This window comes from Pseudomonas sp. RIT623, assembly GCF_004519305.1.
GTDB lineage: Bacteria > Pseudomonadota > Gammaproteobacteria > Pseudomonadales > Pseudomonadaceae > Aquipseudomonas.
Window position 1 is genome coordinate 1 of the sequence record NZ_SOZA01000010.1, and the last position, 56767, is coordinate 56767.

55 protein-coding genes and 1 other RNA gene (1 of these 56 cut by a window edge) are annotated in these 56767 nt (G+C 64.0%); 14 read left to right on the forward strand and 42 right to left on the reverse strand.

Going from position 1 to position 56767, the window contains the following annotated elements:
- A partial coding sequence (locus tag E3U47_RS09415; RefSeq protein WP_134691048.1) for a DUF721 domain-containing protein occupies nt 1-367 on the forward strand: 367 nt, incomplete at its 5' end.
- Between the two features lie 230 nt (nt 368-597).
- On the opposite strand, the gene lpxC is transcribed toward E3U47_RS09415, so the two are convergent.
- The 18 genes from lpxC to rsmI all read right to left on the reverse strand — a co-directional run bounded on the left by lpxC (nt 598) and on the right by rsmI (nt 20020).
- Nucleotides 598-1509, reverse strand: a complete 912-nt coding sequence (gene lpxC / locus E3U47_RS09420; RefSeq protein ID WP_023629817.1) for a UDP-3-O-acyl-N-acetylglucosamine deacetylase — start codon at nt 1507-1509, stop codon at nt 598-600.
- 112 nt (nt 1510-1621) lie between these two features.
- Complete coding sequence (gene ftsZ / locus E3U47_RS09425) at nt 1622-2818, reverse strand: cell division protein FtsZ (RefSeq protein ID WP_134691050.1); 1197 nt, start codon at nt 2816-2818, stop codon at nt 1622-1624.
- 55 nt (nt 2819-2873) lie between these two features.
- The gene (ftsA, locus tag E3U47_RS09430; RefSeq protein WP_134691051.1) at nt 2874-4142 is read right to left on the reverse strand and encodes a cell division protein FtsA; all 1269 of its coding nucleotides are present in this window, start codon (nt 4140-4142) and stop codon (nt 2874-2876) included.
- Nucleotides 4143-4156: 14 nt separating this feature from the next.
- Nucleotides 4157-5026 (reverse strand): cell division protein FtsQ/DivIB, encoded by an 870-nt coding sequence (locus E3U47_RS09435; RefSeq protein ID WP_134691053.1) that lies wholly within the window; start codon nt 5024-5026, stop codon nt 4157-4159.
- Between the two features lie 6 nt (nt 5027-5032).
- Nucleotides 5033-5989, reverse strand: coding sequence for a D-alanine--D-alanine ligase (locus E3U47_RS09440; RefSeq protein WP_134691055.1), 957 nt, complete (start codon nt 5987-5989; stop codon nt 5033-5035).
- Nucleotides 5986-7434, reverse strand: coding sequence for a UDP-N-acetylmuramate--L-alanine ligase (gene murC, locus E3U47_RS09445; protein ID WP_134691057.1), 1449 nt, complete (start codon nt 7432-7434; stop codon nt 5986-5988). Before murC ends, E3U47_RS09440 begins: the two co-directional genes overlap by 4 nt.
- Nucleotides 7427-8506 carry an undecaprenyldiphospho-muramoylpentapeptide beta-N-acetylglucosaminyltransferase gene (murG, locus tag E3U47_RS09450; RefSeq protein ID WP_134691059.1) on the reverse strand — a complete coding sequence of 360 codons (1080 nt, stop codon included), beginning with the start codon at nt 8504-8506 and terminating at the stop codon, nt 7427-7429. The genes murC and murG overlap by 8 nt, the downstream gene beginning before the upstream one ends.
- Entirely contained in the window at nt 8496-9710 is a 1215-nt protein-coding gene (ftsW, locus tag E3U47_RS09455) for a putative lipid II flippase FtsW (protein ID WP_134691061.1), read from the reverse strand. The genes murG and ftsW overlap by 11 nt, the downstream gene beginning before the upstream one ends.
- On the reverse strand, nt 9707-11053 hold the full coding sequence (murD, locus tag E3U47_RS09460) for a UDP-N-acetylmuramoyl-L-alanine--D-glutamate ligase (protein WP_134691062.1): 1347 nt from the start codon (nt 11051-11053) through the stop codon (nt 9707-9709). The genes ftsW and murD overlap by 4 nt, the downstream gene beginning before the upstream one ends.
- A 6-nt stretch (nt 11054-11059) precedes the next feature.
- Entirely contained in the window at nt 11060-12142 is a 1083-nt protein-coding gene (mraY, locus tag E3U47_RS09465) for a phospho-N-acetylmuramoyl-pentapeptide-transferase (protein WP_134691063.1), read from the reverse strand.
- Nucleotides 12142-13509, reverse strand: coding sequence for a UDP-N-acetylmuramoyl-tripeptide--D-alanyl-D-alanine ligase (murF, locus tag E3U47_RS09470; RefSeq protein ID WP_134691064.1), 1368 nt, complete (start codon nt 13507-13509; stop codon nt 12142-12144). The genes mraY and murF overlap by 1 nt, the downstream gene beginning before the upstream one ends.
- A complete protein-coding gene (locus E3U47_RS09475) occupies nt 13502-14989 on the reverse strand; it encodes a UDP-N-acetylmuramoyl-L-alanyl-D-glutamate--2,6-diaminopimelate ligase (protein WP_134691066.1) in 1488 nt (495 codons plus the stop codon). The genes murF and E3U47_RS09475 overlap by 8 nt, the downstream gene beginning before the upstream one ends.
- Nucleotides 14989-16719, reverse strand: coding sequence for a penicillin-binding protein 2 (locus E3U47_RS09480; RefSeq protein WP_167659463.1), 1731 nt, complete (start codon nt 16717-16719; stop codon nt 14989-14991). Before E3U47_RS09480 ends, E3U47_RS09475 begins: the two co-directional genes overlap by 1 nt.
- Nucleotides 16719-17012, reverse strand: a complete 294-nt coding sequence (gene ftsL / locus E3U47_RS09485) for a cell division protein FtsL (RefSeq protein ID WP_134691069.1) — start codon at nt 17010-17012, stop codon at nt 16719-16721. Before ftsL ends, E3U47_RS09480 begins: the two co-directional genes overlap by 1 nt.
- Nucleotides 17009-17956, reverse strand: coding sequence for a 16S rRNA (cytosine(1402)-N(4))-methyltransferase RsmH (gene rsmH / locus E3U47_RS09490; protein ID WP_134691071.1), 948 nt, complete (start codon nt 17954-17956; stop codon nt 17009-17011). Before rsmH ends, ftsL begins: the two co-directional genes overlap by 4 nt.
- Nucleotides 17953-18408, reverse strand: coding sequence for a division/cell wall cluster transcriptional repressor MraZ (mraZ, locus tag E3U47_RS09495; RefSeq protein ID WP_011535546.1), 456 nt, complete (start codon nt 18406-18408; stop codon nt 17953-17955). Before mraZ ends, rsmH begins: the two co-directional genes overlap by 4 nt.
- A gap of 309 nt (nt 18409-18717) precedes the next feature.
- Nucleotides 18718-19077: RNase P RNA component class A (gene rnpB / locus E3U47_RS09500), an RNA gene on the reverse strand.
- Nucleotides 19078-19144: 67 nt separating this feature from the next.
- Nucleotides 19145-20020: a 16S rRNA (cytidine(1402)-2'-O)-methyltransferase gene (rsmI, locus tag E3U47_RS09505; protein ID WP_134691073.1), complete on the reverse strand. Its 876-nt coding sequence runs from the start codon at nt 20018-20020 to the stop codon at nt 19145-19147.
- A gap of 189 nt (nt 20021-20209) precedes the next feature.
- On the opposite strand from rsmI, the gene E3U47_RS09510 reads away from it, so the two are divergent.
- The 5 genes from E3U47_RS09510 to E3U47_RS09530 all read left to right on the forward strand — a co-directional run bounded on the left by E3U47_RS09510 (nt 20210) and on the right by E3U47_RS09530 (nt 23920).
- Complete coding sequence (locus E3U47_RS09510; protein ID WP_134691075.1) at nt 20210-22027, forward strand: penicillin-binding protein activator; 1818 nt, start codon at nt 20210-20212, stop codon at nt 22025-22027.
- Nucleotides 22027-22398, forward strand: coding sequence for a YraN family protein (locus E3U47_RS09515; protein ID WP_134691077.1), 372 nt, complete (start codon nt 22027-22029; stop codon nt 22396-22398). The genes E3U47_RS09510 and E3U47_RS09515 overlap by 1 nt, the downstream gene beginning before the upstream one ends.
- Before the next feature lie 88 nt (nt 22399-22486).
- Nucleotides 22487-23080 (forward strand): phosphoheptose isomerase, encoded by a 594-nt coding sequence (locus tag E3U47_RS09520; RefSeq protein ID WP_134691079.1) that lies wholly within the window; start codon nt 22487-22489, stop codon nt 23078-23080.
- Nucleotides 23077-23655, forward strand: a complete 579-nt coding sequence (locus tag E3U47_RS09525) for a BON domain-containing protein (protein WP_134691081.1) — start codon at nt 23077-23079, stop codon at nt 23653-23655. Before E3U47_RS09520 ends, E3U47_RS09525 begins: the two co-directional genes overlap by 4 nt.
- A gap of 46 nt (nt 23656-23701) precedes the next feature.
- Nucleotides 23702-23920: a YgdI/YgdR family lipoprotein gene (locus E3U47_RS09530; protein ID WP_134691083.1), complete on the forward strand. Its 219-nt coding sequence runs from the start codon at nt 23702-23704 to the stop codon at nt 23918-23920.
- A 48-nt stretch (nt 23921-23968) separates the two neighbouring features.
- On the opposite strand, the gene E3U47_RS09535 is transcribed toward E3U47_RS09530, so the two are convergent.
- The 7 genes from E3U47_RS09535 to rplM all read right to left on the reverse strand — a co-directional run bounded on the left by E3U47_RS09535 (nt 23969) and on the right by rplM (nt 28839).
- Nucleotides 23969-24400 (reverse strand): ClpXP protease specificity-enhancing factor, encoded by a 432-nt coding sequence (locus tag E3U47_RS09535; protein ID WP_134691085.1) that lies wholly within the window; start codon nt 24398-24400, stop codon nt 23969-23971.
- Nucleotides 24401-24412: 12 nt separating this feature from the next.
- Nucleotides 24413-25036: a glutathione S-transferase N-terminal domain-containing protein gene (locus tag E3U47_RS09540; protein ID WP_134691087.1), complete on the reverse strand. Its 624-nt coding sequence runs from the start codon at nt 25034-25036 to the stop codon at nt 24413-24415.
- A 117-nt stretch (nt 25037-25153) separates the two neighbouring features.
- Complete coding sequence (locus E3U47_RS09545; protein WP_134691089.1) at nt 25154-25933, reverse strand: cytochrome c1; 780 nt, start codon at nt 25931-25933, stop codon at nt 25154-25156.
- A complete protein-coding gene (locus tag E3U47_RS09550; protein ID WP_046857021.1) occupies nt 25933-27144 on the reverse strand; it encodes a cytochrome bc complex cytochrome b subunit in 1212 nt (403 codons plus the stop codon). Before E3U47_RS09550 ends, E3U47_RS09545 begins: the two co-directional genes overlap by 1 nt.
- Nucleotides 27144-27737: a ubiquinol-cytochrome c reductase iron-sulfur subunit gene (gene petA, locus E3U47_RS09555; protein ID WP_134691091.1), complete on the reverse strand. Its 594-nt coding sequence runs from the start codon at nt 27735-27737 to the stop codon at nt 27144-27146. The genes E3U47_RS09550 and petA overlap by 1 nt, the downstream gene beginning before the upstream one ends.
- A 266-nt stretch (nt 27738-28003) precedes the next feature.
- Nucleotides 28004-28396, reverse strand: coding sequence for a 30S ribosomal protein S9 (rpsI, locus tag E3U47_RS09560; protein ID WP_003260797.1), 393 nt, complete (start codon nt 28394-28396; stop codon nt 28004-28006).
- A gap of 14 nt (nt 28397-28410) precedes the next feature.
- Complete coding sequence (gene rplM / locus E3U47_RS09565; protein WP_134691093.1) at nt 28411-28839, reverse strand: 50S ribosomal protein L13; 429 nt, start codon at nt 28837-28839, stop codon at nt 28411-28413.
- A 256-nt stretch (nt 28840-29095) separates the two neighbouring features.
- Here rplM and E3U47_RS09570 point away from each other — a divergent pair, with 256 nt between their 5' ends.
- Entirely contained in the window at nt 29096-30136 is a 1041-nt protein-coding gene (locus E3U47_RS09570) for an NADP(H)-dependent aldo-keto reductase (RefSeq protein ID WP_134691095.1), read from the forward strand.
- Nucleotides 30137-30370: 234 nt separating this feature from the next.
- Entirely contained in the window at nt 30371-31267 is an 897-nt protein-coding gene (locus tag E3U47_RS09575) for a GlxA family transcriptional regulator (RefSeq protein ID WP_167659464.1), read from the forward strand.
- Between the two features lie 131 nt (nt 31268-31398).
- On the opposite strand, the gene zapE is transcribed toward E3U47_RS09575, so the two are convergent.
- From zapE to E3U47_RS09590, 3 genes are all read right to left on the reverse strand, one after another.
- Complete coding sequence (gene zapE, locus E3U47_RS09580; protein ID WP_134691097.1) at nt 31399-32493, reverse strand: cell division protein ZapE; 1095 nt, start codon at nt 32491-32493, stop codon at nt 31399-31401.
- Between the two features lie 85 nt (nt 32494-32578).
- Entirely contained in the window at nt 32579-33928 is a 1350-nt protein-coding gene (locus tag E3U47_RS09585) for a tryptophan--tRNA ligase (protein ID WP_134691099.1), read from the reverse strand.
- Between the two features lie 25 nt (nt 33929-33953).
- A complete protein-coding gene (locus E3U47_RS09590; RefSeq protein WP_134691101.1) occupies nt 33954-34589 on the reverse strand; it encodes an alpha/beta hydrolase in 636 nt (211 codons plus the stop codon).
- Nucleotides 34590-34724: 135 nt separating this feature from the next.
- Here E3U47_RS09590 and E3U47_RS09595 point away from each other — a divergent pair, with 135 nt between their 5' ends.
- Nucleotides 34725-35162, forward strand: a complete 438-nt coding sequence (locus tag E3U47_RS09595; protein ID WP_134691102.1) for a YhcB family protein — start codon at nt 34725-34727, stop codon at nt 35160-35162.
- A gap of 58 nt (nt 35163-35220) precedes the next feature.
- On the opposite strand, the gene mdeB is transcribed toward E3U47_RS09595, so the two are convergent.
- Nucleotides 35221-37911: an alpha-ketoglutarate dehydrogenase gene (mdeB, locus tag E3U47_RS09600; protein WP_134691104.1), complete on the reverse strand. Its 2691-nt coding sequence runs from the start codon at nt 37909-37911 to the stop codon at nt 35221-35223.
- A 24-nt stretch (nt 37912-37935) separates the two neighbouring features.
- Entirely contained in the window at nt 37936-39132 is a 1197-nt protein-coding gene (locus tag E3U47_RS09605) for a methionine gamma-lyase (protein ID WP_134691106.1), read from the reverse strand.
- Nucleotides 39133-39259: 127 nt separating this feature from the next.
- Here E3U47_RS09605 and E3U47_RS09610 point away from each other — a divergent pair, with 127 nt between their 5' ends.
- Nucleotides 39260-39739 carry an Lrp/AsnC family transcriptional regulator gene (locus E3U47_RS09610; protein ID WP_134691108.1) on the forward strand — a complete coding sequence of 160 codons (480 nt, stop codon included), beginning with the start codon at nt 39260-39262 and terminating at the stop codon, nt 39737-39739.
- 171 nt (nt 39740-39910) lie between these two features.
- Here E3U47_RS09610 and cysN read toward each other — a convergent pair whose 3' ends face one another.
- The 3 genes from cysN to E3U47_RS09630 form a co-directional block, all read right to left on the reverse strand.
- A complete protein-coding gene (cysN, locus tag E3U47_RS09620; protein ID WP_134691112.1) occupies nt 39911-41812 on the reverse strand; it encodes a sulfate adenylyltransferase subunit CysN in 1902 nt (633 codons plus the stop codon).
- Nucleotides 41813-41827: 15 nt separating this feature from the next.
- Nucleotides 41828-42745 carry a sulfate adenylyltransferase subunit CysD gene (gene cysD, locus E3U47_RS09625; RefSeq protein WP_134691113.1) on the reverse strand — a complete coding sequence of 306 codons (918 nt, stop codon included), beginning with the start codon at nt 42743-42745 and terminating at the stop codon, nt 41828-41830.
- Nucleotides 42746-42973: 228 nt separating this feature from the next.
- On the reverse strand, nt 42974-43732 hold the full coding sequence (locus tag E3U47_RS09630) for a Nif3-like dinuclear metal center hexameric protein (protein ID WP_134691115.1): 759 nt from the start codon (nt 43730-43732) through the stop codon (nt 42974-42976).
- A gap of 206 nt (nt 43733-43938) precedes the next feature.
- Between E3U47_RS09630 and algW the strand changes: the two genes are divergently transcribed.
- Nucleotides 43939-45099 carry a Do family serine endopeptidase AlgW gene (algW, locus tag E3U47_RS09635; protein ID WP_134691117.1) on the forward strand — a complete coding sequence of 387 codons (1161 nt, stop codon included), beginning with the start codon at nt 43939-43941 and terminating at the stop codon, nt 45097-45099.
- A 75-nt stretch (nt 45100-45174) separates the two neighbouring features.
- Here the strand turns inward: algW and E3U47_RS09640 are convergent, their stop codons facing one another.
- The 4 genes from E3U47_RS09640 to E3U47_RS09655 all read right to left on the reverse strand — a co-directional run bounded on the left by E3U47_RS09640 (nt 45175) and on the right by E3U47_RS09655 (nt 49332).
- Entirely contained in the window at nt 45175-45939 is a 765-nt protein-coding gene (locus tag E3U47_RS09640; protein ID WP_134691119.1) for an amino acid ABC transporter ATP-binding protein, read from the reverse strand.
- A 10-nt stretch (nt 45940-45949) separates the two neighbouring features.
- On the reverse strand, nt 45950-47047 hold the full coding sequence (locus E3U47_RS09645; protein ID WP_134691120.1) for an amino acid ABC transporter permease: 1098 nt from the start codon (nt 47045-47047) through the stop codon (nt 45950-45952).
- Between the two features lie 10 nt (nt 47048-47057).
- Entirely contained in the window at nt 47058-48236 is a 1179-nt protein-coding gene (locus tag E3U47_RS09650; RefSeq protein WP_134691122.1) for an amino acid ABC transporter permease, read from the reverse strand.
- Between the two features lie 67 nt (nt 48237-48303).
- A complete protein-coding gene (locus tag E3U47_RS09655) occupies nt 48304-49332 on the reverse strand; it encodes an amino acid ABC transporter substrate-binding protein (RefSeq protein WP_134691124.1) in 1029 nt (342 codons plus the stop codon).
- 333 nt (nt 49333-49665) lie between these two features.
- Between E3U47_RS09655 and E3U47_RS09660 the strand changes: the two genes are divergently transcribed.
- Both E3U47_RS09660 and rhlB read left to right on the forward strand, forming a co-directional pair.
- On the forward strand, nt 49666-50322 hold the full coding sequence (locus E3U47_RS09660; RefSeq protein WP_134691126.1) for an alpha/beta hydrolase: 657 nt from the start codon (nt 49666-49668) through the stop codon (nt 50320-50322).
- Nucleotides 50323-50414: 92 nt separating this feature from the next.
- Nucleotides 50415-51887 (forward strand): ATP-dependent RNA helicase RhlB, encoded by a 1473-nt coding sequence (rhlB, locus tag E3U47_RS09665; RefSeq protein WP_134691128.1) that lies wholly within the window; start codon nt 50415-50417, stop codon nt 51885-51887.
- A gap of 151 nt (nt 51888-52038) precedes the next feature.
- Here the strand turns inward: rhlB and moaE are convergent, their stop codons facing one another.
- From moaE to E3U47_RS09690, 5 genes are all read right to left on the reverse strand, one after another.
- Complete coding sequence (moaE, locus tag E3U47_RS09670) at nt 52039-52491, reverse strand: molybdopterin synthase catalytic subunit MoaE (RefSeq protein ID WP_134691130.1); 453 nt, start codon at nt 52489-52491, stop codon at nt 52039-52041.
- 2 nt (nt 52492-52493) lie between these two features.
- On the reverse strand, nt 52494-52739 hold the full coding sequence (locus E3U47_RS09675; RefSeq protein WP_134691132.1) for a MoaD/ThiS family protein: 246 nt from the start codon (nt 52737-52739) through the stop codon (nt 52494-52496).
- Nucleotides 52739-53209 (reverse strand): cyclic pyranopterin monophosphate synthase MoaC, encoded by a 471-nt coding sequence (gene moaC, locus E3U47_RS09680; protein WP_134691133.1) that lies wholly within the window; start codon nt 53207-53209, stop codon nt 52739-52741. The genes E3U47_RS09675 and moaC overlap by 1 nt, the downstream gene beginning before the upstream one ends.
- A 150-nt stretch (nt 53210-53359) precedes the next feature.
- Nucleotides 53360-54754: a PhoH family protein gene (locus E3U47_RS09685; RefSeq protein WP_134691135.1), complete on the reverse strand. Its 1395-nt coding sequence runs from the start codon at nt 54752-54754 to the stop codon at nt 53360-53362.
- A 298-nt stretch (nt 54755-55052) separates the two neighbouring features.
- Entirely contained in the window at nt 55053-56171 is a 1119-nt protein-coding gene (locus tag E3U47_RS09690; protein ID WP_134691137.1) for a polysaccharide deacetylase family protein, read from the reverse strand.
- A 135-nt stretch (nt 56172-56306) separates the two neighbouring features.
- Here E3U47_RS09690 and yaaA point away from each other — a divergent pair, with 135 nt between their 5' ends.
- Nucleotides 56307-56767 carry the 5' portion of a peroxide stress protein YaaA gene (yaaA, locus tag E3U47_RS09695; protein WP_134691139.1) on the forward strand. 319 nt of this gene lie beyond the right edge of the window, so 461 of the gene's 780 nt are visible here — the first part of the coding sequence; its start codon is at nt 56307-56309; the stop codon falls past the right edge of the window.

Here is a 56767-nt window from a genome sequence, read left to right on the forward strand (position 1 = left end):
CGAGCGCCTGGAGCATTTGCAGCGCCTGCTGGAAAGCCAGTTGCAACCGGCGGCACGCGAGCACTGCCATGTGGCATCGTGGAAAGAAGGCACCTTGTTGCTGGTGGTGACCGATGGCCACTGGGCCACGCGTCTGCGCTACCAGCAAAAACGTCTGCAGCGCCAACTGCTGGCGCTGGAAGCCTTCGCCAACCTGACGCGCATTCTGTTCAAGGTGCAGCCGCCGCTGGTGCCGGCCAAGCGCGAAGGCCAAGGGCCGGAACTGTCTGAAAACGCCGCCCAGAGCATTCGTGGCTCGGCCGAGGGCATCAGCGACCCGAAGCTCAAGGCTGCACTGGAGCGCCTGGCGGCGCATGCCAAAGGCTAACCCGTAAAAAGCCCCCCAGGAGATCGAGATCCATGTAGGAGCCGGCTTGCCGGCGAACCTGCCACACCCCGCAGTGCCAGGTTCGCCGGCAAGCCGGCTCCTACGAAAATCGCGCAAGGCCTTCACAAGCAAGCCCATAGTTTGTTGAGGCCGCTCCCCTACCTATCAAAGTCGCAGGCATAAAAAAGGCCACCCGAAGGTGGCCTCAATGAACTAGAGAGTGTTCGAACTTACACGGCCGCGACAGGGCGCATGTACGAGATCGGTGCCGTGCTGGCATCTTCGAACGTGACCACTTCCCAGGCATCGGTTTCGGCGATCAGCTTGCGCAGCAGCTGGTTGTTCAGCGCGTGTCCGGACTTGTAGCCCTTGAACTCGCCGATCAGGCTGTTGCCCAGCAGGTAGAGGTCGCCGATGGCGTCGAGAATCTTGTGCTTGACGAATTCGTCATCGGAACGAAGGCCGTCTTCGTTGAGCACACCGGTTTCGTCGACGACGATGGCGTTCTCGACACTGCCACCCAGCGCAAGGTTGTGCTTGCGCAGGTACTCGATGTCACGCATGAAACCGAAGGTGCGGGCGCGACTGACTTCCTTCACGAACGAGGTGCTGGAGAAGTCGACGACCGCGCTCTGGGTCTGGCCCTTGAGGACCGGGTGATCGAAGTCGATCTCGAAGCTCACCTTGAACCCGTCGAACGGCAGGAAAGTGGCGCGCTTGTCGCCCTCTTCCACTGTCACTTCGCGCAGGATGCGGATGAACTTCTTCGGTGCGTCCTGTTCTTCCAGGCCGGCCGATTGGATCAGGAATACGAAGGGTCCGGCGCTGCCATCCATGATCGGCACTTCCGAGGCGGAGAGCTCGACGTAGGCGTTATCGATGCCCAGGCCCGCCATGGCGGAGAGCAGGTGCTCGACCGTATCGACTTTGACGTCACCGTTGACCAATGTCGTGGACATGGTGGTCTCACCGACGTTGGCCGCGCGCGCCGGGATTTCGACCACAGGGTCGAGGTCGGCGCGACGGAAGACGATGCCGGTGTCGACAGGCGCAGGCTTGAGGGTCAGGTAGACCTTCTCCCCGGAGTGCAGGCCGACACCTGTGGCACGGATGGTATTCTTCAGGGTGCGTTGTCTAATCATGGCATTGGCCGCTTCAGCGCAAATTGCGAACAGGTATCAACAAAGGCTGGGGATGATAACAGACCCGGCCTTTGCTGAACACCAATCACCCTTATACCCCTGATAAATTCCATTAATCGGCCTGGCGACGCAGGAAGGCCGGGATATCCAGGTAGTCCAGGTCATCCTGAGGATTGAGTTTAGCGGCTGCCGCGGCACCTGCGTGGGCCTGGTTGCGCATCACGGTCGGACGCTCCAGGTCACGGTAGTTGACGGCTGGCTGCTCCTGGCGAACCGGCGCCGGGTTGGACGACTCGTACACCTGCTGTGCGGTCTGCAGGGTGTTGTCGACGACCTTGACCGGCTTCTCGATGCGCGCGCCCAGGCCGGTGGCCACCACGGTCACATGCAGTTCGTCGCGCATGTCCGGGTCGATCACGGTGCCGACCTTGACCATCGCGTGGTCGGAGGCGAAGGCCTCGATGATGCTACCCACGTCGGAGTACTCACCCAGCGACAGGTCGGGACCGGCGGTGATGTTCACCAGGATGCCGCGGGCGCCCTGCAGGTTGACGTCTTCGAGCAGCGGGTTGCGGATCGCCGCCTCGGTGGCTTCGCGCGCACGGTTCGGGCCGCTGGCGCAACCGGTGCCCATCATCGCCATGCCCATCTCGCCCATCACGGTGCGCACGTCGGCGAAGTCGACGTTGATCATGCCCGGACGCTTGATGATGTCGGAGATACCGCGCACGGCACCGGCCAGCACGTCGTCGGCCTTGGCGAAAGCGGACAAGAGGCTGGCATCCTTGCCCAGGATGGTCAGCAGCTTCTCGTTGGGGATGGTGATCAACGAGTCGACGCTCTCGGCCAGCATGCGGATGCCTTCATCGGCGATCTGCATGCGCTTGCGACCTTCGAACGGGAACGGACGGGTCACCACCGCGACGGTGAGGATGCCCATTTCCTTGGCCACTTCGGCGATGATCGGCGCCGCGCCGGTACCGGTACCGCCGCCCATGCCGGTGGTGATGAACACCATGTTGGTGCCCTGCAGCACCTCGGCGATGCGCTCACGGTCTTCCAGCGCGGCCTGGCGGCCGACTTCCGGATTGGCGCCGGCACCCAGGCCCTTGGTCACGCCAGTGCCCAATTGCAGGATGGTGCGCGCGCCGATGTTCTTCAGCGCCTGGGCATCGGTGTTGGCGCAGATGAACTCGACGCCTTCGATGTTGCTTTTGACCATGTGGTTGACGGCGTTGCCGCCACCACCGCCGACGCCGATCACCTTGATGACCGGACTTTGCGGGACGTTGTCTACGAGCTCGAACATTTTCCCTCTCCTTACAGTTCTCTAGTTGTCGCGCCTACCACTACTGCTTTGAAACTCAGAAGTTGCTCTGGACCCAACGCTTGAGTCGCTCAAGCACTGGCCCCTTGGGTTCATCGCCATAGCTGTTGTTGCTGTTGCTGCTGTTGCTGATACCGGTCAGGGACGGGTCCTCGGACTGCTTCTGCAGACCGTAGGTGAGCAGACCCACGCCGGTGGAATAGATCGGGTTGCGTACCACGTCGCTCAGGCCGCGCACGCTGTGCGGCACGCCCAGGCGTACCGGCATGTGGAAGATTTCCTCGGCCAGTTCCACGGCGCCTTCCATCTTCGCGGTGCCGCCGGTGAGGACGATGCCGGCCGGCACCAGGTCCTCGAAGCCGCTACGACGCAGTTCGGCCTGGATCAGGGTGAACAGTTCGTCGTAACGCGGCTCGACCACCTCGGCCAGGGCTTGGCGCGACAGTTCGCGCGGTGGGCGGTCACCGACGCTCGGCACCTTGATGGTCTCGCCGGCACCGGCCAGCTTGGCCAGGGCGCAGGCGTAGCGGATCTTGATCTCCTCGGCGTATTGCGTCGGGGTGCGCAGGGCCATGGCGATGTCGTTGGTGACCTGGTCGCCAGCAATCGGGATTACCGCGGTGTGGCGGATCGCGCCTTCGGTGAAGATGGCGATGTCGGTGGTGCCGCCACCGATGTCCACCAGGCACACGCCCAGTTCTTTTTCGTCGTCGGTCAGCACCGAATACGCCGAGGCCAGTTGCTCGAGGATGATGTCGTCGATTTCCAGGCCGCAACGACGCACGCATTTCTCGATGTTCTGCGCCGCGTTGACCGCGCAGGTAACCACGTGGACCTTGGCTTCCAGACGCACGCCCGACATGCCCAGCGGTTCGCGCACGCCTTCCTGGTTGTCGATCACGTAGTCCTGCGGCAGCGTGTGCAGTACCCGCTGGTCAGCCGGGATGGCCACGGCCTGGGCGGCGTCGAGCACGCGCTCGAGGTCGGCGGTGCTCACTTCGCGGTCGCGGATGGCGACGATGCCGTGGGAGTTGAGGCTGCGGATGTGATTGCCGGCCACGCCGACGAACGCCGAGTGAATGCGGCAGCCGGCCATCAGCTGGGCCTCTTCCACGGCGCGCTGGATCGACTGCACGGTCGATTCGATGTTCACCACCACGCCCTTCTTCAGGCCGCGCGATGGGTGGGTGCCGATGCCCACGATCTCCAGGGTGCCGTCCTCGCCGACTTCACCCACCAGCGCCACCACCTTGGAAGTGCCGATGTCCAGCCCGACGATCATTTTGCCGCTATGCGCGTTTGCCATGGTCCTGCCTCTCTCTAATTCTTCGCAACGGCGGGTTGGGCCGTCGTCGGTGCATTCGGTTCCCGCCAACCAACGGCAAGTCCGTTGGAATAACGCAGATCGATGCGGGCGATATTGGTGATCTGGTCTTTAAGCGTCTTGTCGTAAATGGCAATGAAACGGCGCATCTTCTCCACCAGGTGGTCGCGCCCCAGCAGCAGCTCGATGCCTGGGCCGGCGCTACCCGCGCCAGTGGTCAGGAACCAGCTGCCTCGCTCGCGCAGCTCCAGGCGAGCGATGGAAAAGCCCATGGGGCGCAGCATCTGGCTCAATACCTGATACTGCTGCATGACTTGTTGCTGAGCGCGCTGCGGCCCGAACAGCTGCGGCAGGTGCTCGTAGTTGGCCAGCTCGCGCGGGGTGAAGGCCTGGCCTTGGTTGTTGAGCAAGGCCTCGTCACCCCAACGCGCCACCGGCAACTGTTCTTCCAGGCGGATCACCACCTCGTCCGGCCACACCCGGCGCACTTCGGCATGGGCGATCCAGGGCATCTGCTCGAGCTCGACACGCATCGCCGCAAGGTCGACGGTGAAGAAGCTCGCCGCCACGTAGGGCGCAATGCGCTGTTGCACCGACTGCTGGCTGATGTAGCTGAGGTCGCCCTGCACGTCGATCTTGGTGATCGGCCGATCGGCATACGGCATCAGGCGGATGGCGCCTTCATAGGCGCCAAAGCCTGCGGCCACCAGCAGCACCGGCCACAGCAGGCGCTTGAGGCCGCCGAAGCTAGGCCGCGGCAGGCGCGCCGATACGGGCTCGTCGGCCACCAGTCGGCTGGCACCACGCGGCACCGGCTTGCTACGGCCGGTGACGGGTTGCTGCTGACGTATCATCGCGCCTTGCATGATTGCTTAACCTCGCGTCGCTACGCTGTCGGCCAGGATCGCCAGCACCAGTTGCTGGAAGTCCAGGCCGGCCGCGCGGGCCGCCATGGGCACCAGGCTATGGTCGGTCATGCCCGGTGCGGTGTTGACTTCGAGCAGCCAGAAGCGGCCCTGCTCGTCCTGCATCACGTCCAGCCGGCCCCAGCCTTCGATGCCAATGGCATCGCAGGCGCGCGCGGTCAGGTCGATCAGTTCCTGTTCCTTGGCACTGTCCAGGCCGCACGGGATGCGGTACTGGGTGTCATTGGCGATGTACTTGGCGTCGTAGTCGTAGAACACATGCGGGGTGCCCAGCGCGATCGGCGGCAGCACCTGGCCACGCAGCACGGCGATGGTGAACTCCGGACCGTGGATCCACTGCTCGACCAGCACTTGCGAATCGTACTTGGCGGCGTCTTTCCAGGCGGCGACCAGCTCTTGCTCGCTGTTCACCTTGGCCATGCCGATGCTTGAACCTTCATGGGCAGGTTTGACGATCAACGGGAAGCCCAGTTCCGCGCTGGCGGTCACGCAATCCTGCTCGCTGGCCAGCACCGCGTGACGCGGCGTGGGGATACCCAGGCTCTGCCAAACCTGTTTGGTGCGCAGCTTGTCCATGGCCAGCGCCGAGGCCAGGATGCCGCTGCCGGTGTAGGGAATCCCCAGGCACTCGAGCAAGCCCTGCATGCTGCCATCTTCGCCGCCACGACCGTGGAGGATGATGAAGGCGCGGTCGATCTGCTCGCTTTGCAGTCGGGTCAGCAGGTCGTCGCCGACGTCGATGGCGACTACGTCGACACCAGCGTTGGTCAGCGCTTCGATCACTGCCTTGCCCGACTTCAGGGAAACCTCACGCTCGGCGCTCTTGCCGCCGTACAGCACGGCGACGCGGCCGAAGGCCTTGACGTCGAGGGTGGAGTGCAGCTTGTCGTAGGCGCTGGTCATTTCGACTTCTCCTGCTTGGCGCCTGCGAACAGCGGGCTTTTCATCAGTTGCGGGGCCAGGCCGCCGACATCGCCGGCGCCCTGGCAGATCAGGATGTCGCCGGCGCGTAGCAACGGCTTGACCAGCGGCGCCAGCTCGGCGCCACGTTCGATGTAGATCGGGTCGAGCTTGCCGCGCTGGCGGATGCTGTGGCACAGCTGACGGCTGTCGGCACCGGGGATCGGCTCTTCGCCGGCCGGGTAGACCTCCATCAGCAGCAGCACGTTGGCATCGCCCAACACCTGCACGAAGTCGTCGTACAGATCGCGCGTGCGGCTGTAGCGGTGCGGCTGGTAGACGATCACCAGGCGCCGGCTCGGCCAGCCGCCACGCACGGCCTTGATCACCGCGGCGACCTCGGTCGGGTGGTGACCGTAGTCGTCGACCAGCATCACGCTGCCGCCGTCGACCGGCAGCTCGCCGTACACCTGGAAGCGTCGACCGACGCCCTGGAAGCCCGACAGGCCCTGGACTATGGCTTCGTCGCTGATGCCTTCGTCGGTGGCGATGGCGATGGTGGCCAAAGCGTTGAGCACGTTGTGATTGCCTGGCATGTTCACCGACACTTCCAGCGGCTCGCAGTCACGGCGCAGCACGGTGAAGTGGGTCTGCATGCCCTGCTGGCGCACATTGATGGCGCGGATGTCGGCCTCTTCGCTGAAGCCATAGGTCACGGTCGGACGCTTGACCTGCGGCAGGATCTCGCGCACCACCGGGTCGTCCAGGCACATCACCGCCAGCCCGTAGAACGGCAGGTTGTGCAGGAACTCGACGAAGGTCTTCTTCAGCTTGTTGAAGTCGCCTTCGTAGGTCGCCATGTGGTCGGCGTCGATGTTGGTGACCACGGCCACCATCGGCTGCAGGTGCAGGAAGCTGGCGTCGCTTTCATCGGCTTCGGCGATCAGGTAGCGGCTGGTGCCCAGCTGGGCATTGGTACCGGCCGCGGTCAGGCGCCCGCCGATGACGAAGGTCGGGTCCAGGCCGCCGGCGGCGAACACCGAGGCCAGCAGGCTGGTGGTGGTGGTCTTGCCGTGGGTGCCAGCCACCGCCACGCCGTGGCGATAGCGCATCAGCTCGGCGAGCATCTCGGCGCGCGGCACCACGGGGATGCGCCGTTCCAGGGCGGTGGCGACTTCCGGGTTGGCCGGATTGATCGCGCTGGACACCACCAGCACATCGGCAGTGGCGGCGTTCTCGGCGCGGTGGCCGACGAAGATCTGCGCGCCGAACGACTGCAGGCGCTCGGTGACCGGCGACTCCTTGAGGTCGGAGCCGGACACTTCATAGCCCAGGTTCAGCAGCACTTCGGCGATGCCGCACATGCCCACGCCGCCGATACCGACGAAGTGGATGCGACGGATGCGGCCCATCTTCGGTTGCGGCATGGCTTTCTGGCTTTCAACCATGGGCCACCTCCAGGCAGATATCGACCACGGTGCTGGTTGCATCAGGCTTGGCCAGGCGCCGTGCGGTGCCAGCCATGGTGTTGAGTTTCTCGGGTTGCATCAGCACCTCGTTCAGGCGTTCAGCGAGCTGCGCTGCGCCAGTTGTCGCTTGTGGCATCAGGAAGGCAGCGCCTTCACGAGCCAGGTATTGGGCGTTGTGGGTCTGGTGGTCGTCGATGGCGTGGGGCAAGGGCACCAGCATCGAGGGCAGGCCTGCCGCCGCGAGTTCACTGACGGTCAGGGCGCCGGCCCGGCACACCACCATATCGGCCCAGCCATAGGCGTGGGCCATGTCCTTGATGAACGGTTCGACCTGGGCCTCGACACCGGCCTCGTGATATCGCTCGGCGGTGACCGGCGCGTGGTTCTTCCCGGCCTGGTGGAACACTTCGGGGCGCAGGTTCGCCGGCACTTCGGACAGGGCCTTAGGCAACAATTTGTTCAATGGTTCCGCACCCAGGCTGCCACCCATCACCAGCAGGCGCGCGCGGCGCTCGGCCAAGGGCGCGCGGGTAGCGTCCATGAACAGCTCAGGGCGCACCGGGTTGCCGGTGGTGCGCAGCTTGTCACTGGCGGCGAAGGTGTCCGGGAAGGCTTCGCAGACCCGCGCCGCCATCGGCAGCAGCAGGCGGTTGGTCGTGCCGGCCCGGGCGTTCTGTTCGTGGATCACCAGCGGCACGCCGCACAGCCGCGCGGCCAAGCCGCCGGGGCCGGTCACGTAGCCACCGAAGCCGACCACGCAGACCGGCTTGAGCTCGCGCACGATGCGCCGCGCCTGGAGCACCGCCTTGACCAGGGTGAACGGCGCCTTGAGCAGGGACAGCTTGCCCTTGCCACGCAGGCCCGTAACCTGGATCAGGTGCAACGGCAACCCGGCCTGGGGCACCAGTTCGTTCTCGATGCCGCGCGGGGTACCCAGCCAGTGCACGCTGTAGCCGCGCGCCTGGAACTCGCGGGCACAGGCCAGCGCAGGGAACACGTGGCCACCGGTACCGCCGGCCATGATCAGGACATTCTTGCCGTCAGCGGCCATGACTGGTCTCCTCGGCAAAGTCGCTTTCGTTGAATTCGTGCTCTTCGCTGCCCAGGTGCGTGCGGCTCTCCCACTCGATCCGCAGCAACAGCCCAACGCAAGCGCAGCAGATCACCAGCGAGCTGCCGCCGTAGCTCAGGAACGGCAAGGTCAAGCCCTTGGTTGGCAGCAGGCCGACGTTCACCCCGATGTTGATCAGGAACTGGCCGATCCACAGGAACGACAGGCCGAACGCCATGTAGGCGGCGAAGAACTGTTTGGCCTTCTCGGCCCACAAGCCGATGTACAGCGCGCGCACGGTGATGAACACGAACAGCGCGATGGTCAGCAGCGAGCCGATCACCCCCAGCTCTTCGGCCAGCACCGAGAACACGAAGTCGGTGTGCGCCTCGGGCAGGTAGAACTGCTTCTGCACGCTGTTGCCCAGGCCCACGCCCAGCCACTCGCCGCGGCCGAAGGCGATCAGCGCCTGGGTCAGCTGGTAGCCGGAGCCGAACTGGTCGGACCAGGGATCGGTGAAGGTGATCAGGCGCGCCATCCGGTAGGGCTGGGCCTGCACCAGCACCACCACCGATATCACCGCCAGCACCACCATCAGCGAGAAGCGGAACAAGCCCACCCCGCCGAGGAACAGCATGGCCGCCGCGGCGCCCATCATCACCACCGTGGCACCGAAGTCCGGCTCCATCAGCAGCAGGCCGGCCATTGGCAGCAGCACGATGAACGGTTTGAAGAAGCCCATCCAGCTTTCGCGCACCTCGGTCTGCCGGCGCACCAGGTAGCCGGCGAGATAAATGACCACGAAGACCTTGGCGATCTCCGAGGGCTGGACGTTGAAGAAGCTGAAGCCGATCCAGCGCATCGAGCCGTTCACTTCGCGGCCGATGCCGGGCACCAGCACCATCACCAGCAGGCCGAAGGCGCCGATCAGCATCATGAAGCCCATGCGCTGCCAGGTGGCGATCGGCACCAGGATCGTCAACACTCCGGCGCCGAGCCCCAGGGCCACGTACACCAGGTGGCGGAACATGTGGTACAGCGGGTTACCCGACTGCACGGCAGCCACTTCCGAGGAGGCCGAGGTGATCATCACCAGTCCCAGGCCCAGCAGCGCCAGGCAACCGGCCAGCAGCGGGAAGTCGAGGTCGATGCCACGACCGCTGATCAGCGGCGACGGGTAAGGCTTGAGGATGCCGAAGATCATGCCAGCCCCTCCACTGCCTGGGCGAACAGGCGCCCGCGTTGTTCGAAGTTCTTGAACATGTCCAGGCTGGCGCAGGCCGGCGACAGCAGCACCGCGTCCCCCGGCTGGGCCAGTTCGGCGCAGCGCTGCACGGCTTCGTCGAGGGTCTTGACCCGTACTTGCGCCACGGCATCGCCCAATGTTTCAGCCAGACGCTCGGCATCACGACCGAGCAACACCACGGCACGGCAGTGTTGAGCCACCGGTACGCGCAGGGCGGCGAAGTCGGCGCCCTTGCCATCGCCACCGGCGATCAGCACCAGCTTGCCTTCGATATCGGCGCCCAGGCCTTCGATGGCGGCCAGGGCTGCACCGACGTTGGTAGCCTTGGAGTCGTCGTACCAGTTCACGCCGTTGCGCTCGCGCACCCACTGGCAACGGTGGGCCAGGCCCTTGAATTCGCGCAGGGCTTCGAGCATCGGCTCGAATGGCAGGCCGGCGGCATGGCCGAGGGCAAGCGCGGCCAAGGCGTTGCTCTGGTTGTGAGCGCCGCGGATCTTCAGCTCACGCACCGGCATGAGGGTCTGCAATTGGAACGCCAGGTACTTCTCGCCATCGACCTCGCGCAACCCAAAGGCTTTGAAGTCCGGTGCATTGAGACCAAAGCTCCAGCTCGGACGGCCTTCGACCGGCAGCGGCCGGCTCAGGGCATCCTGGCGATTGACCACCACCTGGCGGGCGCCACGGAAGATCCGGTGCTTGGCCAGATGATAGGCCGGCAGGCCGCTGTAGCGGTCCATGTGGTCTTCGCTGATGTTCAGCACAGTGGCTACTTCGGCGTTGAGCTGGTCGGTGGTTTCCAGCTGGAAGCTCGACAGCTCCAGCACGTACAGCTCAACGTCATCGGCCAGCAAGTCGAGGGCCGGCGTGCCGAGGTTGCCGCCCACTGCCACACGTTTGCCGGCCTTGGCGGCCATCTCGCCGACCAGGGTGGTCACGGTGCTCTTGGCGTTGGAACCACTGATCGCCACGATCGGCGCCTTGGCATGACGGGCGAACAGCTCGATATCGCCGGAAAGCTTCACGCCGCGCGCGGCGGCCTGCTGCAAGGCCGGAGTGGCCAGGGCCAGGCCGGGGCTCACGTACAGCTCGCTGGCGCGGCAGAGGAACTCGACGTCCAGCTCGCCACAGCGCACTTCCACCTGCGGGTATTCACGGCGCAGGGTGTCCAGTTCCGGCGGTTGCTCGCGGGTGTCGGCGACCGCAAAGGCAATGCCCCGGTTCGCCAGGAAGCGAACCAGGGACATGCCGCTCTTGCCGAGGCCGACAACGATGCGGAATTGGTCGGAAGCGATCAGTGACACGCTCGTTTACCTCAGTTTCAGGGTGGCAAGGCCGATCAGCACCAGGATCACGGTGATGATCCAGAAGCGGACGATCACCCGAGGTTCGGGCCAGCCCTTGAGTTCAAAGTGGTGGTGGATCGGCGCCATGCGGAACACGCGCTTGCCGGTCAGCTTGAAGGAGGCCACCTGAATGACCACCGACAGGGTTTCCATGACGAACACGCCGCCCATGATGAACAGCACGATTTCCTGGCGCACGATCACCGCGATTGTGCCCAGCGCGGCGCCCAGTGCCAGGGCGCCAACGTCGCCCATGAACACCTGGGCCGGGTAGGTGTTGAACCACAGGAAGCCCAGGCCGGCGCCGATCAGCGCGCCGCAGAACACGATCAGCTCGCCAGCACCCGGCACGTAGGGAATCAGCAGGTATTCGGCGAACTTCACGTTGCCCGACAGGTAGCAGAAGATGCCCAGGGCACCGCCGACCATCACCGTCGGCATGATCGCCAGGCCATCGAGGCCATCGGTGAGGTTGACCGCGTTGCTCGAGCCGACGATGACGAAATAGGTGAGCACGATGAACCCGGCACCCAGCGGAATGGCCAGGTCCTTGACCATCGGGATGATCAGCGTGGTTTCGACGCTGGTCGGCGCGGTCTGGTAGAGGAAGATCGCCGCCGCCAGGCCGAATACCGATTGCCAGAAGTACTTCCAGCGGCTCGGCAGGCCACGGGAGTTCTTTTCGATCACCTTGCGGTAGTCGTCGACCCAGCCGATGGCGCCGAACGCCAGGGTGACGATCAGCACCACCCATACGTAGCGGTTGCTCAGGTCGGCCCACAGCAGGGTGCTGATGGCGATGGCCGACAGGATCAGCGCGCCGCCCATGGTCGGGGTGCCGGACTTGGACAGGTGCGATTGCGGGCCGTCGTTACGCACGGCCTGGCCGATCTGGCGGATCTGCAGGGTACGAATCATCCAGGGGCCCAACCACAGGGCCAGGGACAACGCGGTCAGTACACCCAGGATCCCGCGCAGGGTCAGGTACTGGAAGACCGCGAAGCCCTTGTGGAACTGTTGCAGATACTCGGCCAACAGCAGCAGCATTAATGTTTCTCCCCGCAAGCTTCGCACAATGCCGCCACGACGTTTTCCATCGCAGCGCTGCGCGAGCCCTTGATCAAGATAGTGGTATCGCTGGCGGTCTCGGCGCTAACGGCATCGATCAGCTCAGCTTGAGTAGCGAAATGGCGGGCATTGGCACCAAACGCCTGAACGGCGTGGGCCATGTTGGCGCCCACCGCGTACAGCGCGTCGACCTTGCCGCGGGCGTAGTCGCCCACTTGCCGGTGACCTTCCTCGGCCCATTGCCCCAGTTCGCCGATATCCCCGAGCACCAGGACGGTGCGACCGGAAAAGCCGGCGAGTATATCAATGGCGGCACACATCGAGGTGGGATTTGCGTTGTAGCTGTCGTCGATCACCCGCGCGCCGCTGGGCGCAATCTGCGCAACGGTGCGACCCTTGACCGGTTGCACGGCGCCAAGACCGGCGGCAATACCACTCAGGCTCAGACCAACGGCGTGGGCGGCAGCGGCAGCGGCCAGCGCATTGCTGACGTTGTGGGTGCCGAGCAGGTTCAATTGCACCGGGACGCTGCCGTCCGGGCCATGCAGGGTGAACGATGGGCAGCCACGGGCATCGCGGCCGATGTCACTGGCATGGAAGTCGGCCTGCGGGTTGTCCAGGGCGAAGCTGACGACACGGTGACTGCCGGCACGCTTGTGCCAGATGTCGAACGCCTTGTCGGCCAGGTTGAGGATGGCCGTGCCACCCTCGCCCAGGCCTTCGAGAATCTCGCCCTTGGCCTCGACGATCTTCTCCGGGCCGCCGAACTCGCCGACATGGGCGGTACCGGCGTTGTTGATGACGACCACCTGCGGCTGGGTCAGGCCGACGGTATAGCGGATCTCGCCAATGCGCGACGCGCCCAGCTCGATCACCGCGGCGCTGTGCTCCGGGGCGATTTCCAGCAGGGTCAGCGGCGCGCCGAGGTCGTTGTTGAGGTTGCCACGGGTAGCATGCACCGGGCCGCGGGTACGCAGGATAGCGGCGAGCATTTCCTTGACCGTGGTCTTGCCGCTGGAGCCGGTGATGGCCACCACCGGCTTGTCGAAAGCAGCACGGTTCAGCGCGCCCAGCTGACCAAGCGCGACCCGACAGTCGGCGACCACCAGCTGTGGCAGGTCGACATCGCTGACCTCGCGCTCGACCAGCGCGGCGACGGCGCCTTTGGCCTTCACGTCGGCCAGGTAGTCGTGGCCATCGAAGCGCGGCCCGGTCAGGGCGACGAACAGTTGACCGGCGGCAACGCTGCGGCTGTCGATACTGACACCGGTAAAGGTGGCGCCGGCGCCCGCCAGGCGCGCATTCAGGGCGCCAGTCAACTGGCTGAGGGTCATCGGCTTAAGCATGTGGCGCCTCCCAGGCGGCAAGGGCCCTCTCGGCTTCGACCAGGTCGGAGAAGTCATGGCGCTGGCCATTGATCTCCTGGTAATCCTCGTGCCCCTTGCCAGCCAGGACGATCACATCCTCGGCAGCAGCAGTGGCGACCAGGTGGGCAATGGCCTGGCCGCGGCCGGCGACGAACTCCACGCTGTCGGGCTGGGCAAAACCGGGACGAATGTCATCGAAGATGCGCTGCGGATCCTCGGTACGCGGGTTGTCATCAGTCACCAGCACACGATCGGCCAGGCGCTCGGCGACTGCCGCCATCAGCGGACGCTTGCCGGCGTCACGATCACCGCCACAGCCGAACAGGCACAGCAACTTGCCGTGGGCATGCGGGCGCAATGCCTCGAGCACCTTTTCCAGGGCATCCGGGGTGTGGGCGTAGTCGACCACCACCAACGGCTTCTCACCGCCACCCAGGCGCTGCATGCGGCCGACCGGCCCCTGCAGCTGCGGGGTGACTTTCAGGATCTCGTCCAGCGAATAATCCAGCGCCAGCAAGGTCGCCACCGCCGCCAGCATGTTGCTCAGATTGAAGCGCCCCAGCAGTTGGCTGCGCAGGCTGCGTTCGCCCTGCGCGGTGACGAGGGTGGCCCGTACGCCATCATCGTCGAACGTGGCCTCGCGGCAGAACAGCGAAGCGTCCGGGTTTTCCAGGCTGTAGCTGAGCAACCGGGTCTCGATATGATCGGTACTCGGGCGGCGGGCGAAGTCGGCAGCCAGGCGGCGTCCGAACTCATCATCCAGGTTGACTACCTGGCAGCGCAGGCTCGGCCAGGCGAACAGCTTGGCCTTGGCGGCCCCATAGGCCTCCATGCTGCCGTGATAGTCCAGGTGATCGCGCGACAGGTTGGTCATCACCGCGATATCGAACTCCAGCGCGGCGACACGCCCCTGCTCGAGGGCGTGAGAGGACACTTCCATGGCCACGGCCCTGGCACCCGCTTTTTTCAGGTCGTTCAGGGTCGACTGCACGGCGATGGGGTCCGGCGTGGTCAGGCGGCCGCTCTGCAACTCACCGTAGAAGCCGGTGCCCAGGGTGCCGATCAGCCCGCAACGCTGACCAAGGGCATCGAGCGCCTGGGCCACCAGCTGAGTGACGCTGGTCTTGCCATTGGTGCCGGTGACACCCACCAGGTTCAACTGGCGGCTGGGCTCGCCATAGAAGCGCCCGGCGATCTGCGACAGCTGGCCGACCAGCCCCTTGACCGGGATCAGCGGCGCGTCGGTAATCGGCAACACGCAGGTGCCCTGCTCTTCATAGGCGACCGCGGCGGCGCCACGGGACAGCGCGTCGGCAATATGCTCACGGCCGTCGACCTTGGCGCCCGGCACGGCGAGGAACAGATCGCCCTGGCGCACCTGGCGGCTGTCCAGGGTCAGCTCGCGGATCAACGGATCGCGGCTGGCATGGGCGAACAATTTGCTCAATGGCATCGTCATCAACCTCGCCCTCCCTTGGCGGGTACTGCGCTGGCTTGCTGCGTCGAGGACGGCGGCAGGTTGTCCGGCGGTACATTCATCAGGCGCAGGGTGCCCGACATCACTTTGCTGAATACGGGGGCCGAGACCAGGCCACCGAAGTAGCCGCCCTTGCTCGGCTCGTCGATGACCACGACGATCGCGTAGCGCGGGTCGCTCATCGGGCCGAAGCCGGCGAACAGCGAGCGGTAGGCGTTCTCGGTGTAGCCCTTGGAACCTACGGTGGCTTTACGCGCCGTACCCGACTTGCCGCCTACGTGGTAGAACGGCACCTGCGCGCGGAACACCCCGCGCGGCGCCTCGATCACTTGCTGCAGCATGCCCTGCACGGTCTCGGCGGTTTCCTTGGGGATCGCCTGCACCGCTTCCGGGGCCTTGTCGACCTTGAGAATCGACAGCGGCACCATCTTGCCGTCGTTGGCCAGGGCGGCGTAGGCATGCACCAATTGCAGGGCGGTCACCGACACGCCGTAGCCATAGGACAGCGTGGCGGTCTCGGCCTTGCGCCACTCGCGGTGGTTGGGCAGGTTGCCGACGCGCTCGCCGGGGAAGCCAAGGCCGGTGTACTGGCCCAGACCGACCTGGGACATGACCCGGTAGATGGCTTCGCCACCGATATCGAAGGCGATCTTGCTCATGCCGACGTTGGACGAGTTGATCAGGATGCCGGTCAGGTCGAGGATCGGGCCCTCGCTGCGCGACACGTCCTTGATGGTGTAGCGGCCAATCTGCAAGCTGCCCGGGTACACCTCGACCTTGTCGGTGACCTTCCAGCGGCCGCTTTGCAAGGCGGCGCTCATGGAAATCGGCTTGACCGTCGAGCCCGGCTCGAACACGTCGATGATCGCCCGGTTGCGCATCGCGGCGGGGAACATGCTGCGGCGGTTGTTCGGGTTGTAGGTCGGCTGGTTGACCATGGCCAGGACCTCGCCGGTCTTGACGTCCATGATCACCAGGCTGCCGGCCTTGGCCTCCTGCTCGGCGATGGCGTTGCGCAGCTCGCGGGTGGCCAGGTACTGCAGGCGCAGGTCTATCGACAACGCCAAGGTCTTTCCGGCCTTGGCGTTCTTGGTAACCTGGATGTCCTTGATCAGCCGGCCGCGCCGGTCCTTGATCACCTGACGCTTGCCGGGCACCCCGGCGAGCCATTCGTCATAGGCCAGCTCCACACCCTCGCGACCGTGATCGTCGAGGTCGGTGAAGCCGACCATGTGCGCGGTGACATCACCGGCCGGGTAGAAGCGGCGGAACTCTTCCAGGCCATAGACGCCCGGCACTTTCAGGTCGAGCACATGCTGGCCCTGTTCCGGGGTCAGGCCACGGACCAGATAGATGAATTCCTTGTTGGCCTGCTGGGTAAGACGCTCGACCAGTTGCTGCGGGTTCTGCCCCAGGGCGGCGGCCAGTTGCGGCCAGCGTTCTTTCGAGGCCTGCATTTCCTTGGGGTTGGCCCACAGGGTGGTGACCGGGGTACTGACGGCCAGGGGCTCGCCATTGCGGTCGGTGATCAGGCCACGGTGGGCGGGGATAGGAATGTGTCGCAGGCTGCGGGCATCGCCCTGGCCCTTGAGGAAGTCGCGGTCGACCACCTGCAGGTCGATGATGCGCCAGCAGATGGCACCGACCATCAACGCCAGCAAGCCGATCACCACGCGGAAGCGCCAGGGATAAAGTGCGCCTTCGAGCTTCATCATGGCGCCACCATCCGCACTTCGTCAGCCGCCGGCACACGCATCTTGAGCTGCTCGGAGGCCAGGCTCTCGATACGGCTGGCCGCGGTCCAGGTGCTTTGCTCGAGGATCAACCGGCCCCATTCGGCCTGGGCCTTGTCGCGCTCGCTCAGCTCGCCGTACAGGGTGTTGAGCAATTGACGGTTCCAGTGCGCGCTGTAGGACACGGCGATAGCCGAAATCAGCACGCCGACGAACAGCAGAAGCATCAGGAAGCTTCCGCCTGGCAATGGCTTGGCGAACAGGCGGCTCACCGCAACTTCTCCGCCACCCGCATCACGGCGCTGCGCGACCGCGGGTTGGCCTTGAGTTCGGCGTCGGAGGCGAACTGTGCCTTGCCGATGAGCTTGATCTTCGGCTCGAAGACCTTGTGCTGCACCGGCAGGTTGCGCGGCAGGTTGTCTGCCTCGCCCTTGACCAGTTTGCGCATGAACAGCTTGACGATACGATCTTCCAACGAGTGGAAGCTGATCACCGCCAGGCGGCCACCGACTTCGAGGGCATCGAGCGCGGCCTCAAGGCCGCTCTCGAGGTCGCCCAGTTCGTTGTTGACATGGATACGCAGGCCTTGGAAGGCGCGGGTCGCCGGGTTCTTGCCCTTTTCCCAGGCCGGGTTGGCGACCTTGAGCACCTCGGCCAAATCGGCGGTACGGGTGAACGGCTGCTTCTCGCGGCGCTCGACCACGGCGCGTGCCATGCGGCCGGCAAAACGCTCTTCGCCGTACTCTTTGAACACCCGGGCGATTTCTTCGACGCTGGCGCTGGCGATGAACTCGGCGGCGCTGATGCCCTGGGCGGGGTTCATGCGCATGTCCAGCGGGCCATCGTTGAGGAAGCTGAAGCCGCGCTCGGGGTCATCCAGCTGTGGCGAGGACACGCCCAGGTCGAGCAGGACGCCGCTGACCTTGCCGTCCAGGCCGCGGGCGCGCACTTCGTCGCCGAGCTCGGCAAAGCTGCGCTGCACAATGACAAAGCGGCCGTCTTCGGCCGCCAGCGCTTGCCCGGTGGCAATCGCTTGAGGATCTTTGTCGAACCCCAGCAGCCGCCCTTGCGGCCCGAGCTTGCTGAGGATCAGGCGGCTGTGGCCGCCACGCCCGAAGGTGCCGTCCAGATAGCAACCGTCGGCGCGCAAGGCCAATGCCTCGACAGCTTCGTCGAGCAGGACGGTGATGTGGTTGAAGCCGCTATCTATGGTCACAGGATCAGGTCACGCAAATCATCGGGCATGGCGCCCGGTTGTTGAATAGCTGCGAGGTCGGCTGCCGAAACCGCGTTCCAGGCATCCTCGTCCCACAGCTGGAATTTGTTCAGCTGCCCCACCAGCATCGCCTTCTTGTCCAGCTTGGCGTACTCACGCAGGCGTGGCGGCACCAGGAAACGCCCGCTGCCATCGAGCTCCAGGTCCACCGCGTTACCGATCAGCAAACGCTGCAGGCGGCGGTTTTCCTCACGCAACGATGGCAAGGCGCGCAACTTGGCTTCTATCTGTTCCCACTCATCGAGGGGATAAACACACAAGCAGGGGTCAACGGCGTCGATGGTCACGATCAGTTGACCATTGCAACGCGAATCGAGCTCGTCACGGTACCGGCTCGGCATGGCGAGACGGCCCTTGGCATCGAGACTGACGGCGTTGGCTCCGCGGAACACGGCTGTGATTCCCCACAATGTTAGCTTTTTTGTGTCAGAAAACCCACTTCATCCCACTTTCTGCCACTTGCGCACACTATAGGAATCCGCCCGCCACACCGTCAAGGCACGTTCATAAGGAAATCCCTTACAGGACGGCGATTTAGCGCAACAAAGGAAGGCCGAAGGAATACCGGAGAGGAAAAATGGCGGGAAAAATCAAACACACTCAAGTGGATAGAGTGCGAAGTTAAAGTGATTTATTAAGAGTAAGATTTTTTTGGTATTACCAGGACACATCTGCTATCGATTCAAGCAGGGAAGGAAGAGGTGGAGAGTCGATCTGTAAGCCGGGTTTTGTCGAGGACAGTCATTCCTCTACGACGGCCATCACTGGACGCCTCTAGCAACCTACCCGGTTCCGACGCGGGCCACGCCGTATGGAACCCTATTTGGTCTTGCTCCGAGTGGGGTTTACCTAGCCACGGACTGTTGCCAGCCGTGCGGTGCGCTCTTACCGCACCTTTTCACCCTTACCGGCACCGAAGTGCTTAGGCGGTTGTTTTCTGTGGCACTTTCCGTAGGCTCGCGCCTCCCAGGCGTTACCTGGCACTCTGCCCTATGGAGCCCGGACTTTCCTCCCCCGCCCCTTGCGGAACAAAAGACGGCAGCGACTGTCCGATCGACTCTCCGCCGCCAAGGTTACCGGGACACGCGCTCGAGAACAAGCGAGACGACAACCAATATCACTACGCCATTAGTCGGCCTTCTGTTTCTCCAAGGCCAATTGATAGAGCAGGTTCTTGCGCACACCGGTAATTTCCGCCGCCAACGCCGCCGCTTTCTTCAGCGGCATCTCGGCCAGCAGCAGATCCAGCACGCGCTGGGCTTCGGCGCTGATTGCCTGCTCGCCCTCCGGCGCGCTCCAGCCGGCCACCAACACCACGCACTCGCCACGCTGCTGGTTGCTGTCGCCCTGCACGAACCCGCGCAACTCAGCCAACGGCAAGCCCTTGAGGGTCTCGAAGGTCTTGCTGATCTCGCGAGCCAGCACGGCTGGGCGCTCCCCCCCGAACACCGCCTCCATGTCTTCCAGGCACTCCAGGATACGGTGCGGCGCCTCATAGAAGATCAAGGTCCGCGGCTCTTCCTTGACCTGCTCCAGGCGTGCCCGGCGCCCGGCCGCCTTGGCCGGCAGGAAGCCTTCGAAGATGAAGCGGTCCGACGGCAAGCCCGCCGCCGACAACGCGGCGATCAACGCGCAGGCACCCGGCACCGGCACCACCTGCACCCCGGCGGCGCGCGCTTGACGCACCAGGTGATAGCCAGGATCGGAAATCAACGGCGTGCCGGCATCGGACACCAGCGCCACATCGTCGCCCGCCAGCAAGCGAGTGATGAAGCGCCCGCCCTCGTCGCGCTCGTTGTGCTCATGGCAGGCCGCCAGCGGCGTATCGATGCCAAAATGCTGCAGCAGGCGCACCGAGTGGCGCGTGTCCTCGGCGGCGATCAGGCTGACCTGGGCCAGCACCTTCAGCGCCCGCGCGCTCATGTCGTCGAGGTTGCCGATGGGCGTGGCCACCACATACAACTTGCCCAACGCGGAATTCGAACCCCCTGCACCATCAGTCACTGCGCACACCTGCTTTCACGGATCAAAGGCCGCCATTGTAGCCCGAGCGCCGGCAACAGGGCGCAAAGAACTTCGCCCTGCGCCGCGCGCCAGCCACCTATAGTGAAGGTTCACCGTCGGCAACATCGCGCCGGGCGCGAGGCTTGGGTACAATTGCCGGCCAACTTGATCGAGTAACAGGACCTTTACATGATCGCTTGCCTGCGGCTGCTCACAGCCCTCTGCCTCGCTGCCCTGCTGGCAGCCTGCGCCAGCTCGCCCTCATCCAGCCTGGGCGAACTGCCGCGCACCCCGGACGCCAGCATCGAGCAACTGCTCGACAAGGCGGCTTCCAGCAAGTCCGCCGAGGACGCGGCCCTGCTGCGCCTGAGCGCCGCCGACCTGGCCTACAAGCAGAAGGACTTCCCGCGCGCGGCTCGCATCCTCGAGCAGGTGCAACTGGAGCCGCTCAAGCCTGCCCAGCAAGTGTTCGCCTCGACCCTGGCCGCCGAGCTGGCGATGAGCCGCAACCAGCCCAAGGCCGCCCTGACCGCCCTCGCCCACCCCAGCCTGCAACGGGTCGGCGAACTGCCGGACGAGCAGCAGGCGCGCACCTATAGCGTGCACGCTGCAGCCCTCGAGGCCGACGGCCAGGCCCTGGCGGCCGCCCAGCAGCGCGTGGCACTGAGCCCGCTGCTCAGCGGCCAGGCCGCCGCCAGCAACCAAGACGCGATCTGGGCCCTGGTCGCCGCGCTGCCCGCCGAACAGCTGCAGCAACCGGCCGCCAACGAAACCCTGGCCGGATGGACCAGCCTGGCCTTCGCCGTGAAAAGTGCCGGCACCCTCGAGCAGCAACAGGCCGCCATCGACACCTGGCGCAAGCAACACCCGGACCACCCGGCCGCCAAACAGCTGCCCACGGCGCTGGTCAAGCTCAAGGAACTGGCCAGCCAACCGCTGACCAAGATCGCCCTGCTGCTGCCCCAGGAAGGCCCGCTGGCCGGTGTCGCCCGCGCCCTGCGCGACGGCTTCATGGCCGCCCACTTCCAGGCCGCGCAAGGTGGCCAGCCAGCACCGGCGGTACAGGTGTTCGACAGCTCGCGCATCACCTCCCTCGACGACTTCTACCGACAAGCCCAGGCCGCCGGCGTGCAACTGGTGGTCGGCCCACTGGAAAAACCACTGGTGAAGAAACTCGCCGGCTACCCGCAGTTGCCGATCACCACCCTGGCCCTGAACTACGCCGATGCCGGGCAGAAAGCCCCGCCGCAGCTGTTCCAGTTCGGCCTGGCCGCCGAAGACGAAGCCCGCGAAGTGGCCCGCCGCGCCCGCGCTGACGGCATGGTCCGCGCCGTGGCCCTGGTGCCGAGCGGCGAATGGGGCGACCGCGTGCTGGCGGCCTTCCGCCAGGACTGGGAAAGCAACGGCGGCACCCTGCTCGCCGCCGAGCGCATTGCCCAGCCCGTCGCCCTGGCCCAGCAGATTGCCCAGCTGTTCCAGCTGCGCCAGAGCGAAGCCCGGGCCAAGAGCCTGCAAAGCACCGTGGGCGGCAACATCGCCGCGCAACCGTCGCGCCGCCAGGACATCGACTTCATCTTCCTCGCCTCGACCCCACAGCAGGCCCAGCAGATCAAGCCGACCCTGAACTTCCAGTACGCCGGCGACGTGCCGGTCTACGCCACCTCCAACCTGTACAGCGCCAGCGGTGACGTGAACCAGTACAACGACATGAACGGCATCCGCTTCTGCGAAACGCCATGGCTGCTCGACACCAGCAACAGCCTGCGCCAGCAGGTGGTCCAGCAGTGGCCACAGGCAGCCGGCAGCCTCGGCCGCCTGTACGCCATGGGCGTCGATGCCTACAGCCTGGCGCCGCGCCTGGGCCAGCTCAAGGCCCTGCCGGACAATCGCGTCGAAGGTCTGTCCGGTAGCCTGAGCATGAGCCCGAGCCAGCGCGTGGAACGCCAGCTGCCATGGGCCGAGTTCGCCGGCGGCCAGGTCAAGCGCCTGCCGGACACCCCGCGCTAATGCCCAGCGCATCGCCCAGTTGCGCCGGCCAAGCTGCTGAAGACCAGGCCCTTGCCTTTCTGCAAGGGCACGGCCTGCAGTTGCTGACGCGCAACTGGCGATGCAGCGGTGGCGAGCTCGATCTGGTCATGCTCGATGCCGATACAGTAGTATTCGTCGAAGTCCGCTACCGGTGGCACGCGCAGTTCGGCGGAGCGCTCGGCAGCATCGATGGGCGCAAGCAGCAGCGACTGGCGCTTGCCGCCAACCTTTTCCTGCAGCACGAGCCCCGTTGGGCCGACCAGCCCTGCCGCTTCGACGTCGTCGCGCTGCAGGGCAAGGGGCACGCCGGGCAACCGCTTCAATGGCTGAAAAACGCCTTCGAATGCTGAACCCTATTCGATTTTTTTGCTCTATGTTTCGCGGGCTGGTCACTGTTGCGCGCCGCGCCAGCCACCGCCCCACTTAAGGTCACACCAGATGGACATGCAATCCCGAATTCGCCGGCTGTTCCAGGCCAGCATCGACACCAAGCAACAGGCAATGGACATCCTGGCACCCCACATCGAGCAGGCCAGCCTGGTCATGGTCAACGCCCTGCTCAGCGACGGCAAGATGCTCGCCTGCGGCAACGGCGGTTCGGCCGGCGATGCCCAGCACTTTTCCTCGGAACTGCTCAACCGCTTCGAGCGCGAGCGCCCGAGCCTGCCGGCCATCGCCCTGACCACCGACAGCTCCACGCTCACCTCGATCGCCAACGATTACAGCTACAACGAAGTGTTCTCCAAGCAGATCCGCGCCCTGGGCCAGCCCGGTGACGTCCTGCTGGCGATCTCCACCAGCGGCAACTCGGCCAACGTGATCCAGGCGATCCAGGCCGCGCACGACCGCGAAATGATTGTCGTCGCCCTGACCGGCCGCGACGGCGGCGGCATGGCCTCGCTGTTGCTGCCCGAGGACGTGGAAATCCGCGTCCCTTCGAGCGTCACCGCGCGCATCCAGGAAGTCCACCTGCTGGCGATCCACTGCCTGTGCGACCTGATCGACAGCCAACTGTTCGGGAGTGAAGAATGATCCCCAAGCGTCTCGGCCTGATGGCCCTCACCCTGTGCCTGGGCCTGTCCGGCTGCAGCTCGGTCCTGACCTCGGCACGCAATTCGCCGATCGAGGATGACCGCGGCACCCGCACCATCGGCAGCAAGATCGACGATTCGCTGATCGAGACCAAGGTCTCGGTCAACATCGCCAAGGCCAACCCGGACCTGGACAAGGGCTCGCACATCGTCGTCAGCAGCTACAACGGCGTTGTCCTGCTGGCCGGCCAGACCCCGCGCGCCGACCTCAAGTCCCTCGCCGAGCAGACCGCCGGCCAGGTACAACGGGTCAAGAAAGTACACAACGAGCTGCAGGTGATGCAGCCCTCGTCGATTCTGGCGCGCAACAACGATGCCTGGCTGACCACCAAGATCAAGACCCAGATGCTGACCGACGAGAACGTCCCCAGCTCGCGAATCAAGGTGATCACCGAAAACGGCATCGTCTACCTGCTCGGCCTGGTGCGTCAGCAAGAGGCCAATGCCGCCACCAACGTGGTGCAGGGCGTATCGGGCGTGCAGAAGATCGTCAAGCTGTTCGAATACATCGATTGACTCTCTCGCCGGCTTGCCGGCGAACCAACCCCACCAGGAAACACCCATGAAGAAGTTGTTGCTGCCCACCCTGCTGATCGGCGCCTTCGCCACCCTCGCCGGCTGCTCCACCCCGAGCGTCATCGTCCTCAACGACGGCCGCGAACTGCAGACCACCGACACCCCGTACTACGACCGCGACTCCGGCTTCTATGAGTTCAAACAACTCGATGGCAAGCCGACCCGCATCAACAAGGACCAGGTTCAGACCATCAAGGACCTGTGATCCGCACCGCGGCAAAAAAAAGGCGACCCATCTGGATCGCCTTTTTTGTTACTTGACCACCTTCAAGCTGGGTCGACCGCTGGGGCGCGGCGGCTGACCACCACCCGGCGGCGGACCCTCGTCATCCGGCTCGACGCTATCGTCGGCGAGGTCATCCTCATCGTCCAGCGGCGGCTCCAGCTCAAAGACCATGCCCTGGCCGTTCTCCCGGGCGTAGATACCCAGGATCGCGCTGGCAGGCACATAGAGCGAGTGGGCGACGCCACCGAAGCGCCCTTCGAAGCTCACCGCCTCGTTGTCCATGTGCAGGTTGCGCACGGCACTGGGAGAGATGTTCAGGACGATCTGGCCATCGCTGGCAAAACCTTGTGGCACCTGGACAGCCGGGTATTCGGCATTGACCAGCATGTGGGGCGTGCAATCGTTGTCGACGATCCACTCGTACAGCGCGCGAACCAGATAGGGGCGACTGGAGTTCATCAACGGCTCCTCTTAAACCTTGCGCATTTCACGTTCGGCAGCGGACAGGCTCGCCTGGAAAGGCTCGCGGGCGAACTGTCGCTCCATGTATTCCAGCAGCGGCTTGGCCTGCCGCGGCAATTCGATACCCATCACCGGCAATCGCCAAAGGATGGGCAGTAGACAACAATCGACCAGGCTTTGCTCCTCGCTCATGAAGCACGGCATCTCACCGAACAACGGCGCCACGCCGGTCAGGCTTTCACGCAGTTCCTTGCGCGCCAGGGCCCTGGCCGCATCGCTGTTGCGCGTATCAAGCACGGTGTCGGCCAGGCTGCACCAGTCGCGCTGAATGCGGTGCATCAGCAAGCGGCTGTTGCCACGCGCCACCGGGTAGACCGGCATCAACGCGGGGTGCGGGTAACGCTCCTCGAGGTACTCCATGACCACGGTCGACTCGTACAGCGCCAGGTCGCGGTCGACCAGGGTCGGCAGGCTGCCATAAGGGTTAACTTCGACCAACTTGGGCGGCAGGCGATCGGCGGCGACATCGATGATCTGCACGGCGACGCCTTTTTCGGCGAGCACCAGGCGAACCCGATGGGAGTAATGATCAGCGGGGTCGGAATAGCAGGCTAACCTGTTGGTTGCGCCCATGTAGCGCCTCCTCGCACGGGATGCTTGTAAAACTGTAAATGAAAACGCGCCCGGGGCGGCCCAGCACTAGTGCTGGGCCGCCCCGGGCGCGTTCAACTACCAGAAACTACTGCGTGATCAGTGCACGTCCTTCCAGTATTCGCGCTTGAGCAAGTAGGCGAACACGAAGAAGAAAGCCAGGTACAGCAATACATAGGTACCAATGCGCTGGCTTTCCAGTTTGACCGGGTTGGCCGAATAGGCCAGGAAGGTCACCAGGTTCTTGACCTTCTCGTCGAACTGCTCGGCGGTCAGGGTACCGGATTTCTCTTCCACGGTCAGCTGGTCGCATGCCTCATGGGTCAGCGGGCTACCGGTGAGCGGGTCGAATTGCTTCTTGCCATCGACCACGCTCTGCACCTGCTTGCAACCGATCACCTGATTGCCCTGCAGGCCCACCAGCACGTTGGGCATGCCAACGTTGGGGAAGACCTTGTTGTTCACCCCGTATGGCCGCGCCTTGTCTTCATAGAAGCTGCGCAGGTAGGTGTACAGCCAGTCGTTGCCACGCACCCGGGCGACCAGGGTCAGGTCGGGCGGCGCCGCGCCGAACCAGGTCTTGGCGTCGTTGGGTTGCATGCCGATCTTCATGTGGTCGCCAATCTTGGCGCCAGTGAACACCAGGTTGTCGAGCATCAGTTCGTGGGGAATCCCCAGGTCGTCGGCCACGCGCTCGTAGCGCTGGAACTTGGCGCTGTGGCAACCCATGCAATAGTTGGCGAAGGTGCGCGCGCCGTCCTGCATCGCGGCCTTGTCGGTCAGGTCGATGTCGACCTTGTCCAGCTCCAGGCCATGTTCGGCGGCGAACGACAGGCTAGGCATCAGTGCCAGCAAGCATACTGCAATCAACTTTTTCATCAGCCAGTCACCCTTTCCGGAACCGGTTTGGTCTTCTCAAGCCTTGTGTAGAACGGCATCAGCAGGAAGTAGGCGAAGTACAACACCGTGCACACCTGCGACAGCAAGGTACGCCCCGGGGTTGGCGCCAGTACGCCCAGCACGCCAAGGATGACGAACGACACGCAGAACACCAGCAACCAGATCTTGCTCAGCCAACCCTTGTAGCGCATGGAACGCACGGGACTGCGGTCGAGCCAGGGCAACACGAACAGCACGGCGATGGCGGCGCCCATGGCGATGACCCCGAACAGCTTGTCGGGCACCGCGCGCAGGATCGCGTAGAACGGCGTGAAGTACCACACCGGGGCGATGTGCTCAGGCGTCTTGAAGGCGTTGGCCTGTTCGAAGTTCGGTTTTTCCAGGAAATACCCACCCATTTCCGGGAAGAAGAACACCACGGCGCAGAACACGAAGAGGAACACCACCACACCGGCGATATCCTTCACGGTGTAGTACGGGTGGAACGGAATGCCATCCAGCGGAATGCCGTTCTCGTCCTTTTTCTTCTTGATGTCCACGCCATCGGGGTTGTTCGACCCCACTTCGTGCAAGGCCAGGATGTGCAGCACCACCAGGCCGAGGATGACGATCGGCAGGGCCACCACGTGCAAGGCGAAGAAGCGGTTCAGGGTGATGCCGGAGATCAGGTAGTCGCCACGGATCCACTGGGTCAGGTCGTCACCGATCACCGGGATCGCGCCGAACAGCGAGATGATCACCTGGGCACCCCAGTACGACATCTGGCCCCATGGCAGCAGGTAGCCCATGAAGGCCTCGGCCATCAGCGCCAGGTAGATCAGCATGCCGAACAGCCAGACCAGCTCGCGGGGCTTCTGGTAGGAGCCGTAGAGCAGGCCGCGGAACATGTGCAGGTAGACCACGATGAAGAACGCCGAGGCGCCGGTGGAGTGCAGGTAGCGCAGGATCCAGCCGTACTCGACGTCGCGCATGATGTACTCGACCGAGGCGAAGGCCTCTTCCGCCGAGGGGGTGAAACTCATGGTCAGCCAAACGCCGGTGACGATCTGGTTGACCAGCACCAGTAGTGCCAGGGAGCCGAAGAAGTACAGGAAGTTGAAGTTCTTGGGCGCGTAATACTTGCTCAGATGGTCTTCCCACATCTTGGTCGCGGGGAAGCGCGCATCGATCCACTCCATGAACTTGCTCATCATGCGTTCTCCTGATCGACGCCGATGACGATGATGTCGTCCGACTCGTACGAGTGCGGTGGCACTGGCAGGTTGAGAGGCGCCGGTTGGGACTTGTAGACGCGGCCGGCGAGGTCGTAGTGCGAGCCGTGGCAAGGGCAGAAGTAGCCACCCACCCATTTCGGCCCCAGGTCGGCAGGCGCGACTTCCGGACGGAACGTCGGCGAGCAGCCCAGGTGGGTGCACAGGCCGACTAGGATGAGGATCTCCGGCTTGATCGAGCGGACTTGCGGGTCAACGTAGGTCGGTTGCACCGACGCTTTGGATTCCGGGTCGGACAGCTCGCCGGTGATCTTTTTCAGATTGCCGAGGATCTCCTCCGTTCGCCGCACGATGAATACAGGTTGCCCGCGCCACTCAGCTACCATCTGCTGACCGGGCTCGACCTTGGCGATATTGACCTTCACCGGTGCCCCTGCGGCTTTCGCCTTGGCACTGGGAAACCATGACCCCACGAACGGTACCGCTGCCCCCACTGCCCCCGCTGCCCCGACCACGGATGTCGCGGCTACGAGGAAGCGGCGCCGGCCTGCGTTGACGCCGTCATTGCTCATTCAGTCCTCTCCCATCAGCTTGCTTGGCCTGTTTTGAACAGGCATCTACTTAGGTACGTCTGTGGCACTAAAAATTGGCCGCAATGGTAAGGAACAAATCCACACGCTGACAAGGTGATTACCCGCTCGTCGGGCCACAACCCTCGCTTTGCTTGATCTGCGTCTATGCGACAAACGGCCACGGACTAGCAAAGAGGGTAGTTCAAGACATAAAAAAAGCCCGGTTCCAAACTGGAACCGGGCTTTTTTCGACTGCCGAAGCGGTATTAACGCTTGGAGTACTGAGGACGCTTACGCGCTTTACGCAGACCCACTTTCTTACGCTCGACTTCACGAGCGTCGCGGGTGACGTAGCCAGCACGACGCAGAGCGCCACGCAGGGTTTCGTCGTATTCCATCAGGGCGCGGGTGATACCGTGACGGATCGCACCGGCCTGACCGCTGACACCACCACCGGAAACGGTGACGTAGATGTCGAACTTCTCAACGGTCTCGGTCAGTTCCAGCGGCTGGCGAACAACCATGCGAGCGGTTTCGCGGCCGAAGAACACGTCCAGGGAACGGTTGTTGATGGAGATGTTACCGGTACCAGGACGCAGGAAAACGCGAGCGGTTGCGGTCTTGCGACGGCCAGTGCCGTAGTTTTGAGTCGCCGACATAATGAACTATCCCGTTAGATCTTCAGTTCTTGAGGCTGCTGAGCAGTGTGTGGGTGAGCAGCACCCGCGTACACTTTCAGCTTGCGGTACATGTCGCGACCCAGCGGGTTCTTCGGCAGCATGCCTTTGACCGCGGTTTCGATGACACGCTCAGGGGCCTTGGCGATCAACTTCTCGAAGTTGATTTCCTTGATACCGCCCGGGAAGCCGGAGTGGGAGTAGTACATCTTGTCGGAAGACTTGGCACCAGTCACACGGATTTTCTCGGCGTTGATGACGACGATGTAGTCGCCGGTGTCAACGTGAGGGGTGTATTCTGGCTTGTGCTTGCCACGCAGGCGGCTAGCGATTTCGGTAGCCAGACGACCCAGGGTCTGACCAGCGGCGTCGACTACGAACCACTCGCGCTTTACTGTTTCCGGTTTAGCAGTAAAAGTTTTCATTCTCTAAAGCCTCAGAGGCCGCCCAGCGAAAAATAGACGGCGAATCTTACTGGATAGTGCACAGCTTGCCAAGGGCAAGCGCGCAGCCGAACGCTGACGCTTTTGGGGGCTCGGGTCGGGCACGCCAATGTTCGACAAAGGTTCTTCAGTCATGGTGGTGCATCACTTCCGCCACGCGAAGAGCTGCAGAATTATCCAGATTGCACAAGAAATTTCAACCTGCTTTTATGGCTTCTTTGCCTGGAGCGATTTTTTGATGGAATACCGCAAGCTCGGCCGTACCGACCTCAATGTCAGCGCCCTGTGCCTGGGGACCATGACCTGGGGCGAGCAGAACACCCAGGAACAGGCCTTCGCCCAGATCAAGCTGGCCAAGGCCGCCGGCATCAACTTCATCGACACCGCCGAGATGTACCCGGTGCCGCCACGCCCGGAAACCTACGCCGCCACCGAACGCATCATCGGCAACTGGTTCGCCGCCAACGGCGACCGCGACGACTGGTTCCTGGCCAGCAAGGTCGCCGGCCCCGGCAACGGCATCAGCCATATCCGCGACGGCCAGCTCAAGCACAATCGCCAGCACATCGTCGCGGCGCTGGAGGAAAGCCTGAAGCGCCTGCAGACCGACCGTATCGACCTGTACCAGCTGCACTGGCCCGAGCGCAGCACCAACTTCTTCGGCAAGCTCGGCTACCAGCACCTGCCCCACGACCTGTTCACGCCGCTGGAAGAAACCCTGGAGGTGCTCGACGAACAGGTGCGCGCCGGCAAGATCCGTCATATCGGCCTGTCCAACGAAACCCCGTGGGGCACGATGAAGTTCCTGCACCTGGCCGAAACCCGCGGCTGGCCACGCGCGGTGTCGATCCAGAACCCCTACAACCTGCTCAACCGCAGCTTCGAAGTGGGCTTGGCCGAGGTGGCGATTCGTGAACAGTGCGGGCTGCTGGCTTATTCGCCGCTGGCCTTCGGCATGCTGTCGGGCAAGTACGAAAACGGCGCCCGTCCGGCGCACGGCCGCCTGACCCTGTTCAGCCGCTTCGCCCGCTACTCCAACCCACAGACCGTGGCAGCCTGCAGCCGCTATGTGCAACTGGCCCGCGAGCACGGGCTGGACCCGGCGCAGATGGCCCTGGCGTTCGTCACCCGCCAGCCCTTCGTCACCAGCAACATCATCGGCGCGACCAGCATCGAGCAGTTGCAGAGCAATATCGACAGCCAGGCGCTGAACCTGGGCGACGAGCTGCTGGCGGCGATCGAGGCCCTGCATCAAGAGCAGCCGAACCCCGCGCCCTGAGCCGAGCCCCGCTCCTGCCCGGGCGTGGGAGCGGGCTTGTCCGGCGATGGGGAATACGGGGTAGACACAATCGCCAAAAAATAAGACGATCCAGCCGGTGATTGACCACTCTACCCTATAAGAACAATGACAATGATGTTTACCCAACCCTCCGCGTCCTTGCGGCGCGTCAGCATCCTGGCCATTGATAAAGTGTTCGCCTCGACACTGATGCAGGCCAAGGATTTCTTCCACCTGGCCAGCCTGCGCTACAGCAAGCAGCTGGGCCTGGGCCTGCAGCCGATGTTCGAGATCGGCCTGGTGAGCCCGGACGGCCTGCCCGTGGACAGTTTCAGCAACGTGCAGCTACCGGTCGACGGTGGCCTGGACGATGCCGACGTGATCATTCTCCCGGCGTTCTGGGACGACTTCGACAACCTCCTGCAACGCTACCCGCAGGTACTGCCCTGGCTGCGCGAGCAGCACGCCCGTGGCGCGGTGCTGTGCGCCGAGGCCAGCGGGGTATTGTGGCTGGCCGAGTCGGGCCTGCTCGACGGCAAGGAGGCGACCACCTACTGGCGCTTCTTCGCCAGCTTCGCCGAGCGCTACCCGAAGATCCGCCTCAACCAGGACAAGCACCTGACCGACGCCGACAACCTGTACTGCGCCGGCGGCACCACCTCGGCCTGCGACCTGTACATCTACCTGATCGAGCGTTTCTGCGGGGCGAACGTCGCCCGGGCGGTGGCCCGCGACATCCTCTATGAAGTACAGCGCAGCTACACGCCCGGGCGCATGGGCTTCGGCGGCCAGAAGCTGCACCAGGACCTGATCATCCTGCAGATCCAGCACTGGCTCGAGGAGCACTTCGCCGACAAGTTCCGCTTCGAGGACGTGGCGCGCAACCACGGCATGAGCATCCGCAACTTCATGCGCAGGTTCCAGAGCGCCACCGGCGACAAGCCGCTGCACTATTTGCAGCGCCTGCGCATCGAGACCGCCAAGGGCTTGTTGTCGAGCACACGCAAGAGCATCAAGACCATCAGCTACGAGGTGGGTTACGACGATGCGAGCTTCTTCGCCCGGTTGTTCCGCCAGCACACGGAGTTGTCGCCGAACCAGTATCGGCAGCAGTTCATGCAGGAGGCTTGAGATGCGTCACCGCGCAAACCAGTAGGAGCCAACCTTGCTGGCGAACCATGCACCGCGGTGCATGGCACCGGCTGCGCCGGTGTTCGCCGGCAAAGCCGGCTCCGACGACGATCGCGTCAGTTTTCGAAAGCTTACGGCTTATGCGCCCGCGACAGGAACTCGTGGGACTGCATCTCCAGCAGACGGCTGAGCGTGCGCTGGAACTCGAAGCTCAGGCGCCCGCCGGTGTACAGGTCCTTGAGCTCCACCTCGGCCGAGATGATCAGCTTCACGTTGCGGTCGTAGAACTCGTCGACCATGTTGATGAAGCGCCGGGCGATGTCGTCGGTGGTCACACCCATCTGCTCGACGTTGCTCAGCAACACGGCGTGGAAGATCTTGCCCAGCTCGATGTAGTCGTTCTGGCTGCGCGGCCCATCGCACAGGGCGCGGAAGTCGAACCAGGCGACGTCGTCGCAGGTGCGCAGGGCGTGGATCGGACGGTTCTCGATCATCAGCACGTCGTTGTCGACGGCCTGGGTGCACTCGGGGGTCAGCGCCTTGAAGCTGGCACGCATGCTTTCGTGCGCCGCCTCGTTGAGCGGGAAGTGGAACAGCTCGGCCTGCTCCAGGTGGCGCAGGCGATAGTCCACGCCGCTGTCGACGTTCACCACATCGGTGTACTGCTTGATCATGGCGATGGCCGGCAGGAAGCGCGCGCGCTGCAAGCCGTCCTTGTACAGGCCGTCCGGGACGATGTTGGAAGTGGCCACCAGCGATACGCCGTTCTTGAACAGTTCTTCCATCAGGGTGCCGAGGATCATGGCATCGGTGATATCGGAAACGAAGAACTCGTCGAAACAGATCACCTTGGCTTCGTCGCTGAAGCGCTTGGCGATGATGGTCAGCGGGTTCTTCTCGCCCTTGAGGGTCTTCATCTCCTCGTGGACGCGCTTCATGAAGCGGTGGAAGTGCGTGCGCATCTTCTGCTTGAACGGCAGCGCTTCATAGAAGGTATCGACCAGGTAGGTCTTGCCTCGCCCTACCCCGCCCCAGAAGTACAGGCCCTTGACCGGCGTCTGTTCCTTCTTGCCGAACAGCTTGCCGAACATGCCCGGCTTGTTGTTCTGCGCGTGTACCAGGTCGTCGTACAGGCGCTGCAGGTGACGCACCGCAGTTTCCTGCGCCGCGTCATGGAAGAAGTCGGGACGTTTCAGATCTGCTTGATAGCGTTCTAGAGGAGTCATGATTTCGTTAGCGAGGCAACAAAAAACGGGCCGTCACTGTAGCGACCGGCCCGCTTAATGGCAATCAGACTTGCGTCAAAGTGACTCAGTCCGCCTGTGGCGCCAGGGCCTCGCGCAGGCTGGTGATGGCCGTGTCACGGGCCTCGGCGGCCTCGAACTGCGGCCCGTCGGCAACTTGCTCACCGTTCAGCCAGAGCGAGAAGCCCAGGCCCTCGACACGCACGTCGGCCTCGCCGCCCTGTTGCAGCTGCTTGCTCACCGCCCCCGCGCTCTTGCCATCGGCAAAGCTGCGCGACAGCAGCAATTGCTCGCCATCGGCGGCCAGCAGGCGGAAGCGGAAGCTGCCGTCCTCATCGCGGAAGCTGACGAAGCGCGCGCTCTTGGCGGCCTTCTTCTTCACTTCAGCGCTGGCCTGCACGGCCGTGCGGAACGAACGCAGGCCCACTGCCTCGCGCAATTGCTCGAGGAACGGCGTGGCGATCTTGCGGGCCTTGGCGGCGCCTGCCAGGAGGATGTCCTCGAGGTCCGACGGGCGCGAGATCAGCTGGTGATAGTGCTCGCGCTTCTCGGCCAGCTGGCCGTCGAGCAACTGGAACAGGCGCTGCTTGGCCTCGCCCCAGCCCAGCCCTTGCAGCAGCTCGTCGCGGAACGCGGCGGACTGCGCCGGCGTCGAGAACGCCTGGAACAGGGTGAACAGGTGCGAATTGTCCGGATCCTTGGCCTCGCCCGGGGCCTTGGAGTCGGTGACGATGCGCGAGATCGCATCCTTCATGTCCTTGGCGCTGGTGAACAGCGGGATGGTGTTGTCATAGCTCTTGGACATCTTGCGACCGTCCAGGCCCGGGAGCGTGGCCACGCTCTCCTCGATCACCGCCTCGGGCAGGGCGAAGAAGTCCTTGCCCTGGCCGAACAGATGATTGAAACGCTGGCCGATATCGCGGGCCATTTCCACGTGCTGGATCTGGTCGCGGCCGACCGGCACCTTGTGCGCGTTGAACATCAGGATGTCGGCGGCCATCAGCACCGGGTAGCTGAACAGGCCCATGCTCACGCCGGCGTCCGGGTCTTCGCCGGCCTCGACGTTCTTGTCCACCGAGGCCTTGTAGGCGTGGGCACGGTTGAGCAGGCCCTTGGCCGCGACGCAGGTCAGCAGCCAGGTGAGTTCGGGGATCTCGGGGATGTCGGACTGACGGTAGAAGGTCACCTTGTCCGGGTCCAGGCCGCCGGCCAGCCAGGTGGCGGCGATTTCCAGGCGCGAGCGCTGGATGCGCAGCGGGTCGTCGCACTTGATCAGGGCGTGGTAGTCGGCCAGGAAGTAGAACGAGTCGGCACCGGGCTGCTGGCTGGCGAGGATGGCCGGGCGGATGGCGCCGGCGTAGTTGCCCAGGTGCGGGGTGCCGGTGGTGGTGATACCGGTGAGAATGCGCGTGGTCATGGGTGTTCGCTTATTCAGGCTTGGCTCAGTTCGAAAGGCGCGGCAGCAGCAGATCCTTCAGATCGGTCAGCTTGCCATGGAAGAAGTGTCCGCATTCTGCCACTTTCAGCAGCTCATGGGGGCGCGACAGGGCGTCGGACCAGTCGTAGACCAGTTGCGGGACGACCACTTCGTCGCTGTCCGGCTGGATGATAGTGAGCTTGACACGCTCGGGCAGAGGGAACTGCTCGGTCAGGCGCATCACTGCCGGGGCGATCATGAACAGTTGTTGCAATTCGACGCCCTTGGCCTCCAGGCGCCCAGCCAGGCTGGTAGCGACGAAACCGCCGAAGGAGAACCCCATCAGCACCAGGGGCAGTTGGGGATGCTTTTCGCGCAGCCAGGTCGCCACGACTTCGGCGTCGTCTACCTCGCCGGCGCCCATGTCATGGCTGCCAGCGCTCTGGCCGACGCCCCGGTAGTTGAAGCGCAGGGTCACGTAACCGGCGTCACGGGCCGTGCGTTGCAGGGTCGAGACCACCTTGTTGAGCATGGTGCCGCCCTGGACCGGGTTGGGGTGGCAGATCAGCACCGCGCCGCGGGCGTCGGCCACGTCCAGGTACAAGGCTTCCAGCTGACCGCACGGGCCATCGATGAACAAGGGTGTTTCGCGGATAAGCAAGGCACTACTCCGTGACCTCGGGAAGGGTCGACTCGTCTAGCAAAGGAATTCTGTTCTGATTTGCGAATGCTCGCGGTATACAGCGCAGGTCTGAGCCGTTAACGTAAAGCAAAGCCGTTTATAGAGGAAGGACTCGTGGAACACTCGCTCCTTGTTTGGTTGCTGCCGACCCTGGCCCTGGTCATCGGTGTCGTCGCAGGTTTCGCGCTGGCCCGCCTGTTGCCCAACGCGGCGCCGAGCAACACCCAACGCCAGCTGGATGACATCCAGCAGCGTTTCGACAATTACCAGAACGAAGTGGTGACCCACTTCAACAGTACCGCTTCGCTGGTCAAGAAGCTGACCCAGAGCTACCAGGACGTGCAAGATCACCTGGCCGATGGCGCCAACCGCCTGGCCCTCGACGAACTGACCCGCCAGCGCCTGCTGGCCGCGCTGCACTCGGAAGCCGCGCAAGGTCCGCGCGACCGCCTGACGCCGCCCAAGGACACCGCCGAAGTGCCACGCGACTATGCGCCAAAAGCGCCGAACTCGCCGGGCATGCTCGACGAGAGCTACGGGCTCAAGCGTTAAACAAAAGGCCTCGCAAGAGGCCTTTTTTGTACCCGCCTGGCACCGGCTACGCCGGCGCCTATAGGTACCAAGGCGCGACGGTGTCCTCCAGGTTGTAGCGCGCCCGGGCATCGGCCAGCATCTGCGGCGCCAGGCGCGCCTGGCGAACCAGGCTGTACAGCGCCGCCATCACCACGGCATGCCGGTCGACCTCGAAGAACCGCCGTAGTTGCTGACGCGTATCGCTGCGCCCAAAACCATCGGTCCCCAAGGACATGAACGGCGCTTGCACATATTCGGCGATCAATTGCGGCCAGGCGCGCACATAGTCGCTCGCCGCGATCACCGGCGCATCGCCGGGCAGGCAGCCACGCAGATGGCAATCCTCCTCGCCGCCAGCCAGCGCCACCCGTCGCGCATCCCGGGCGTCGCGCGCCAGTTCGCTGAAACTGGTGACGCTGAACACCTCGCAATCGACCTGCCAGTCGTTCGCCAGCAACTCGCCCGCCGCGATCACCTCACGCAAGATCGTGCCCGAGCCCAACAAACGCACCTGGCCGAGCGGGCTCCGCGCCTGCTGCCGGGTGTACAGATACATGCCACGCAACACGGCCTCCCGCGCGCCATCGGGCAACGATGGCTGTGGATAGTTTTCGTTCATCACTGCCACATAGTGGAATTCGTCGCGCTGCTCCACCAGCATGCGCCGTGCGGCATGGTCGAGGATCACTGCCAGTTCGCCGGCGAAGCACGGGTCCCAGGCACGACAGTTGGGCACCATCGCGGCCATTACCAGGCTCGAGCCATCCTGGTGCTGCAGCCCTTCCCCACCCAGGGTGGTGCGCCCGGCGGTGGCGCCCAGCAACAGCCCGCGGGCACGCTGGTCGGCGGCGGCCCAGATCAGATCGCCGACCCGCTGGAAACCGAACATCGAGTAATAGATGTACACCGGCAACATCGGCTCGCCATGCACCGCGTAGGCCGTGGCGGCCGCGATCCATGACGACAGCGCCCCGGCCTCGGTGATGCCCTCCTCCAGCAGTTGGCCATCGCGTGCTTCCCTGTAGGACAGCAGCGAGCCGGCATCCTCGGGCTCGTAGCGCTGCCCTTGAGGCGCATAGATACCGATCTGGCGGAACAGGCTGGCCATGCCGAAGGTGCGCGCCTCGTCGGCAACGATCGGCACCACCCGCGGCCCCAGGCCCGGTACCTTCAACCAGTTGCCCAGCAGGCGCACGGCGGCCATGGTGGTGGACATTTCCTTGCCGTCGGCGTGCAAGGCAAAGCCGGCGAAGGCATGCAGATCCGGCAACGGCAGTGTCATGCAGTCGGCGCGCCGCTTTGGCAGCGGGCCACCCAGGGCTGCCCGACGCTGGCGCAAGTAACGCATCTCCGGGCTGTCCTCGGCCGGGCGATAGAACTGCAACTGCTCCACCGCCTGGTCCGACAGCGGCAGGCGAAAACGATCGCGGAATGCCAGCAACGCCTGCACGTCCAGTTTCTTGGCCTGGTGCGCGGTCATCCGCGATTCACCGGCACTGCTCATGCCGTAGCCCTTCTTGGTCTTGGCCAGGATCACCGTCGGCCGGCCCTTGCACGCCTTGGCGGCGGCATAGGCGGCGTGCAACTTGCGAAAATCATGGCCGCCGCGCTTGAGCGCGTTGATCTCATCGGTGCTCATATGCGCCACCAGCCGCTGCAAGGCTGGGTTCTGCTTGAAGAAATGCTCGAGGTTGTAGCTGCCGTCCTTGGCACCGAGGGTCTGGAACTGGCCGTCCGGGGTCGCCGCCAGCTGACGCAGCAGCGCATGCTCGCGGTCACGGGCGAACAGCGGGTCCCATTCCGAGCCCCACAGCACCTTGATCACGTTCCAGCCGGCGCCACTGAACAGCGCCTCCAGCTCCTGGATGATCTGGCCATTGCCGCGCACCGGGCCATCCAGCCGCTGCAGGTTGCAATTGACGATGAAGGTCAGGTTGTCCAGCTGTTCGCGAGCGGCCAGGGTCAGGCCGGCGATGGATTCCGGCTCGTCCATCTCGCCGTCGCCGAACACGCCCCACACATGCCGCTGCAAGGTATCGAGCAGGCCACGGTGCTGCAGGTAGCGCATGAAGCGCGCCTGGTAGATCGCATTGAGCGGGCCGATGCCCATGGAGCCGGTAGGGAACTGCCAGAAGTCGGGCATCAACCAAGGGTGTGGATAAGAGCACAGGCCGCTGCCAGCGACTTCCTGGCGGTAATTGGCCAATTGCTGCTCACTCAGGCGCCCTTCGAGAAACGCCCGGGCATAAACGCCTGGCGCCGAGTGCGGCTGGAAGAACACCAGGTCGGCGCTGCGGCCCGGCCCGTCGCCCTCGCCGCGGAAGAAATGCTGGAAGCCGACCTCGAAGATCTCCGCCGCCGAGGCATAGCTGGCGATGTGCCCGCCCAGGTCGCCATAGGCGTGGTTGGCCCGCACCACCATGGCCAGGGCGTTCCAGCGCAGGATGCCAGTAATGCGCTCGTCCAGCTCCAGGTCGCCGGGGTAGGTGCCCTGCTGCTCCACCGACAAGGTGTTGCGGTAAGCCGAAAAGGCCTGGGCCTCGCGCTCCAACCCCAGTTCCAGCGCGTGAGCCTGCAAACGCTGCAACAGATACCGCGCGCGCTTCGGCCCGCAGTGGGCCAAGGTCGATTCCAGCGCCTGGCACCACTCGGCCGTTTCGCCGGGGTCACTGTCCAGGGCGTCGTCCAGGGCCGTCAGCGGCTCGTTCGGATTCATCATCGCTACCATCGCTCAGGCCTCGTCCTTGGCGGTTCAGGCGCAGGCCTTCAAGGCCTGGGCAATGTCGGCCAGCAAGTCGTCGATATCCTCCAGGCCCACCGAAAGCCGTACCAACCCTTCCGATATGCCATGCTCGGCGCGCTCTGCCTGGGTATAGCTGGAATGGGTCATGCTCGCCGGATGCTGGGCCAGCGACTCGGCATCGCCCAGGCTCACCGCCCGACTGAACAGTTGCAAGGCGTTCATGAAGCGGCGCCCCGCCTCTATGCCACCCTTGAGTTCGAAGGCGATCATCCCACCCGGCAGGCGCATTTGCCGTTGGGCCAACGCGTACTGCGGGAACGACGGCAGGCCTGGGTAGTGCAACAGTTCCACCTGCGGTTGGCGCTCCAGGTACTCGGCGACCTGCCGGGCATTGGCGCAATGGCGATCCATGCGCAGAGCCAGGGTCTTGATACCGCGCATCAGCAAGGCGGCGTCATGCGGCGAGAGCACCGCGCCGGTCATGTCCTTGAGCCCTTCCAGGCGAATCCGCTCGACCAGCGCCTGGCGCCCGACTACCAGGCCGGCGGTGATATCGCCATGGCCAGAGAGGTATTTGGTGGCTGAGTGCACCACCAGATCCACGCCCAGCTCCAGCGGACGTTGCAGGTAGGGCGTGCAATAGGTGTTGTCGACCACGATGCTCAGGTCATGGCCACGGGTGGCGCCCACCACCGCGGCGATATCCACCAGTTGCATATTGGGATTGGCCGGGGTTTCGAAGTAGATCATCCGCGTCTTCGGCGTGATCGCCGCCTTAAGCGCTGGGATATCGTTGAGGTCGACATGGCGGATGTTCACGCCGAACTGGCCGATGCCGTGATGCAGGTAGGCAAAGGTGCAGCCATACAGGGTGCTGCCGACGATCAGCTCGTCCCCCGGACGTAGCAAGGTCCATAGCGTGGCGGTGATGGCGCCCATGCCCGAGGCCAGGGCCAGCCCGGCCTCGCCGCCCTCGAGCGAGGCCATGCGCTGTTCCAGCAGGGCCAGGGTCGGGTTGGAAATACGGCTGTAGAAATGCCCGGGCTGTTCGCCGGCAAAGCAGGCGGCGCCGTATTCGACGGTGGGAAAGGCATAGGTGGCGGTCTGGTAGACCGGCGGCACCAGCGCGCCATCATGGGACAGCGGGTCATAGCCGTGGTGGATGGCCCGCGTGGAAAAACCGGTGTTGTTATTGGAGTCGCGCATGGCAACAGCCTCTTGTGGTTTGCTATAAGCTTATGCCACCGGGCTGCAACATTTTTTCCAAAGTTACCCACGCTTTCCCGCTGTTATTGAAATAAAAACAACAAAAATAAAACCAGGAGGGCAAGACATGCCTTCATCACTCGACCGCACCGACCGCGCCCTGCTCGCCGCGCTGCAAGACAATGCGCGCCTGACCGTCTCCGAACTCGCCGATCAGGTCGCCCTGACCACCTCGCCCTGCTGGCGAAGGGTCAAGCTGCTGGAAGACAACGGCTACATCACCGGCTATCAGGCCATCCTCTCGCCCAAATCGCTGGGCTTTGGCGTGACCGCCTTCGTCAGCATCATGATGGACTCGCACACCAAGGAAATGGCCCTGGCGTTCGAGCAACGGCTGATGGAGATTCCCGAGATCGTCGCCTGCCACAACATTTCCGGGCGCTATGACTTTCTGCTGGAAATCCTGGCGCGGGACCTGGAGTCGTTTGGGGAATTCACCCGGGAGGTGCTGCAGCGCTTGCCGGGGGTGAAGGAGATCTATTCGAGCTTTTCGTACAAGGCGGTGAAGGAGCGGCGAGTGATTCCGGTGTCCGAGAAACATATCTAGCATCTTGGGGGCGCTCCGCGCCCCTTTCGCGGCACAAGGCCGCTCCTACAGGGGAACGCGATCGCCTGTAGGAGCGGCCTTGCGCCGCGAAAGGGCTGCAAAGCAGCCCCAGCGCTACCGAAGCAAACAAAAAACCCCGCCGAAGCGGGGTTTCTCAGGTCACGCGGATACTCAGATCGCGCCGCGCTGGCGCAGCACATCCAACACCAGCTTCACGCCTTCATCGACGCTGACCGACTGGGTGTCGATCACCAGGTCGGCATCCAGCGGCACATCGAACGGGAAACTCTCGCCCGGGATGTTGTCACCGCCAGCGGCGTACAGCCCCTGCGGATCACGCTCGCGGCACGCCAGTGGCGAGGCCTGCACATAGACAGTGACCAGACGCTCCTTGCCGATCAGCGCCTTGGCCTGTTCGCGGCCTTCGGCATCCGGGGCCACGAACGCGGCCAAGGTCAGCAGGCCGGCTTCGTTGAACTGGCGCGCCACATGGGCGGCGCGGCGCCAGTTCTCGGTGCGCCCGGCGCGGTCCTGCGCCAAACCCTTGTTCAGGTCGTGGCGCAGGTTCTGGCCATCGAGCACATAGACCGCACGGCCCATGTCGAACAGCTTGCGCTCCACGGCATAGGCCAGGGTGCTCTTGCCCGCGCCGGAAAGGCCGCTGAACAGCACGGTGGCCGGCTGCTGGCCGAAGCGCAGGGCACGTTCCTCGGTGGACACATGGGCCAGCTTGCCGTGCTGCCCGGCACTGCCATGAGGCAGTACTGGCGGGGCGATGATCATGCCCGCGCCGACGGTACCGTTGGTCAGCCGGTCGATAACGATAAACGCGCCAGTGGTGCGGTTGCTGTCATAGCCATCCAGGGCAATGGCGCTGTCCAGCGCCACCTTGACCCGGCCGATCTCGTTCAGTTGCAGCGCGCTGGCGGCGCCCTGCTCGAGGGTGTTCACATCGACCTTGTGGCTGATGCTGGCAATCGAGCCCGGCACGTAGCTGGTGGCGCGCTTGATGTCGTACTTCTTGCCCGGGAGCATCGGCTCCTCGGCCATCCACACCAACATGGCGTCGAACTGGTCGGCCACCTGCGGCACGTTGTCGGCATGCACCAGCAGGTCGCCGCGGGAGATGTCGATCTCGTCTTCCATGGTCAGGGTCACTGCCTGGCCGGGGCCGGCGTTCTCCAGCTCACCTTCGAAGGTGACGATGGACTTGACCCGGCTGCTCTTGCCCGAGGGCAGCACGACGATCTCGTCGCCCTTGTGCACCACGCCACCGGCGATGGTGCCGGCAAAGCCGCGGAAGTTGAGGTTCGGGCGGTTGACGTACTGCACCGGGAAACGCAGGTCGGTGACATTGCGGTCGCCCGCGATCTCGACGGTTTCGAGGATTTCCATCAGTGCCGGACCCGTGTACCACGGCGAACGCTCGCTGCGGTTGACCACGTTGTCGCCCTTGAGCGCCGACATCGGCACGAAGTGCAGGCTCGATGGCTTGAGGTCGATGCCCTCGGCGAACTTCAGGTAGTCGGCCTTGATCGACTCGAACACTTGCTCGTCGAAACCCTTGAGGTCCATTTTGTTGACCGCGACGACGATGTGCTTGATGCCCAGCAGGGAAGCGATGTAGCTGTGCCGGCGGGTCTGGGTCTGCACGCCGTAGCGGGCATCGACCAGGATGATTGCCAGGTCGCAGGTGGACGCGCCGGTGGCCATGTTGCGGGTGTACTGCTCGTGGCCCGGGGTGTCGGCGATGATGAACTTGCGCTTGGCGGTAGAGAAGTAGCGGTAGGCGACATCGATGGTGATGCCCTGCTCGCGCTCGGCCTGCAGGCCGTCCACCAGCAGCGCCAGGTCGACTTCCTCGCCGGTGGTGCCGGATTTTTTCGAATCACGGGTGATGGCCTCGAGGTGGTCCTCATAGATCATCTTCGAGTCGTGCAGCAGGCGCCCGATCAGGGTGCTCTTGCCGTCGTCCACGTTGCCGCAGGTGAGGAAACGCAGCAGTTCCTTGCGCTCGTGCTGGGCCAGGTAGGCGAGGATGTCCTCGCTGATCAGATCAGATTGGTGCGACATGCTGGAACCCTGAAATTAGAAGTAGCCTTGGCGTTTTTTGTCTTCCATGGAACCGGCGCCATCGTGGTCGATGACGCGGCCCTGGCGTTCGGACGTTCGGGTCAGGAGCATTTCCTGAATGATGTCCGTCAGGGTTTCGGCTTCCGACTCGACAGCGCCCGTCAGCGGGTAGCAGCCCAGGGTACGGAAACGCACCTTCTTCTTGACGATGCGCGCTTTCTCTTCCTCGCTGAGGTGCTCGAGGATGCGCGCGTCGTCGATCATGATCAGGGTGCCGTTCTTCTCGATCACTTCACGCTCGGCGGCGAAATACAGCGGCACGATCGGGATGCCTTCGAGGTAGATGTACTGCCAGATGTCCAGCTCGGTCCAGTTCGACAGCGGGAACACGCGGATCGACTCGCCCTTGTTGACCTTGCCGTTGTAGATGTTCCACAGCTCCGGGCGCTGGTTCTTCGGGTCCCAGCGGTGCTTGCTGTCACGGAACGAGTACACTCGCTCCTTGGCCCGCGACTTCTCTTCGTCACGGCGCGCGCCGCCGAAGGCAGCATCGAAGCCATGCTTGTCCAGTGCCTGCTTCAGGCCCTGGGTCTTCATGATGTCAGTGTGCTTGGAGCTGCCATGGGTGAACGGGTTGATGCCCTGCGCCACACCCTCGGGGTTGACGTGGGTGATCAGCTCCAAGCCCATCTCTTCGACCATCTTGTCGCGGAAGCGGTACATCTCCTGGAACTTCCACTGGGTATCGACGTGCATCACCGGGAACGGCAGCTTGCCCGGGAAGAACGCCTTGCGCGCCAGGTGCAGCATGACCGCGGAATCCTTGCCGATCGAGTACAGCATCACCGGGTTATCGAACTCGGCGGCCACCTCGCGGATGATGTGGATGCTCTCCGCCTCCAGCTGTTTCAAGTGCGTCAGATTGTCGACCATGGCTACTCACGAAAAACGATCTTATGGACGGCCTGCGGGCCGTGTTCGAGCGAGCCACTTTATCACAGCGCCCTGTTCTATTTAGGAGGCTGCCTAGATCGAAACAATCTAACGATATGACTGGGGGTTTGGGCGTTGGCGCAGGTTTTTTCGTAGGAGCCAGCCTTGCTGGCGAATGGGCGCCGGTTCGCCAGCAAGGCTGGCTCCTACGGGGTCAACCGCCGGCTTTCAGATGGGATTCGGACAATCGATGAACAGGTGCTCCAGGGCAAAGCGCCGCGCCAGGTAATCACCCAACGCCTGCACGCCGTAGCGCTCGGTGGCGTGATGCCCGGCGGCGATGAAGCTGATGCCGTTTTCCCGGGCACTGTGGAAGGTCTGCTCGGAGGCCTCGCCACTGATGAACAAGTCGACCCCGGCGGCAATGGCATTGTCGATATAGCCCTGCCCGCCGCCGGTACACCAGCCAACCCGGCGGATCATCTGCTCGCCCTCGACCACCAACGGCTCGCGGCCCAGGGCCTCCTGCACGCGCCGGGCGAAGTCACGCACCGACAGCGGCTCGGCCAACGAGCCAACCAGGCCGACCACCTTGGGGTTGTTCGGGTCCAGCGGGCCTTCGACGGTGATGTCCAGCTGGCGCGCCAGCTGCACGTTATTGCCCACCTCCGGGTGCACGTCCAGCGGCAGGTGGAAGGTCAGCAGGCTGATGTCGTGCTTGAGCAGGGTTTTCAGACGGCGCTGCTTGATGCCGGTGATGCACGGATTCTCGCCCTTCCAGAAATAGCCATGGTGGACCAGTACCAGGTCGGCCTCGGCTTCGACCGCGGCGTCCAGCAGCGCCTGGCTGGCAGTCACGCCGCTGACGATGCGGCTGACCTGCGGGCGACCCTCGACCTGCAGGCCGTTGGGGCAATAGTCCGGGATCCTGGCGCTGCCCAGATAGCGCTCGGCTTCCTCGACCAGGGTGTTGAGGGCGACGGCCATGAAAAATCTCCTCGAATTCGGCGTTGCGACAGGCACCAGGCCCTATAATGGCCGCCATTATGGGCCGTCGCCGGCGTAGGGGAAACCGGCGGCAGCTGCCTGGGGACCCACACCATCGCCGATCGCCTTGTTCACGTGTATGATCGCGCGCGCTTGCGCCCCGGGCCGCACAGAGGTGGCCCCCGCCCTACTCCCAGGATTCATTCATGCTCAAGGCTCTGCGTTATTTCGGCTGGCCCCTGCTCACCGGCGTGCTGATCGCCCTGCTGATCATCCAGCGCTTCCCGCAATGGGTCGGCCTGCCCAGCCAGGACGTCAACCTGCAACAGGCGCCGCAAACCACGAAGATCATGCAGGGCCCGGTGTCCTACGCCGACGCGGTGACCCTCGCCGCGCCCGCCGTGGTCAACCTGTACACCACCAAGGTGGTGAACAAGAGCGCCCACCCGCTGTTCGAGGACCCGCAGTTCCGCCGCTTCTTCGGCGACAACCTGCCCAAGCAACGACGCTGGGAATCGAGCCTGGGCTCGGCGGTGATCATGAGCCCCGAGGGCTACCTGCTGACCAACAACCACGTCACCAGCGGCGCCGACCAGATCGTCGTGGCCCTCAAGGACGGCCGCGAGACCCTGGCCCGGGTGATCGGCAACGACCCGGAAACCGACCTGGCGGTGCTGAAGATAGACCTGAAGAACCTGCCGGCGATCACCATCGGCCGCTCCGACAGCATCCACATCGGCGACGTCACCCTGGCCATCGGCAACCCGTTCGGCGTCGGCCAGACCGTGACCATGGGCATCATCAGCGCCACCGGCCGCAACCAGCTGGGCCTGAACAACTACGAAGACTTCATCCAGACTGACGCGGCGATCAACCCGGGCAACTCCGGCGGCGCACTGGTCGATGCCAACGGCAACCTGGTGGGCATCAACACGGCGATCTTCTCCAAGTCCGGCGGCTCCCAGGGCATCGGCTTCGCCATCCCGGTCAAGCTGGCTTTGGAGATAATGAAGTCGATTGTCGAGCATGGCCAGGTGATCCGTGGCTGGCTGGGGATCGAGGTGCAGCCGCTGAGCCAGGAGTTGGCCGAGTCGTTCGGCATGCAGGGCCGCCCAGGCATCGTCGTCGCCGGGATCTTCCGCGATGGCCCAGCGGCGCGGGCCGGGTTGCAGCTGGGCGATGTGATTCTGAGCATCAATGGCGAGCCGGCCGGCGACGGGCGCAAGTCGATGAACCAGGTGGCGCGGATCAAGCCCAACGAGAAGATCACCATCGAGGTGGTGCGTAATGGGCAGCAATTGAAGCTGGTGGCCGAGGTCGGGCTGCGGCCGCCGCCTGCGCCAGTGGCCGCAAAGGAAGAGAAGTAGCATCTGCTTCGCCGGCAAGCCGGCTCCTACGCATAATCCCCGTAGGAGCCGGCTTGCCGGCGAACCGCTTTTACCTCAATGCAGGATCTGGCTCAGGAACAGTCTGGTCCGGTCACTGCGCGGCCGGTCGAAGAAGTCGTCCGGCGCCGCCTGCTCGACGATCTCGCCCTTGTCCATGAAGATCACCCGGTTCGCCACGGTGCGGGCAAAGCCCATCTCGTGGGTCACGCAGAGCATGGTCATGCCGTCCTCGGCCAGGCTGACCATGGTGTCGAGCACCTCCTTGACCATCTCTGGGTCCAGCGCCGAAGTCGGTTCGTCGAACAGCATGATCTTCGGCTTCATGCACAACGCCCGGGCAATCGCCACGCGCTGCTGCTGACCGCCGGACAATTGCCCGGGGTACTTGTGCGCCTGCTCCGGAATGCGCACGCGCTCAAGGAAGTGCATGGCGATTTCCTCGGCCTTGCGCCGCGGCAGCTTGCGCACCCACATGGGCGCCAGGGTGCAGTTCTCGAGGATGCTCAGATGCGGGAACAGGTTGAAGTGCTGGAACACCATGCCCACCTCGCGGCGGATCGCCTCGATCTGCTTGAGGTCGTTGGTCAGCTCGACGCCGTCGACGACGATACGCCCCTGCTGGTGTTCCTCCAGCCGGTTGAGGCAGCGGATGGTGGTCGACTTGCCCGAGCCCGACGGCCCGCACAGCACGATACGCTCGCCCTGGCGCACGTTGAGGTTGATGTCCTTGAGCACATGGAACTGGCCGTACCACTTGTTCACGCCCTGCATCTGGATGATGCCTTCGGGGCCGGCAGGCTGCTTGATCGCTTCACTCATTTCGAAACTCCTAACGCTTGTGGCCAGTGTCCAGCTTGCGCTCCAGGTGCATGGAGTAGCGGGACATACCGAAACAGAAAATCCAGAACACCAGGGCGGCGAACACATAGCCCTCGGTCGCCATGCCCAGCCAGGTCGGATCGGCCGCGGCCTGCTTGACGCTGTTGAGCAGGTCGAACAAGCCGATGATGATCACCAGGCTGGTGTCCTTGAACAAGGCAATGAAGGTGTTGACGATGCCGGGGATCACCAGCTTGAGCGCCTGGGGCAGGATCACCAGGCCCATCGCCCGCCAGTAGCCCAGGCCCATGGCCGCGGCGGCTTCGTACTGGCCCTTGGGGATGGCCTGCAGACCGCCACGCACCACCTCGGCGATGTACGCCGACTGGAACAGGATCACGCCGATCATCGCCCGCAGCAGCTTGTCGAAGCTCATGCCTTCGGGCAGGAACAGCGGCAGCATCACCGAGGACATGAACAACACGGTGATCAGCGGCACGCCGCGCCAGAACTCGATGAAGGTCACGCAGACCACCTTCACCGCCGGCATGTTCGAGCGCCGCCCCAACGCCAGCAGGATCCCCAGTGGCAATGCGCCGACAATGCCGACCGTGGCGATCACCAGGGTCAGCATCAGGCCGCCCCATTGGCTGGTGGGTACCGTGTCCAGGCCCAGCGCGCCGCCGTGCAGCAGGATGTAGGCCAGGATCGGGTACAGCACCAGGAAGCCCAGGCCGTATACCGCCTTGCGTGGGAAGCGCTTGATGAACAGCGGCGCGGCGCCAAGCACGGCGAGCCACACCGTCAGGTCGACGCGCCAGCGCAGTTCCGTCGGGTAGTAGCCATACATGAACTGGCCGAAGCGCTGCTGGATGAACACCCAGCAGGCGCCCTCCTTGGTGCAGTCGGCGCGGGTGGTGCCAACCCAGTTGGCGTCGATGAACGCCCACTGCACCAGCGGCGGCACGATCAGCCATACCAGGTACAGGGCGAACAGGGTCAGCAGGGTGTTGAGCCAGCTGGAGAACAGGTTGGCCCGCATCCAGGCGAGCACGCCAACGGTCTTCACCGGTGGCGGCATGTCGGGTTTGAAAACATGGGCTGTCACGGAAGGACCCTCACCGTTCGATCAGCGCAATGCGCTTGTTGTACCAGTTCATCAACAGCGAAATGCTGATGCTGATGGCGAGATAGACGCTCATGGTGATGGCGATCACCTCGATGGCCTGGCCGGTCTGGTTGAGCACGGTACCGGCGAACAGCGAGACCATCTCCGGGTAGCCGATACCGGCTGCCAGCGACGAGTTCTTCGCCAGGTTCAGGTACTGGCTGGTCAGCGGCGGGATGATCACCCGCAAGGCCTGAGGAATGATCACCTTGCGCAGCGTCGGGCCTTCGCGCAGGCCCAGCGAACGGGCCGCCTCGGTCTGGCCATGGCTGACCGAACGGATACCCGAGCGCACGATCTCGGCGATGAACGCCGCGGTATAGATAGTCAGCGCCAGGGTCAGCGCCAGCAGCTCGGGGATCAGCACCCAGCCACCGACGAAATTGAAGCCCTTGAGCTGCGGCACTTCCCAGAGCACCGGGCTGCCGAACAGCAGCGCGCACACGCCGGGGATGCCGATCAACAGCAGCAGGCCGACCCAGAACTTGTGGAACGGCTGGCCGGTTTCGTCGAAGCGCTTGTTGGCCATGCGCACCATCGCCACGATGGCGACGATCGCCAGCGCCAGCGCCAGCACGAACGGCCAGAAGCCCTCGGCCATCGAGGCGCCGGGCATGTTCAAGCCACGGTTGCTGATGAAGAAGGTGTCGTCGATATTGATGCTGCCCCGCGGCCCCGGCAGGGTCAGGAACACGGCGAAGTACCAGAACAGGATCTGCAGCAGCGGTGGAATGTTGCGAAAGGTCTCCACGTACACCGTCGCCAGCTTGTTGATCATCCAGTTCGGCGACAGCCGCGCCACGCCGATGACGAAGCCCAGCAAGGTGGCCAGGACGATGCCGATGAAGGTCACCAGCAAGGTGTTGAGCAGGCCGATGACGAACACCCGGGCGTAGCTGTCCGATTCCACGTAGGGGATCAGGTGCTGGGCAATGCCGAAGCCGGCACTGCGCTCGAGGAAGTCGAAGCCCGAGGTGATGCCCCGGTGTTGCAGGTTGGTCTGGGTGTTATGGAACAGGTACCAGCCAAGGCCCGCCACGAACACCACCGTGACGATCTGGAACAGCCACGCGCGCACACGTGGATCGCTCAGGGAAAACCCTTTCCGTGCGCCGATTTGATTTTGCATGAAGTGCCCCGAAAAGAAGGGATTCGAACGACCCGCGACGGCAGGATGCCGTCGCGGGGTGCAGCCATCAGCGCACCGGTGGCGCGTACTGGATGCCGCCGTTGTTCCACAGGGCGTTCATGCCACGGTCGATCTTCAGGTCGGTGCTCTGGCCCAGGTTCTTCTCGAACACTTCGCCATAGTTGCCGACTTGCTTGACGATCTGCACCACCCAGTCCTTGGGCAGCTTGAGGTCCTTGCCGTACTCGCCGTCAGCACCCAGCAGGCGGGCGTTGTCCGGGTTCTTGGTGGACTTGGCCTCGGCCTCGACGTTCTTCGAGGTGATACCGGCCTCCTCGGCGTTGAGCATGGCGAACAGGGTCCACTTGACGATGCTGAACCACTCCTCGTCGCCCTTGCGCACCACCGGGCCCAGAGGCTCCTTGGAGATGGTTTCCGGCAGTACCACGTACTCGGTCGGCGCGGCCAGCTTGGAGCGCTGGGCGAACAGCTGCGACTTGTCCGAGGTGAGCACGTCGCAACGGCCGGATTCCAGCGACTTGGCGCTCTCGTCGGAGGTGTCGAAGGTGATCGGGGTGTACTTGAGGTTGTTGGCGCGGAAGAAGTCCGAGACGTTCAACTCGGTAGTGGTACCGGCCTGGATGCAGATGGTGGCGCCATCGAGTTCCTTGGCGCTGGAGACGCCGAGCTTCTTGTTGACCAGGAAACCGACACCGTCGTAGTAGGTGACACCGGCGAACACCAGGCCCATGCCGGCGTCGCGCGAGCTGGTCCAGGTGGTGTTGCGCGACAGCACGTCGACTTCGCCGGACTGCAGCGCGGTGAAGCGTTCCTTGGCGTTGAGCTGGCTGAACTTGACCTTGGTGGCGTCGCCGAACACCGCGGCGGCCACGGCGCGGCAGACATCGGCGTCGATGCCGACGATCTTGCCCTGGGCGTCAGGCACCGAGAAGCCTGGGAGGCCGTCGCTCACGCCACACTGGACGAAGCCCTTCTTCTTCACCGCATCGAGGGTGGCGCCGGCCTGGGCGAAACTGGTGGCGCCCAGCGCGGCGGCGGCGGTCAGGACTGCCAGCGTGGTTTTCAACATCTTCATCAACAACCTCCAAATCGCTCTTGTTGTATGAGCCGGAATTGCACCGCACCCTTATGAGGCGCATCCGACCCCTGGTTGGCTTGTTTTTGGGTCAATGGCGCAATGGGCTGTTCTGTGACAGCCTTCAATCCATACGAAGGGTGTTACCGCGAAGGTCCACCTCTGCGCATGCCAAGGACATAGCAAAGCGCGTACCACAGTCGAAGGCTTAAGCGATTAAGCGTGAGTCAAGTAGGAAAAGTTGTAGAGTTGCGACATCTTTTTCTGGCATTAACCTGTAATGCCTTGTTTTTACGCACCACATCAGTACGCCAGCACTTTTTCGGAGCAGTCATGACCCAACCGCTGATTCTCGAACCACAGAAAACCGCCGACGCCTGTGTGATCTGGTTGCACGGCCTGGGGGCGGACCGTTACGACTTCCTACCGGTAGCTGAATTCATGCAGGAGCGCCTGCTCAGCACCCGTTTCATCATGCCCCAGGCGCCGACGCGCCCGGTGACTATCAACGGCGGCTACCAGATGCCCAGCTGGTACGACATCAAGGCCATGACCCCGGCGCGGGCCATCGACGAGGCGCAGCTGGAAGAGTCCGCCGACCAGGTGATCGCCCTGATCAAGGCCGAACAGGCCAAGGGCATCAACTTGTCGCGCATCTTCCTCGCCGGGTTTTCCCAGGGCGGTGCGGTGGTGCTGCACACTGCCTATATAAAGTGGCAGGAAGCGTTGGGCGGGGTCATCGCCTTGTCCACGTACGCCCCGACCTTCAGCGACGCCCAGCAGCTGAGCGCCTGCCAGCAGCGCACCCCAGCGCTGTGCCTGCATGGCATGCACGACCCGGTGGTGATCCCGTCCATGGGCCGCACTGCGTTCGAGTACCTCAATACCTGGGGCGTGGCCGCGCGCTGGCACGAGTACCCGATGGAACACGAAGTGGTGGTCGAAGAACTCAACGACATCCACGGCTGGCTGAGCCATCAGCTGCAGTGATTCTGTAGCCCAGCCCGCATTGCACTACGCCGCGCCCGATTCTTGCATTACACTGCCCGGCGTACATTCCTTAACCAGTTGACGAGACGACCGTGCTCAAGGCACTCAAGAAAATATTCGCCAAAGGTGACGCCGCACCGCCCATCGCCGCGTCCCAACCCGAGCCGGCTCCACAGCCGGCCGCCGCCCAGGCGCCAGAACGCCAGGCCAGCAAACCAAGGCCAAAGCCTGCGCCCAAGGCCAAGGCCGAGCCAAAAGCCGCCGTCCAGGTCGCCCAACCGCCAGACGCCGAATCGCCCGCCAAGGACAAACCACGCCGCGAACGCAAGCCCAAGCCGCAGGCGAGCCTGTGGAAGCCGGAGGATTTCGTCGTCGAGCCGCAGGAAGGCAAGACCCGCTTCCACGACTTCAAGCTCTCCAACGAGCTGATGCACGCCATTCACGACCTCGGCTTCCCCTACTGCACGCCGATCCAGGCCCAGGTGCTCGGCTATACGCTGCGCGGCCAGGACGCCATCGGCCGGGCCCAGACCGGCACCGGCAAGACCGCCGCGTTCCTGATCTCGATCATTTCCCAGCTGCAGCAGACGCCACCGCCCAAGGAGCGCTACATGGGCGAGCCGCGGGCGCTGATCATCGCCCCGACCCGCGAGCTGGTGGTGCAGATCGCCAAGGACGCCCAGGCCCTGACCAAGTACAGCGGCCTGAACGTGATGAGCTTTGTCGGCGGCATGGACTTCGACAAGCAGCTCAAGTCGCTGGAAGCGCGCCATTGCGACATCCTGGTAGCCACCCCGGGCCGCCTGCTGGACTTCAACCAGCGCGGCGAAGTGCACCTGGACATGGTCGAGGTGATGGTGCTGGACGAGGCCGACCGCATGCTCGACATGGGCTTCATCCCCCAGGTCCGCCAGATCATCCGCCAGACGCCGCCCAAGAGCGAACGCCAGACCCTGCTGTTCTCCGCCACCTTCACCGACGATGTGATGAACCTGGCCAAGCAGTGGACCACCAATCCGGCCATTGTCGAGATCGAGCCGGAGAACGTCGCCAGCGAGACCGTCGAACAACACGTCTACGCCGTGGCCGGCAGCGACAAGTACAAGTTGCTGTACAACCTGGTCACGCAGAACAAATGGGAACGGGTGATGGTGTTCGCCAACCGCAAGGACGAGGTGCGGCGCATCGAGGAAAAACTGGTGCGTGACGGCATCAACGCCGCCCAGCTGTCGGGCGACGTGCCGCAGCACAAGCGTATCCGCACCCTGGAGAGCTTCCGTGAAGGGCGCATCACCGTGCTGGTGGCCACCGACGTGGCCGGCCGTGGCATCCATATCGACGGCATCAGCCACGTGATCAACTTCACCCTGCCGGAAGACCCGGACGACTATGTGCACCGTATCGGCCGTACCGGCCGCGCGGGCACCAGCGGCGTGTCGATCAGCTTTGCCGGCGAGGACGACTCCTACCAGTTGCCGGCGATCGAGGAGCTGCTGGGACGCAAGATCAAGTGCGAGATGCCGCCGGACGAGCTGTTGAAGCCCGTGCCGCGCAAGCATCACTGATCTTCAAGGCAGCCCACCTCCCTGTAGCAGCAGCCTTGTGCCGCGAAAGGGCCGCAGCGGCCCCGGCAACATCTGCATCAATGCTGAGATCCGGGGCCGCGAGGCGGCCCTATCGCGACACAAGGCCGCTCCTACAGAGAGCGGCCTTAGCCTAAGACTCCCAGCGCCCTGCGGCATCCTGGTCGCTCTGCTTGCCATCCACCCAACGCGGCCCTTCCTGGGTATTCTCCTTCTTCCAGAACGGCGCCCGGGTCTTCAGGTAGTCCATGATGAAGTTGCAGGCATCGAACGCTGCCTGCCGATGCGCGCTGGCCACGCCGACAAAGACGATCGGTTCGCCCGGCTCCAGGGCGCCGATACGGTGCAGTACCTCGACCTTGAGCAGCGGCCAGCGCCCTTCGGCCTCGACCACGATCTTGGCCAGGGCCTTCTCGGTCATGCCCGGGTAGTGCTCGAGGAACATCCCCGCCACCTCCAAGCCATCGTTGAAGTCGCGCACATAGCCGACAAAGCTGGCCACCGCGCCCACGCCGACATTGGCGGCGTGCATGGCGTTGACCTCAAGACCTGGGTCGAACGCCGCTTCCTGTACCCGTACGCTCATGCTCAACCTCCAGTCACCGGCGGGAAGAACGCGATCTCGTCACCCTCCCCCAGCGCTTCGCCGAGCCGGCACAGTTCTTCGTTACGCGCGCACATCAGGTTCTGCTCGGCCAGCACCGCGTACTGCCCGCCCTTGTCCACCAGGGCCTGGCGCACATCGGCCAGCACCTTGAAATCGCCCTCCAGGCGCTCGCCATCGACGCCCAGCAATTCACGATAGCGGGCGAAATACATGACCTTGACCTTCATCACCCCTCCACCTTGTAGTGCCCGCTCTTGCCGCCGGTCTTCTCCAGCAGGCGCACCTGCTCGATGACCATGCCTTTGTCCACTGCCTTGCACATGTCGTAGAGGGTCAGCGCGGCAACGCTGGCGGCGGTCAGCGCCTCCATTTCAACGCCGGTCTGCCCGGCCAGTTTGCAACGGGCGACGATATGCACCACGTCCTCGCCCTCGGCGACCAGCTCGACCTTGACGCTGGTAAGCATCAGCGGGTGGCACAGCGGGATCAGGTCGCTGGTTTTCTTCGCCGCCTGGATACCGGCGATGCGCGCCACGGCGAACACATCGCCCTTGGGGTGTTGGCCATCGACGATCATGCGCAAGGTGTCCGGCAACATGCGCACCCGTGCCTCGGCAAGCGCCTCGCGGGCGGTCACGGCCTTTTCAGTGACGTCGACCATGTTGGCGCGCCCCTGGGAATCAAGATGAGTCAGCACAGCTCTGCTCCTGTGAAGGGAGTACAGAGTGTAAACCTGTGGGTCAGGTTTGAGCAGAGGGGTATTTCGACGCACCGGCCCGTTCGCCGGCAAGCCGGCTCCTACGTAATCTCGTAGGAGCCGGCTTGCCGGCGAACAAGCGGCTCGGTGTTACAGGTGCGACTCGGCGTACTCGGCCAGTACCGAGCGTGGCACGCCCTGCAGGGTGATATGAACCCCGTGAGGGAAGTCCTTGAAGCGTTCGGTGAGGTAGGTCAACCCGGAACTGGTGGCCGACAGGTACGGGGTGTCGATCTGCGCCAGGTTGCCCAGACAAACCACCTTCGAGCCGGCCCCGGCACGGGTGATGATGGTTTTCATCTGGTGCGGCGTGAGGTTCTGGCACTCGTCGATCAGGATCAGGCTCTGCTGGAAGCTGCGCCCGCGGATGTAGTTCAGCGACTTGAACTGCAGCGGCACCCTTTCGAGAATGTACTCGACACTGCCGTGGGTGCTCTCGTCATCCATGTGCAAGGCTTCGAGGTTGTCGGTGATCGCACCCAGCCAAGGCTCCATCTTCTCCGCCTCGGTGCCTGGCAGGAAGCCGATCTCCTGGTCCAGCCCCTGCACGCTGCGGGTGGCGATGATGCGCCGGTAGCGCTTGCTGACCATGGTCTGCTCGATGGCCGCGGCCAGCGCCAGGATGGTCTTGCCGGAGCCGGCGGCGCCGGTCAGGTTGACCAGGTGGATATCCGGGTCGAGCAAGGCGAACAGCGCCAGGCTCTGGTGGATGTCACGCGGCTTCAGGCCCCAGGCCTCCTGGTGCAGCAGCGGTTCCTGGTGCAGGTCGAGCAGCAGCAGTTCGTTGTCGCGAATCCCCTTGATCCAGCCGACGAAGCCCTGTTCGTCGATGATGAACTCGTTGATGTGCACCGCCGGCAGGTTGTCGATCATCTGCACCCGATGCCAGGTGCGACCGCGCTCCTGGCGGGTGTCGACCTTGCTGACCCGGTCCCAGAACGAACCGGTTACCGAGTGGTAGCCCTTGGACAGCAAGGAAACATCATCGACCAGTTGGTCGGTGCTGTAGTCCTCGGCGGCGATCCCACAGGCGCGCGCCTTCAGGCGCATGTTGATGTCTTTGGTGACCAGCACCACGTCCAGGTCCGGGCGCTTGGCGCGCAGGTCGAGCAGCTGGTTGATGATGATGTTGTCGGCGAGGTTCTCGGGGAGCAGGCGGTTGGGTTCGTTGCGCGTGCTCATGAGGATGGACAGGAAGCCCTTGGGCCCGCTCTTGCCACGCTGGATCGGCACGCCCTGCTCGACATCGCTGGGCGAGGCATCGCCGAGGGTCTGGTCGATCAGGCGGATGGCCTGGCGACATTCGGCGGCGATGGTGTGTTTACCGGTCTTGAGCTTGTCGAGTTCCTCCAGCACCGTCATCGGTATGGCGACGTGGTGCTCCTCGAAGTTGAGCAGGGCGTTGGGGTCGTGAATCAGGACGTTGGTATCGAGCACATACAGGATTGGCTGGGTGGAGGAAGCGGTGCGTCCTTGGTCATCCATACTCGGTCACCTTATGTGAAAGCCACACGGCGCATACGGCTGCGCCGCAGAGTGACTGCCGTTCTCCCCGTATCCGCGTTGTTACGGGCGGGGAGCTCACCTGGCGAGGGGCGTGGATGACGCCACCTGTGCTGCAGGATTCGGCTGTCTGGCTCCTTGATACCGCAAAAACCATGACCAAAAAAAGACTTTTTACGCTTGGGTGAAGTTTATTTTTCGGATTGACGAACAGGCCTTGGCGCGCGCGGCGCAGGGGACTACGCTCAAGGATCAGGTGGCGGTGTTTGGGGTGGACAACCTACTCTCGCCGCCCATATTCCCGGCAATCCTCCCAGCCAATCCCGCTCTGCGCCGTGTGCTGCAACAACCACTCCAGCGCCGGCTGCGCCTTGGGCTGGCTGTCGCGGAACTGGATCACCCCCTTGCGCCACAGCAACATCAAGGTCAGCACCCGCTGCGCCGACGCCTCGGCGCTCAGCGGGCCGTCGTCCTGGGCATCGATATCCCACAACGAAACCTGCAACTGCTGGCTGGCCATGAACTTCTCGCCATCGGCCCGACGCTGCCCATAAGGTGGGCGGAACAACGGCACGTACTGCTCAGGCAAATCCGCCTGCACCCGCGCCTGGCTGCGCCGCAACGAGTCCTGCCACCCCTGCCACTGGGCATGGGAGCGGTATTCCCAGCCCTGGATGCCCACGCATTGCCCGGCATACAGCGGCACCACCGGCCCCGCGTCCCGCCGCTGTTGCAGGCGGTTACCCAACACGAAGAAGATTGCGTCGAGTTTCTGCCGGCGCAGGTAATCAGCCATCTGGTCGCTGCTGCCCCCCTCGGGCCCAGGCCCGCCAACGAAGGTCAGCAGGAATATCCGGTCATTGAGTTCCTCGCCATTGCGTTCGCGCCCGGAGAGCTTTTCCACTTCGCTGGTGGTCTGCGGAAATAGCGCGGCCTTGCGTAGTTGCTCGTCCAGGTAGCGAGCATGGAACTGATGACTGGGTTCGACCCAATCGGTATAGAACGTGCCGACATCAGTGGCGAACGTGGCAGCCTGGGTACGCAAGTCGGCCATCGAAGCCACCGGGTAGCAGAACGACGCGTCCTGTTCGCAGCTGTGTTGCGCCTGCTGGTAGCTGCTCCACAAGCGTTGCCACATTCGCGCGCGCACGGCGCGAACCACCGGCAGGTTGATCTGGCGTAACCCCAGGCGCGTGGTCAGTGCCTGCTCGTCGAGCATCTCGCTTTCATGCAGCACCCGGGCAAACGAGAGGATCTCGGCACGCGACGCCACATCGAACAGCGCCGGGCTGTCCAACTGCTCCGGCCACAGGCCGCGGTCGAAACTGACGAAATCCGCCGGGGCGGCCTGCGCGCCCAGGCTCAACAGCCCGGCGAACAGGGCAAACGCGATACGCACGGTGGGCATTCTCCTTGAAAGCATGGCGCGCACTATAGCGCGAGCCCAGGCGATGTTCCGTGACTATCGTCGCCATAGTTTGGACTTGCTTCGCCAGGCCCGTAGAATTGCCCGACGACTACAGGAGCCGACCCGATGCTGACGGTGATTTCCCCCGCCAAGACCCTCGACTACGACACCCCGCCGGTCACCCAGCGCCACACCCTGCCGCAGTACCTGGACGACTCCCAGGAACTGATCGTGCAACTGCGTGAGCTGACCCCGGCGCAGATCGCCGAGCTGATGCACCTGTCCGACAAGCTCGCAGGGCTCAACGCCGCGCGCTTCGGCAGCTGGACCCCAGACTTCACCCCGGCCAACGCCAAACAGGCGTTGCTGGCGTTCAAGGGCGACGTGTACACCGGGCTGAACGCCGAAACCCTGGGCGAAGACGATTTCAGCTACGCCCAGGAGCACCTGCGCATGCTGTCCGGCCTGTACGGCCTGCTGCGCCCGCTGGACCTGATGCAACCCTATCGCCTGGAAATGGGCACCAAGCTGGCCAACGCCCGCGGCAAGGACCTGTATGCCTTCTGGGGCACGCGCATCAGCGAATG

Excerpts from the sequence above, each read along its gene's own strand:
- lpxC (WP_023629817.1), bottom strand. The coding sequence starts at position 1,509 with ATGATTAGACAACGCACCCTGAAGAATACCATCCGTGCCACAGGTGTC.
- ftsZ (WP_134691050.1), bottom strand. The coding sequence starts at position 2,818 with ATGTTCGAGCTCGTAGACAACGTCCCGCAAAGTCCGGTCATCAAGGTG.
- ftsA (WP_134691051.1), bottom strand. The coding sequence starts at position 4,142 with ATGGCAAACGCGCATAGCGGCAAAATGATCGTCGGGCTGGACATCGGC.
- E3U47_RS09435 (WP_134691053.1), bottom strand. The coding sequence starts at position 5,026 with ATGCAAGGCGCGATGATACGTCAGCAGCAACCCGTCACCGGCCGTAGC.
- E3U47_RS09440 (WP_134691055.1), bottom strand. The coding sequence starts at position 5,989 with ATGACCAGCGCCTACGACAAGCTGCACTCCACCCTCGACGTCAAGGCC.
- murC (WP_134691057.1), bottom strand. The coding sequence starts at position 7,434 with ATGGTTGAAAGCCAGAAAGCCATGCCGCAACCGAAGATGGGCCGCATC.
- murG (WP_134691059.1), bottom strand. The coding sequence starts at position 8,506 with ATGGCCGCTGACGGCAAGAATGTCCTGATCATGGCCGGCGGTACCGGT.
- ftsW (WP_134691061.1), bottom strand. The coding sequence starts at position 9,710 with ATGATCTTCGGCATCCTCAAGCCTTACCCGTCGCCGCTGATCAGCGGT.
- mraY (WP_134691063.1), bottom strand. The coding sequence starts at position 12,142 with ATGCTGCTGCTGTTGGCCGAGTATCTGCAACAGTTCCACAAGGGCTTC.
- murF (WP_134691064.1), bottom strand. The coding sequence starts at position 13,509 with ATGCTTAAGCCGATGACCCTCAGCCAGTTGACTGGCGCCCTGAATGCG.
- E3U47_RS09475 (WP_134691066.1), bottom strand. The coding sequence starts at position 14,989 with ATGACGATGCCATTGAGCAAATTGTTCGCCCATGCCAGCCGCGATCCG.
- E3U47_RS09480 (WP_167659463.1), bottom strand. The coding sequence starts at position 16,719 with ATGAAGCTCGAAGGCGCACTTTATCCCTGGCGCTTCCGCGTGGTGATC.
- E3U47_RS09510 (WP_134691075.1), top strand. The coding sequence starts at position 20,210 with ATGATCGCTTGCCTGCGGCTGCTCACAGCCCTCTGCCTCGCTGCCCTG.
- E3U47_RS09515 (WP_134691077.1), top strand. The coding sequence starts at position 22,027 with ATGCCCAGCGCATCGCCCAGTTGCGCCGGCCAAGCTGCTGAAGACCAG.
- E3U47_RS09520 (WP_134691079.1), top strand. The coding sequence starts at position 22,487 with ATGGACATGCAATCCCGAATTCGCCGGCTGTTCCAGGCCAGCATCGAC.
- E3U47_RS09525 (WP_134691081.1), top strand. The coding sequence starts at position 23,077 with ATGATCCCCAAGCGTCTCGGCCTGATGGCCCTCACCCTGTGCCTGGGC.
- E3U47_RS09530 (WP_134691083.1), top strand. The coding sequence starts at position 23,702 with ATGAAGAAGTTGTTGCTGCCCACCCTGCTGATCGGCGCCTTCGCCACC.
- E3U47_RS09535 (WP_134691085.1), bottom strand. The coding sequence starts at position 24,400 with ATGAACTCCAGTCGCCCCTATCTGGTTCGCGCGCTGTACGAGTGGATC.
- E3U47_RS09540 (WP_134691087.1), bottom strand. The coding sequence starts at position 25,036 with ATGGGCGCAACCAACAGGTTAGCCTGCTATTCCGACCCCGCTGATCAT.
- E3U47_RS09545 (WP_134691089.1), bottom strand. The coding sequence starts at position 25,933 with ATGAAAAAGTTGATTGCAGTATGCTTGCTGGCACTGATGCCTAGCCTG.
- E3U47_RS09550 (WP_046857021.1), bottom strand. The coding sequence starts at position 27,144 with ATGAGCAAGTTCATGGAGTGGATCGATGCGCGCTTCCCCGCGACCAAG.
- petA (WP_134691091.1), bottom strand. The coding sequence starts at position 27,737 with ATGAGCAATGACGGCGTCAACGCAGGCCGGCGCCGCTTCCTCGTAGCC.
- rpsI (WP_003260797.1), bottom strand. The coding sequence starts at position 28,396 with ATGTCGGCGACTCAAAACTACGGCACTGGCCGTCGCAAGACCGCAACC.
- rplM (WP_134691093.1), bottom strand. The coding sequence starts at position 28,839 with ATGAAAACTTTTACTGCTAAACCGGAAACAGTAAAGCGCGAGTGGTTC.
- E3U47_RS09570 (WP_134691095.1), top strand. The coding sequence starts at position 29,096 with ATGGAATACCGCAAGCTCGGCCGTACCGACCTCAATGTCAGCGCCCTG.
- zapE (WP_134691097.1), bottom strand. The coding sequence starts at position 32,493 with ATGACTCCTCTAGAACGCTATCAAGCAGATCTGAAACGTCCCGACTTC.
- E3U47_RS09585 (WP_134691099.1), bottom strand. The coding sequence starts at position 33,928 with ATGACCACGCGCATTCTCACCGGTATCACCACCACCGGCACCCCGCAC.
- mdeB (WP_134691104.1), bottom strand. The coding sequence starts at position 37,911 with ATGGTAGCGATGATGAATCCGAACGAGCCGCTGACGGCCCTGGACGAC.
- E3U47_RS09605 (WP_134691106.1), bottom strand. The coding sequence starts at position 39,132 with ATGCGCGACTCCAATAACAACACCGGTTTTTCCACGCGGGCCATCCAC.
- E3U47_RS09610 (WP_134691108.1), top strand. The coding sequence starts at position 39,260 with ATGCCTTCATCACTCGACCGCACCGACCGCGCCCTGCTCGCCGCGCTG.
- cysN (WP_134691112.1), bottom strand. The coding sequence starts at position 41,812 with ATGTCGCACCAATCTGATCTGATCAGCGAGGACATCCTCGCCTACCTG.
- cysD (WP_134691113.1), bottom strand. The coding sequence starts at position 42,745 with ATGGTCGACAATCTGACGCACTTGAAACAGCTGGAGGCGGAGAGCATC.
- E3U47_RS09630 (WP_134691115.1), bottom strand. The coding sequence starts at position 43,732 with ATGGCCGTCGCCCTCAACACCCTGGTCGAGGAAGCCGAGCGCTATCTG.
- algW (WP_134691117.1), top strand. The coding sequence starts at position 43,939 with ATGCTCAAGGCTCTGCGTTATTTCGGCTGGCCCCTGCTCACCGGCGTG.
- E3U47_RS09640 (WP_134691119.1), bottom strand. The coding sequence starts at position 45,939 with ATGAGTGAAGCGATCAAGCAGCCTGCCGGCCCCGAAGGCATCATCCAG.
- E3U47_RS09650 (WP_134691122.1), bottom strand. The coding sequence starts at position 48,236 with ATGCAAAATCAAATCGGCGCACGGAAAGGGTTTTCCCTGAGCGATCCA.
- E3U47_RS09655 (WP_134691124.1), bottom strand. The coding sequence starts at position 49,332 with ATGAAGATGTTGAAAACCACGCTGGCAGTCCTGACCGCCGCCGCCGCG.
- E3U47_RS09660 (WP_134691126.1), top strand. The coding sequence starts at position 49,666 with ATGACCCAACCGCTGATTCTCGAACCACAGAAAACCGCCGACGCCTGT.
- moaE (WP_134691130.1), bottom strand. The coding sequence starts at position 52,491 with ATGAGCGTACGGGTACAGGAAGCGGCGTTCGACCCAGGTCTTGAGGTC.
- E3U47_RS09675 (WP_134691132.1), bottom strand. The coding sequence starts at position 52,739 with ATGAAGGTCAAGGTCATGTATTTCGCCCGCTATCGTGAATTGCTGGGC.
- E3U47_RS09685 (WP_134691135.1), bottom strand. The coding sequence starts at position 54,754 with ATGGATGACCAAGGACGCACCGCTTCCTCCACCCAGCCAATCCTGTAT.